Annotated in this window: 51 protein-coding genes, 3 tRNA genes and 3 pseudogenes (2 of these 57 only partly in view); 20 read left to right on the top strand and 37 right to left on the bottom strand. The window is 60.8% G+C overall.

Features of this window, described 5'->3' with window-relative positions:
* Window positions 1-223, bottom strand: partial view of a YfcL family protein gene (locus QLG02_RS19965; RefSeq protein ID WP_011705767.1) — the 5' portion only. The gene continues 56 nt to the left of window position 1, outside the view; only the first 223 of its 279 coding nucleotides appear in the window; it begins with the start codon at window positions 221-223; its stop codon lies beyond the left edge, outside the window.
* A gap of 110 nt (window positions 224-333) precedes the next feature.
* The gene (locus QLG02_RS19960) at window positions 334-1,449 is read right to left on the bottom strand and encodes an ATP-NAD kinase family protein (protein ID WP_041216318.1); all 1,116 of its coding nucleotides are present in this window, start codon (window positions 1,447-1,449) and stop codon (window positions 334-336) included.
* Window positions 1,450-1,567: 118 nt separating this feature from the next.
* On the opposite strand from QLG02_RS19960, the gene QLG02_RS19955 reads away from it, so the two are divergent.
* A complete protein-coding gene (locus QLG02_RS19955; protein WP_016350476.1) occupies window positions 1,568-2,302 on the top strand; it encodes a TerC family protein in 735 nt (244 codons plus the stop codon).
* A 57-nt stretch (window positions 2,303-2,359) separates the two neighbouring features.
* Here the strand turns inward: QLG02_RS19955 and QLG02_RS19950 are convergent, their stop codons facing one another.
* The 12 genes and pseudogenes from QLG02_RS19950 to pspA form a co-directional block, all read right to left on the bottom strand.
* Window positions 2,360-2,848 carry an OmpA family protein gene (locus QLG02_RS19950; RefSeq protein WP_029303240.1) on the bottom strand — a complete coding sequence of 163 codons (489 nt, stop codon included), beginning with the start codon at window positions 2,846-2,848 and terminating at the stop codon, window positions 2,360-2,362.
* Between the two features lie 2 nt (window positions 2,849-2,850).
* On the bottom strand, window positions 2,851-4,119 hold the full coding sequence (locus QLG02_RS19945; protein WP_039214590.1) for a diguanylate cyclase: 1,269 nt from the start codon (window positions 4,117-4,119) through the stop codon (window positions 2,851-2,853).
* Window positions 4,116-4,664, bottom strand: a complete 549-nt coding sequence (locus QLG02_RS19940) for a YfiR family protein (protein WP_282465969.1) — start codon at window positions 4,662-4,664, stop codon at window positions 4,116-4,118. The genes QLG02_RS19945 and QLG02_RS19940 overlap by 4 nt, the downstream gene beginning before the upstream one ends.
* A 198-nt stretch (window positions 4,665-4,862) precedes the next feature.
* Entirely contained in the window at window positions 4,863-6,410 is a 1,548-nt protein-coding gene (gene tyrR / locus QLG02_RS19935; protein WP_085735165.1) for a transcriptional regulator TyrR, read from the bottom strand.
* Between the two features lie 134 nt (window positions 6,411-6,544).
* Window positions 6,545-6,634: pseudogene (locus QLG02_RS19930) on the bottom strand (4a-hydroxytetrahydrobiopterin dehydratase); the annotation flags it as partial.
* 31 nt (window positions 6,635-6,665) lie between these two features.
* Window positions 6,666-7,004, bottom strand: a complete 339-nt coding sequence (locus tag QLG02_RS19925) for a 4a-hydroxytetrahydrobiopterin dehydratase (RefSeq protein WP_011705759.1) — start codon at window positions 7,002-7,004, stop codon at window positions 6,666-6,668.
* A 54-nt stretch (window positions 7,005-7,058) separates the two neighbouring features.
* Entirely contained in the window at window positions 7,059-7,853 is a 795-nt protein-coding gene (gene phhA, locus QLG02_RS19920) for a phenylalanine 4-monooxygenase (protein WP_282465968.1), read from the bottom strand.
* A gap of 171 nt (window positions 7,854-8,024) precedes the next feature.
* Complete coding sequence (locus QLG02_RS19915; RefSeq protein ID WP_219305661.1) at window positions 8,025-9,056, bottom strand: TIGR01620 family protein; 1,032 nt, start codon at window positions 9,054-9,056, stop codon at window positions 8,025-8,027.
* Between the two features lie 66 nt (window positions 9,057-9,122).
* Entirely contained in the window at window positions 9,123-10,529 is a 1,407-nt protein-coding gene (locus QLG02_RS19910; protein WP_282465967.1) for a YcjX family protein, read from the bottom strand.
* Between the two features lie 131 nt (window positions 10,530-10,660).
* Entirely contained in the window at window positions 10,661-11,065 is a 405-nt protein-coding gene (pspC, locus tag QLG02_RS19905) for an envelope stress response membrane protein PspC (protein WP_016350467.1), read from the bottom strand.
* Complete coding sequence (gene pspB / locus QLG02_RS19900; protein ID WP_005300084.1) at window positions 11,062-11,298, bottom strand: envelope stress response membrane protein PspB; 237 nt, start codon at window positions 11,296-11,298, stop codon at window positions 11,062-11,064. The genes pspC and pspB overlap by 4 nt, the downstream gene beginning before the upstream one ends.
* Window positions 11,299-11,301: 3 nt before the next feature.
* Window positions 11,302-11,982, bottom strand: a complete 681-nt coding sequence (pspA, locus tag QLG02_RS19895) for a phage shock protein PspA (protein ID WP_011705754.1) — start codon at window positions 11,980-11,982, stop codon at window positions 11,302-11,304.
* Between the two features lie 196 nt (window positions 11,983-12,178).
* On the opposite strand from pspA, the gene pspF reads away from it, so the two are divergent.
* The 7 genes from pspF to QLG02_RS19860 all read left to right on the top strand — a co-directional run bounded on the left by pspF (window position 12,179) and on the right by QLG02_RS19860 (window position 18,757).
* Window positions 12,179-13,213 carry a phage shock protein operon transcriptional activator gene (gene pspF, locus QLG02_RS19890; protein WP_273766894.1) on the top strand — a complete coding sequence of 345 codons (1,035 nt, stop codon included), beginning with the start codon at window positions 12,179-12,181 and terminating at the stop codon, window positions 13,211-13,213.
* A gap of 90 nt (window positions 13,214-13,303) precedes the next feature.
* On the top strand, window positions 13,304-14,899 hold the full coding sequence (gene sapA, locus QLG02_RS19885) for an ABC transporter substrate-binding protein SapA (protein WP_045524999.1): 1,596 nt from the start codon (window positions 13,304-13,306) through the stop codon (window positions 14,897-14,899).
* Window positions 14,900-14,901: 2 nt separating this feature from the next.
* Window positions 14,902-15,861 (top strand): ABC transporter permease subunit, encoded by a 960-nt coding sequence (locus QLG02_RS19880; RefSeq protein WP_011705751.1) that lies wholly within the window; start codon window positions 14,902-14,904, stop codon window positions 15,859-15,861.
* 35 nt (window positions 15,862-15,896) lie between these two features.
* Window positions 15,897-16,790 carry an ABC transporter permease subunit gene (locus QLG02_RS19875; RefSeq protein ID WP_016350464.1) on the top strand — a complete coding sequence of 298 codons (894 nt, stop codon included), beginning with the start codon at window positions 15,897-15,899 and terminating at the stop codon, window positions 16,788-16,790.
* The gene (locus QLG02_RS19870; RefSeq protein WP_282465966.1) at window positions 16,790-16,918 is read left to right on the top strand and encodes a hypothetical protein; all 129 of its coding nucleotides are present in this window, start codon (window positions 16,790-16,792) and stop codon (window positions 16,916-16,918) included. Before QLG02_RS19875 ends, QLG02_RS19870 begins: the two co-directional genes overlap by 1 nt.
* Window positions 16,918-17,916: an oligopeptide/dipeptide ABC transporter ATP-binding protein gene (locus QLG02_RS19865; RefSeq protein WP_005300065.1), complete on the top strand. Its 999-nt coding sequence runs from the start codon at window positions 16,918-16,920 to the stop codon at window positions 17,914-17,916. Before QLG02_RS19870 ends, QLG02_RS19865 begins: the two co-directional genes overlap by 1 nt.
* A gap of 55 nt (window positions 17,917-17,971) precedes the next feature.
* Entirely contained in the window at window positions 17,972-18,757 is a 786-nt protein-coding gene (locus QLG02_RS19860) for an ATP-binding cassette domain-containing protein (RefSeq protein WP_011705748.1), read from the top strand.
* 154 nt (window positions 18,758-18,911) lie between these two features.
* Here the strand turns inward: QLG02_RS19860 and miaE are convergent, their stop codons facing one another.
* The 8 genes from miaE to lrp all read right to left on the bottom strand — a co-directional run bounded on the left by miaE (window position 18,912) and on the right by lrp (window position 29,098).
* Window positions 18,912-19,670 (bottom strand): tRNA isopentenyl-2-thiomethyl-A-37 hydroxylase MiaE, encoded by a 759-nt coding sequence (gene miaE / locus QLG02_RS19855; RefSeq protein WP_011705747.1) that lies wholly within the window; start codon window positions 19,668-19,670, stop codon window positions 18,912-18,914.
* A gap of 184 nt (window positions 19,671-19,854) precedes the next feature.
* Window positions 19,855-21,375, bottom strand: a complete 1,521-nt coding sequence (gene purF, locus QLG02_RS19850; protein WP_011705746.1) for an amidophosphoribosyltransferase — start codon at window positions 21,373-21,375, stop codon at window positions 19,855-19,857.
* 21 nt (window positions 21,376-21,396) lie between these two features.
* Window positions 21,397-21,885 (bottom strand): CvpA family protein, encoded by a 489-nt coding sequence (locus tag QLG02_RS19845; RefSeq protein ID WP_011705745.1) that lies wholly within the window; start codon window positions 21,883-21,885, stop codon window positions 21,397-21,399.
* A 186-nt stretch (window positions 21,886-22,071) separates the two neighbouring features.
* Complete coding sequence (serS, locus tag QLG02_RS19840; RefSeq protein WP_011705744.1) at window positions 22,072-23,367, bottom strand: serine--tRNA ligase; 1,296 nt, start codon at window positions 23,365-23,367, stop codon at window positions 22,072-22,074.
* Window positions 23,368-23,706: 339 nt separating this feature from the next.
* Window positions 23,707-25,044 (bottom strand): replication-associated recombination protein A, encoded by a 1,338-nt coding sequence (locus QLG02_RS19835; protein WP_282465965.1) that lies wholly within the window; start codon window positions 25,042-25,044, stop codon window positions 23,707-23,709.
* A gap of 152 nt (window positions 25,045-25,196) precedes the next feature.
* A complete protein-coding gene (gene lolA, locus QLG02_RS19830) occupies window positions 25,197-25,805 on the bottom strand; it encodes an outer membrane lipoprotein chaperone LolA (protein ID WP_282465964.1) in 609 nt (202 codons plus the stop codon).
* 77 nt (window positions 25,806-25,882) lie between these two features.
* A complete protein-coding gene (locus QLG02_RS19825; RefSeq protein WP_043163187.1) occupies window positions 25,883-28,405 on the bottom strand; it encodes a DNA translocase FtsK in 2,523 nt (840 codons plus the stop codon).
* A gap of 201 nt (window positions 28,406-28,606) precedes the next feature.
* On the bottom strand, window positions 28,607-29,098 hold the full coding sequence (gene lrp / locus QLG02_RS19820; RefSeq protein ID WP_005300047.1) for a leucine-responsive transcriptional regulator Lrp: 492 nt from the start codon (window positions 29,096-29,098) through the stop codon (window positions 28,607-28,609).
* A gap of 149 nt (window positions 29,099-29,247) precedes the next feature.
* On the opposite strand from lrp, the gene QLG02_RS19815 reads away from it, so the two are divergent.
* The 3 genes from QLG02_RS19815 to QLG02_RS19805 all read left to right on the top strand — a co-directional run bounded on the left by QLG02_RS19815 (window position 29,248) and on the right by QLG02_RS19805 (window position 32,335).
* Window positions 29,248-29,478 (top strand): alanine dehydrogenase, encoded by a 231-nt coding sequence (locus tag QLG02_RS19815; RefSeq protein ID WP_103828270.1) that lies wholly within the window; start codon window positions 29,248-29,250, stop codon window positions 29,476-29,478.
* A 601-nt stretch (window positions 29,479-30,079) separates the two neighbouring features.
* Window positions 30,080-31,030 carry a thioredoxin-disulfide reductase gene (gene trxB, locus QLG02_RS19810; protein WP_017409663.1) on the top strand — a complete coding sequence of 317 codons (951 nt, stop codon included), beginning with the start codon at window positions 30,080-30,082 and terminating at the stop codon, window positions 31,028-31,030.
* Window positions 31,031-31,087: 57 nt separating this feature from the next.
* Window positions 31,088-32,335: a response regulator gene (locus tag QLG02_RS19805; RefSeq protein WP_011705738.1), complete on the top strand. Its 1,248-nt coding sequence runs from the start codon at window positions 31,088-31,090 to the stop codon at window positions 32,333-32,335.
* A gap of 110 nt (window positions 32,336-32,445) precedes the next feature.
* Here the strand turns inward: QLG02_RS19805 and QLG02_RS19800 are convergent, their stop codons facing one another.
* Window positions 32,446-32,916: a glycine zipper 2TM domain-containing protein gene (locus QLG02_RS19800; RefSeq protein ID WP_011705737.1), complete on the bottom strand. Its 471-nt coding sequence runs from the start codon at window positions 32,914-32,916 to the stop codon at window positions 32,446-32,448.
* A gap of 19 nt (window positions 32,917-32,935) precedes the next feature.
* Here QLG02_RS19800 and aat point away from each other — a divergent pair, with 19 nt between their 5' ends.
* The 3 genes from aat to infA all read left to right on the top strand — a co-directional run bounded on the left by aat (window position 32,936) and on the right by infA (window position 34,644).
* Complete coding sequence (aat, locus tag QLG02_RS19795) at window positions 32,936-33,643, top strand: leucyl/phenylalanyl-tRNA--protein transferase (protein WP_282465963.1); 708 nt, start codon at window positions 32,936-32,938, stop codon at window positions 33,641-33,643.
* Entirely contained in the window at window positions 33,640-34,356 is a 717-nt protein-coding gene (locus QLG02_RS19790) for an arginyltransferase (protein ID WP_011705735.1), read from the top strand. The genes aat and QLG02_RS19790 overlap by 4 nt, the downstream gene beginning before the upstream one ends.
* A gap of 69 nt (window positions 34,357-34,425) precedes the next feature.
* Window positions 34,426-34,644 carry a translation initiation factor IF-1 gene (infA, locus tag QLG02_RS19785; RefSeq protein WP_005300033.1) on the top strand — a complete coding sequence of 73 codons (219 nt, stop codon included), beginning with the start codon at window positions 34,426-34,428 and terminating at the stop codon, window positions 34,642-34,644.
* Window positions 34,645-34,713: 69 nt separating this feature from the next.
* Here the strand turns inward: infA and clpA are convergent, their stop codons facing one another.
* Window positions 34,714-36,966, bottom strand: a complete 2,253-nt coding sequence (gene clpA, locus QLG02_RS19780) for an ATP-dependent Clp protease ATP-binding subunit ClpA (protein ID WP_016350452.1) — start codon at window positions 36,964-36,966, stop codon at window positions 34,714-34,716.
* A gap of 59 nt (window positions 36,967-37,025) precedes the next feature.
* Window positions 37,026-37,343, bottom strand: coding sequence for an ATP-dependent Clp protease adapter ClpS (gene clpS / locus QLG02_RS19775; RefSeq protein WP_005300028.1), 318 nt, complete (start codon window positions 37,341-37,343; stop codon window positions 37,026-37,028).
* Between the two features lie 228 nt (window positions 37,344-37,571).
* Here clpS and cspD point away from each other — a divergent pair, with 228 nt between their 5' ends.
* On the top strand, window positions 37,572-37,790 hold the full coding sequence (gene cspD, locus QLG02_RS19770) for a cold shock-like protein CspD (protein ID WP_005300025.1): 219 nt from the start codon (window positions 37,572-37,574) through the stop codon (window positions 37,788-37,790).
* Window positions 37,791-37,897: 107 nt separating this feature from the next.
* Here the strand turns inward: cspD and folD are convergent, their stop codons facing one another.
* Window positions 37,898-38,761, bottom strand: a complete 864-nt coding sequence (gene folD, locus QLG02_RS19765; RefSeq protein ID WP_017411050.1) for a bifunctional methylenetetrahydrofolate dehydrogenase/methenyltetrahydrofolate cyclohydrolase FolD — start codon at window positions 38,759-38,761, stop codon at window positions 37,898-37,900.
* A gap of 203 nt (window positions 38,762-38,964) precedes the next feature.
* Here folD and QLG02_RS19760 point away from each other — a divergent pair.
* The 4 genes and pseudogenes from QLG02_RS19760 to QLG02_RS19745 form a co-directional block, all read left to right on the top strand.
* Window positions 38,965-39,041 (top strand) — tRNA-Pro (locus QLG02_RS19760).
* A 36-nt stretch (window positions 39,042-39,077) separates the two neighbouring features.
* A tRNA-Arg gene (locus QLG02_RS19755) sits at window positions 39,078-39,154 on the top strand.
* 49 nt (window positions 39,155-39,203) lie between these two features.
* Window positions 39,204-39,279 (top strand) — tRNA-His (locus QLG02_RS19750).
* A gap of 240 nt (window positions 39,280-39,519) precedes the next feature.
* Window positions 39,520-39,673: pseudogene (locus QLG02_RS19745) on the top strand (IS481 family transposase); the annotation flags it as partial.
* 174 nt (window positions 39,674-39,847) lie between these two features.
* Here the strand turns inward: QLG02_RS19745 and QLG02_RS19740 are convergent.
* Window positions 39,848-40,336: a hypothetical protein gene (locus tag QLG02_RS19740; protein WP_282465962.1), complete on the bottom strand. Its 489-nt coding sequence runs from the start codon at window positions 40,334-40,336 to the stop codon at window positions 39,848-39,850.
* A 48-nt stretch (window positions 40,337-40,384) separates the two neighbouring features.
* Between QLG02_RS19740 and QLG02_RS19735 the strand changes: the two are divergent.
* Window positions 40,385-40,522, top strand: a pseudogene (locus QLG02_RS19735) (IS5/IS1182 family transposase); the annotation flags it as partial.
* A 110-nt stretch (window positions 40,523-40,632) separates the two neighbouring features.
* Here the strand turns inward: QLG02_RS19735 and QLG02_RS19730 are convergent.
* The 10 genes from QLG02_RS19730 to tssH all read right to left on the bottom strand — a co-directional run.
* On the bottom strand, window positions 40,633-41,166 hold the full coding sequence (locus QLG02_RS19730; protein ID WP_282465961.1) for a hypothetical protein: 534 nt from the start codon (window positions 41,164-41,166) through the stop codon (window positions 40,633-40,635).
* A 1-nt stretch (window position 41,167) separates the two neighbouring features.
* Window positions 41,168-43,675 (bottom strand): pesticin C-terminus-like muramidase, encoded by a 2,508-nt coding sequence (locus tag QLG02_RS19725; protein WP_282465960.1) that lies wholly within the window; start codon window positions 43,673-43,675, stop codon window positions 41,168-41,170.
* A gap of 9 nt (window positions 43,676-43,684) precedes the next feature.
* Window positions 43,685-45,730: a type VI secretion system tip protein TssI/VgrG gene (gene tssI, locus QLG02_RS19720; RefSeq protein WP_282465959.1), complete on the bottom strand. Its 2,046-nt coding sequence runs from the start codon at window positions 45,728-45,730 to the stop codon at window positions 43,685-43,687.
* Window positions 45,731-45,740: 10 nt separating this feature from the next.
* Window positions 45,741-46,028 carry a type VI secretion system PAAR protein gene (locus tag QLG02_RS19715; RefSeq protein WP_017411057.1) on the bottom strand — a complete coding sequence of 96 codons (288 nt, stop codon included), beginning with the start codon at window positions 46,026-46,028 and terminating at the stop codon, window positions 45,741-45,743.
* Window positions 46,029-46,285: 257 nt separating this feature from the next.
* Window positions 46,286-47,716 carry a VasL domain-containing protein gene (locus tag QLG02_RS19710; RefSeq protein WP_282465958.1) on the bottom strand — a complete coding sequence of 477 codons (1,431 nt, stop codon included), beginning with the start codon at window positions 47,714-47,716 and terminating at the stop codon, window positions 46,286-46,288.
* A gap of 46 nt (window positions 47,717-47,762) precedes the next feature.
* A complete protein-coding gene (gene tssM / locus QLG02_RS19705) occupies window positions 47,763-51,248 on the bottom strand; it encodes a type VI secretion system membrane subunit TssM (protein WP_282465957.1) in 3,486 nt (1,161 codons plus the stop codon).
* A gap of 41 nt (window positions 51,249-51,289) precedes the next feature.
* A complete protein-coding gene (gene tssA / locus QLG02_RS19700; RefSeq protein WP_282465956.1) occupies window positions 51,290-52,735 on the bottom strand; it encodes a type VI secretion system protein TssA in 1,446 nt (481 codons plus the stop codon).
* An 8-nt stretch (window positions 52,736-52,743) separates the two neighbouring features.
* Window positions 52,744-53,349, bottom strand: a complete 606-nt coding sequence (gene vasI, locus QLG02_RS19695) for a type VI secretion system-associated protein VasI (protein WP_282465955.1) — start codon at window positions 53,347-53,349, stop codon at window positions 52,744-52,746.
* Window positions 53,349-54,887, bottom strand: a complete 1,539-nt coding sequence (gene vasH / locus QLG02_RS19690; protein ID WP_282465954.1) for a sigma-54-dependent transcriptional regulator VasH — start codon at window positions 54,885-54,887, stop codon at window positions 53,349-53,351. Before vasH ends, vasI begins: the two co-directional genes overlap by 1 nt.
* A 2-nt stretch (window positions 54,888-54,889) precedes the next feature.
* Window positions 54,890-56,976: the 3' portion of a type VI secretion system ATPase TssH gene (gene tssH / locus QLG02_RS19685; protein WP_139705828.1), read on the bottom strand. It continues 556 nt past the right edge of the window; 2,087 of the gene's 2,643 nt are visible here — the last part of the coding sequence; the start codon falls outside the window, past its right edge — the gene reads right to left on this strand; its stop codon occupies window positions 54,890-54,892.

The raw sequence follows: 56,976 nt of genomic DNA, 5'->3' as shown, positions 1-56,976 counted from the left end.
CCTGCTCGGAGAGCTCACCCTGCAGGATGGCCTCGTTCAGGCTGCGCAGCACATAACTCTTTACATCCCGCACCAGGGTCTTGCCTTCCAGCTCGGCCCGCGCCACCGCCAGCGAGATGTGGCCGCGCAGATAACCCCCGGCAAACAGCTCATCGTCGGTCGCCGTGGCCACCATGCCGTCTATCAGTCCCAACAACTTGTGCTCAAAATCATGAATCGTCATTTAACGCAGCCTCATTTTCCGGGGTTGCCGGCAAAATAATTCGGGGGAGTGGAACCGCGATCCGGTTGATCACGGCTCTCTGGCGCCAGGCCAGCCGCATCCTTGATGTCCTATTCCGGGTTGGCCACCGGGTAGATGACCTGATCCTTGTATCCCGTGGTGATCCGCAGATAACCACTTAACGACCGGTTCAGCGCCGGGTCATCGGTATCCACCAGCAAGGGCCTGCCCGCAAGGGCCGCCAGCTTGGCTTTGGTGGCCAGGACCTGGATCTGGTCCCGCCCGACGGCCCGCAACACCTCTGGACTCAGTTGCTGATTTCCGCGCCCGAACAGATGTCCCTGACCGCCGATCAGGGTAATGATCAGCCGGCAGCGACGGCCACGGATCCGGGTCAGGATCTCGGCGGCGGACAGATCCTGCCCGATAAGCCGGCCATTTTCCACCAGATCCACACCGAGCAGGGTATTTTCGAGGCCGAGCTCAGTCATGCAGGCCGCCACCGTGCTACCGGAGCCCATCAGATAGAGGGTATCGGGCTCCATCTGCTCGACCACGCCGGCGGCGATGTCTGCCAACACCAGCTCTTCAGACTCGCGCCCCCCCTGCTTGACCGCCTGCACATAGCGCAGATCGCCGGGCACCTGCAGCTGGCCGTAATGGCGGGCGCGCACCTTGCCGGCGCGAAACGCCTCCTCGTCGATATCCATCACCTCGGCATCCACCAGACTCAGCAGCTCGCCGGCGATCATCCGGGCCGCCACCCGGCCGCTGGCGGCGGGCGTTACCCCATAGACCCCGGAGTGGATCTTGCAGCCGGCCGGAATACCGAGCACGTGGCACGCCTCCCCCACCGCCGCACAGATGTCCCGCGCGGTGCCATCACCGCCGGCAAACAGCAGCAGATCGACGCCCGCCTCGCGCATCCGTTCGGCGGCGATACGGGTATCGGCCGCCGTGGTGGCTGCTGCCGCGGGCTGATAAACGATGCGGCAAGGCAGGCCGAGCTCGCCGGCAAGCTCGGCCCCCATCTCGCCCGCCACCGTCAGCAGCTCGAAGCGGTCCGCCAGTTCACACAGCGGCAGCAGCGCCTGACGGGTCCGCTCGCGGGCCTTGGGAACGGCGCCACGGGCCAGCGCCTCGGCCACCATGCCGTCACTGCCCTTGAGTCCGACCGCGCCGCCGATGCCGGCGACCGGATTGATGATGAGTCCTAAACGAAACATGTGTTCCTCCCGTTGGATGGCCGCCATTTTTATCTTTTCCTGCCACTGGGACAAGCCATAACCCCCTGTTAGAATGCGCGGCTTCAACCCTCAATCAAAGTTCAACCAAGGTTCAATCATGCTGGAATGGATTGCAGACCCCTCCGCCTGGGTCGCGCTCGCCACCCTGACCCTGCTCGAGATCGTACTGGGCATCGACAACATCATCTTTATCTCCATCCTGGTCGGCCGCCTGCCGGAGGCACAGCGCCAGAAGGCGCGGATCCTGGGGCTGGGTCTCGCCATGGGTACCCGCATCCTGCTGCTGCTCTCCCTGGCCTGGGTGATGCGTCTCACCGAGCCCCTGTTCACCGTGCTGGGCGAGGCCATCTCGGGCCGCGATCTCATCCTGTTGCTGGGGGGTCTGTTCCTCATCGGCAAGAGTGCCCACGAAATCCACGCCACCCTGGAGGGCGCCGCCGAGCCAGAGAGCGTGAGCGCCGCCGCGTCCGGCTTCATCAGCACCCTGATCCAGATCGCCATTCTCGACATCGTCTTCAGCCTGGATTCGGTCATCACCGCCGTGGGCATGGCGGATCACGTGCCGGTCATGGTGCTGGCCATCATGATCGCCGTCTTCATCATGATGTTCGCCGCCAAGGCCATCGGTGATTTCGTCGACAACCACCCCACCATCAAGATGCTGGCCCTCTCCTTCCTCACCCTGGTCGGTTTCGCACTGATGGCCGAGGGGATGGATCTGCACATTCCGAAGGGCTACATCTACTTCGCCATGGCCTTCTCGCTGACGGTGGAGATGATCAACATCCGCCTGCGCAGTCACCACGACCGCGAAAAGCTCAAGCAGGAATAACTGCGAGCCACAAAAAAGAGCGCCATCAGGCGCTCTTTTTTTATCTACACAACCATGTCATTCATTGCTGATGACAATCGCCACGCGGCGGTTCTCGGCCCGACCAGCCGCTGTCTTGTTGTCGGCGATCGGATCGCGTTCACCACGGCCCCGGATGTCCAGGTTGGCCTGCGGCATACCCACCGATACCAGCACGTCGGCCACCGACTGCGCCCGCTTGTACGAGAGCTGATCGTTATAGTCCGCCGCCCCGTTGGAGTCGGTATGACCATCGATCCGCGCCCGGTTCAAGCCTACCTCCTGCAGGGTCTTGCCCAGTTTTTCCACCACCACGCGGGTCTTGGGGGTCAGGGCGCCGGCGTTGTTGGCAAACAGCACACGGTTGGAGAAGTCCAGAGTCCAACCCTCGTCGGTCAGGCGAAAGCCTTGCTCCTTGAGTACGGCGATCTGCGCTGCGGTCAGGCCGTGGGGGGCGCTTTGGCACCCCGCCAGCACGCTCAACAGCAGGCCGATCAAGCCGGTTTTCATCAGGACATGGATCTTCATTGTTATTTTTCCTCAGCAGAGACATCAAATTCCAGCTGGTCATGGAGCGCACGCTCCCGACGCAGCCGTTTGGCTTGGTACATGGCATGGTCCGCCTGCTGCAGCAGATCGGCGGCGGTCAGCCCCTGATCCGGATACAGCGCAATCCCGATGCTGACGGCGGCCAGCAGCTGGCTACCATCCCCCAGTACCACGGGGTCTGCCATGGCCTGCTGGATGCGGGTTACCACATCTTCCGCCTCGCCCACCTGGGACAAGGGGGTCAGCAGGATGGCAAACTCGTCACCCCCCAGACGGCATACCAGATCCATCGGCCGCAGCTGATGTTGTACCCGTCTGGCCAGGGCGATCAGCACGTCATCCCCGGCGGCATGGCCCAGGGTGTCGTTAATCTGCTTGAAGCGATCACAATCGAGGTAGAGCAGTGCAAAGCGCTCATCATGCAGCCGGCCGGTGGTCACAGCCTGATCCAGACGAGCCTCAAACAGAGCACGATTGGGCAAGCCGGTCAAGGCGTCATGGGTGGCCTGGTGCAGCAGGCTGGCATTCTCCCGCCGCTGGTGGGCCTGCCAGGCTTCCAGTTCGTCGAGCAGGGAGTTGAAATCCTGACCGAGCGCATGCAGCTCGGCGATGTTGGCCTCGGGCACCCGCATGGCGAGGATCCGCTGGCGGCTGACGCTGTGGGCCACCTGGGCCAGATCCTTGAGCGGCGCCGTGAGGGAGTTTTGCATCCGGCGCGCCACGTAGAGCGCCCCCAGGGTGCTGAGCACCAGGCAGAGCAGCATGGCCAGCAGGGTCTGCAACAGGAATAGCAGCAGGTATTGGCCGTGCCCCACCAGATGAATGCGGGCGATCTCCACCCCGCCCCGCAGCATGGGCTGATCCACCGGCCCCGGCAGAATGAGCCGCGCCAGATACTGCTCAAGACCGGACCAGGGGGTGCTCATGGCCCGGCTCCAACTGGCCAGCAGCTGGCCGCTCGGCAGATAGATGCTGGCTCGCGCCACATCCTCGTGGGTGGTGATGGCCTGCAGCGCCTCGCGGGCCGCCTCTTCGTCGTGGAACACCACGGCCGCTTCGCTGGTGTAGCTGATGGCCCGCGCCACCAGTTCCAGGTTGTGATCCGCATAGAGCCGCAGCGCCAGCAGGGCGATGCCGGTCAGCAGCACACCGGCCATGCAGACCGCCGTCAGGGACGTCACCAGGTGGGTGCGTCCCAGACTCTGTCGCAAGGTGAGACGCTGGTTGGGGGGGCGGAACAAGCCGATCATGAGCTCCCCTCATCGGCCTTGGCCAGCTTGAGCACGGCGGGATGCACCCGCACCCCGCTCCTGGCCAGAGCATCCAGATTGACCCGAAAACGGATCCGCTCCTTGCCGATCTGCAGGCAGAAGACGGAGTCGGCCACGCACTCGGTGCTGTGTTCGCTGATGCTGAGAATGGGGTAGCCGCGCAGCCGCTCGAACAGCGGCAGCCGTCGCTCGGGGGACAACACCCCCAGATAGAGCACGTCACACTGGGGGCCGATCGCCTTGTCATCGACGTCGTAGCGATGGACGCTGACCGGCCGGCCGTTGGCCTGCTGCTTGATGGAGAAGAGCGCGGTGGCGTACTCCGTCGGCGCCGCCACGCACAGGCGCAGCTCGCTCGGTTCAGTCGGCCAGCGGGTGTAGCTGAGAATGTCGAGCACGGTCTGGCGCACCTGCTCGGCTCGCAGCTCGGCCGAGGTCAGGGGGGGCGGCTCGGTGGAGAGGGCCAGCGTGCAAACCAGCGGCGCCAACCACGCCAGGATCCGGATCAGTGAAAAAGAGTGCATCGTGCCTGCGCTTAAGCCCACATCAGCACCCAGAAAGGGCGGTTGCCCGCGAGGGGTGAGCCGGATGGAAATAGTATTGAACTTGTCAGCAGCATGACAAGGCGCAGCCGACAGAGCAAGGGGCTGACCGGGCCGGCATCACAATAATGACGAGGGCCCACCCGTGCGTGAGCCCTGCAATAAAGTGCATTCATGGGGTTACTTCTTGTTGATCCCGTATTCCCGCAACTTGTTGGCAATGGCGGTGTGCGACACGCCCAGCCGTTTGGCCAGCTGGCGGGTGGAGGGAAACGCCGGGTAGAGCCGCTCCAGCAGCCGGCTCTCGAAGCGCTTCACCGCCTCGTCCAGTCCCCCTTCGAACCACTCGTCGATGAGCGGCATGGCGTCGGCCGCCACCGGCAGATCCACGTGCTCAGGGCCGATCTCGTCCCCTTCCAGCAAGGTCATGGCGCGGTAGAGGCAGTTGCGCAGCTGGCGCACGTTGCCCGGCCAGCGGTAGGCGGTCAGGTATTCGGCCATGTTGCGGGTAAAGCGCGGGCGCGGACGCTGCAATTCGCTGGCAAAGCGGGAGACGAACTGCTGCGCCAGCGCCATGATGTCCGCCTTGCGCTCTCGCAGCGGCGGCAGCGCCAGGCTCAGCACGTTGAGGCGATAGTAGAGGTCTTCCCGGAACTTGCCCTCGTGCACCAGATCCAGCAGCTGCTTCTGGGTGGTGCAGATGAAGCGCACGTTGACCTTCACCTCCTGCTCGTCACCGACCCGGCGGAACACGCCATCTTGCAGCACCCGCAGGAACTTGGTCTGCAGATGGGGGGACATGTCGCCGATCTCGTCCAGCATCAGGGTGCCGCCGCTCGCCAGCTCCAGTACCCCGCGCTTGCCCTCGGTGTTGTTGCCAAAGGCGCCGGGGGCGTAACCGAACAGCTCGCTCTCGGCCACGTTGTCCGGCATAGCCGCACAGTTCAGCGCCATGAAGGGGTGGCTGGAGCGCAGGCTGGCGCCGTGACAGGCGCGGGCCAGCAGCTCCTTGCCGGTACCGGTCTCGCCGACGATGAGCAGCGGCGCATCCTGCATCGCCAGCTTGCTCGCCTGGGCCAGTACCTGTTTCATCTTCTGGCTCTCGGCCTGCAGGTGTTCAAAGCCCCCCACTTCCACCGCGTGCAGTGCGCTGAAGTGCATGCCGACCCGGCGGGCGGATTTGAGTACCACCACGGCGCCGGCCAGGGCCTGTCTGCCCTTCTCTTCGGCCACGAACAGCGGCATCAGATCCGCCAGATACTCTTCGCCATTGATGCTGAGCTTGCAGGTCTGCGGCCGGATCTCGCTCGCTTCCAGCCAGCGGCTGAAGGAGAAGCCCTTGACCAGGGTGCCGAGCGCCACGCCGCGTACCTCCTCCACCGGCAGAGCCAGGGTGGTGAGGGCGGACTGGTTGGCCTGGGTCACCTTGCCCTTGGCATCGAGGGAGAAGACCAGATCCGGCAGCGCCTTGAGCAGCGCCTCGATCTCGTGGTGTTCGCGCTCGGAGGGCATGTAGGGGATGGTCTTGACGTCATAGACCCCGGGAATGCGGCGGATCTCCGGCATCAGGTGCTGGAAATCACGAAACTCCAGCTCGGGAAAGTTGAGATAGATGATGCCTGAGGTATCGATTTCGATGCCGCGCAGATCGATGTTGTGCTCCACCAGACGGTCGAGCAGTTCCCGGGTCAGGCCCAGGCGGTCTTCACAGCTGACTTCAAGACGCATTCGGGACACACTTCCTAGCTAACTCTATGAATGACCGGATAATACAGACTCGATCCCGCCAGTGCGAGCGCCAGCCCATAAAAATGCGGGCCCGCCCCGTTTTCACCGGGCAGGCCCGCGCCATCTACAGACGTTTATTTGAGCAGCTGGTCGGTAGGCGCCGCCATGATGAAGTCGTTGTGGTGCAAGCCACCTATCTTGTGGGTCCACTAGCTGGCGGTCACCATATCACCCACTCGATGAGTGAGGACGTCTTCACTTCAGCAGCTCATCCGTACGCGCCGCCATGATGAAGTCGTTGCGATGCAAGCCGCCTATCTTGTGGGTCCACCAGCTGACGGTCACCTTCCCCCATTCGGTCAGGATTGCCGGATGATGAAACTCCGCCTCTGCCAGTTCACCCAGCCGGTTGGTGAAGGCGAGCGCCTCCTTGAAGTTGCGAAAGGTGAATTCGCGCCGCAGCTGCAGCTCACCTTTCACCACCAGCGGCTGCCAGTCTGGGATGAGGCGCATCAGTTCGTTCAGCTCCTGCTCGCTCACCTTGGGGGCATCGGCGCGGCACGCTTCACACTGCTGGCTGGCCAGTTCGGACATGGGACTCTCCTTGTGTATCGATGAAAAGGGGGTAATCAAACACCGGCGGGCGGCTCAGCTCGCCTGCTTGCCGCCGGCCGGTGCAAAACGGGGGGGACGCAGCCCCAGGCGGCGCGCCTCGGCCACCATGGCCATGATGTCCTGCTCCGCCAGACGATAGAGCTCGCCAAGCTCGGGCAGCACGAAATAGGTGGGCTGCATGATGTCGATGCGATACGGGGTGCGCAGCACCTCGATGGGATCAAAGGGTTGCAGCACGGGTTGGCCGCCGAGGGCATAGGCGGTCTCGCCGATGGAGGAGAGAATGCCGCCGCCATAGATGCGCAGCCCCTTTGCCGTGGCCAAGAGGCCAAACTCCACCGTGAACCAGTAGAGCCGCGCCAGAAAGACCCGCTCCTCCTTGCCGGCCCGCAGGCCAAGCTGGCCGTAGATATGGGTGAAGTGGGCAAAAGCGGGGTTGGTCAGCATGGCGCAGTGGCCGAAGATCTCGTGAAAGATGTCGGGCTCCTGCAGATAATCGAGCTCGTCCCGACGGCGAATGAAGGTGGCCACCGGAAACTGGCGGTTGGCCAGCAGGGCAAAGAAGCGGTCAAAGGAGATGAGCGCCGGCACCGCCGCCACCGACCAGCCGGTGGCCGGCTGCAGCACGGCGTTGATCTGGGCCAGCTGGGGGATCCGATCCCGGGGCAGGTCGAGCCGCGCCAGCCCGGCCTGGTACTCGTCACAGGCCTTGCCCTCAAGCGCCGCCAGCTGGCGCGCGATCAGGATCTGCCAGGTGCCGTGCTCCTCGTCCGAGTAGTGGATCGTGCCCGCTTCATCCGGCTGGTGGGCGGTGTAGAGACTTGCCATGGGTGACTCCATCCTCTGGGTTGCGACCCGCCATCCGGGCGGTCAGGCGCCATTGCGCGATGGGATCACTGTAACGGTTTGCCCCCCAAAAAAGCAGCCGACCCAAGGGTCGGCTGCCGCTGACAATTGTAAATAATTTGTGACAACCACAATCGAGCCCTGGCCGGCCGTTCACCCCTTGTTGAGGTAGCCCGCCAGCTGGCCGATCAGCCGCTTGCGCAGCTCGCCGAGCCTGGGTTTCTCGTCCGCGCACCAGGGCAGCGGGCGACACGCTTCTATGGTGCGCAGGCCGAGGCGAGCGGTGAGCAGGCCGGCCCCTACCCCTTGGGCGGCGCGGGCGGAGAGCTTGGCGGTAAGCTCAGCCCCCAGCAAGTCCATCCCCACCTCGGTCACCAGCTCGGTGGCGCCGGCGTAGAGCATGTTGCGAAACACCTGACGAATGAGGCGAATGCGGCTCCAGTAGCCGAGCTCGATGGCGTAGACGTCGGCGATATCCTCGATCATCCGCAGGTTGCGCCACAGCATCAGCATCATGTCGACGGTGGCGAGCGGGCTCAGCGCCACCAGTACGGCGGCCTCCCCCGACCATTTGGCCACCCGCGCCTGCGCCAGCTTGTCGCGCTCGCCGAGCACCAGCTGGCTGTAGAGGGTCAGCACTTCCCGATCGCTGTGGCTCTCGTCGAGCTGGGCCAGCCAGGTCTGATACCCTTCGCGCCCCTTGTCACCGCTACGTTCGGCCAGCCCTTCGCAAAAGGCCTGGCCCTGGCCGACCCCCTGATGGGCCAGCAGATCTTCGGCCCGCGAGCGCACATCCTGGCGCCGCTTGAGGGTGCGCAGCCGCAGCCACTCGCGCCCCACCACGCCGGCGGTGCCCGCCGCCACCAGCGCCGAGGCCGCCAGCCAGGCGCCACCCCAGAGCGGGGTGGTAAGAAACTGATCGTAAAGGAAGGCGCCATATTGGCCCAAGGAGAGCACACCAACCGCCCCCAGCCCCCAAGCCAGCAGCCGATGACGGCGACGCGGCTTGATGACGAGGGCGCTCTCCACCTCGGTGAGATCTTCCAGCTCATCGAGGCGCTCGAAGCTCGCCTCCTCCAGTCGCTGGGCCGGCGCCGGCGCTCGCTCCTTCTCGGCTGCCGTCAACGCGGGCTCCAGGATCACCTTGCCCTGCAGCGGTGGCCGCTCTTTTATCTGATCGTTCATCGCCTTGTTCTCCTGAAAACAGTCTCCCGGGTACGGCGCAGGCAACCAGCCCGTGCCGCACACCGGTTATTCGAGGTGATCCCCGAGCAGAAACTCCAGCGCCGCATCGAGCCGGATATGGGGCAGCGCCTGATGGGCGCTCATGGGCAGCGGGCGAAACGCCTGAAAATCAAAGCCCTGATTGTTCCACCACTGGGCGGGCGGAATATGGGACGGCACCTCGCCCGGAAACAGCAGCAGCGGCTCACCGCTCAGGCTGGTGCCACGGATGGCGGGGAACTCGCGGCCATCGGCCACCCCCTTGCCCACCTCGGTCGCCTTGATGGCGGCCAGTGCCAGACACTCGGTGGCAATCCCCTCAAAGCGGGCCTGGCCGCGGCCGCTGCGCACCAGATGCTGCAGCAGGGAGACCATGGGGCCGTGCTGCTCCGGGGTGACGTGATCGGCCTTGCTCGCCACGAACAGCAACTTGTCGATGCGCGGCGAGAAGAGCCGGCGCCACCAGTTGCTCTTGCCGTAGGCAAAGCTCTCCATGATGCGGGCAATGGCCTGCTGCATGTCGCCAAAGCTGGCCGCGCCAGCGTTGAGGGGCTGCAGGCAATCCACCAGCACGATCTGGCGATCGAAACCGGCAAAATGCTGCTCATAAAAACCCTGCACCAGATGCTGCTTGTACTGCTCGAAGCGCTGCTTGAGGGTGGCGTAGAGGGTGCCTTCGGCGGGCTCGCTAGCAGGCATCGCCCACACCCAGGGCACGAACTGCAGCAGGGGGGCGCCGGCATACTCCCCCGGCAGCACGAAACGACCAGGCTGGATCAGGTGCAATCCCAGCTCCTGTTTGCAGGCATGCAGGTAGTCGGTGTAGCGCTCGGCGAGCTGGGCCACCGGCCGCTCCTCGAAGCCCTGATCCGCCTGCCATTCGGGTGCCAGCCAGCCGGCGGCAAGGGCCTGCAGCTCGGGGCGGCGCAGCTGCTCGCGCACCTGCTCGCTCCACTGCTCGTAGCTCATCTCAAGGAGCGGCAGGTCAAGCAGCCACTCCCCGGGGTAGTCCACCAGATCCACGTAGAGGGTGGAGATCTCCCCCAGGTGTTTGCGCAGGGGATGGCGGGTGCGATAGCGAATTTCGAGGCGCACCTCGGCCACCCCGCGAGTGGGCTCGGGCCAGGCCGGCGGATCGCCAAACAGGGCGTCGAGGCCGCGTTCGTAGGCAAAGGTGGGAATGTGGGCATTTTGCTGGGGCACCCGGCGGGCACCGAGGATGCGCCCCTGGCGCAGGGCATCCCACAGGGGCAGGCGGCCGTCGATGGCCGCGTGTTCCAGCTGGTTGACCAGCGCCGTGATGAAGGCCGTTTTGCCGCTGCGAGAGAGGCCGGTGACTGCCAGCCGGATGTGGCGATCCCGTACCCGGTTGACCACATCGTTCGCCCTGTGCTGCAGGCGATTGAACTGCTGTTCCAGTTTATTGAGTATCAAGGCTTGTCCTGTTCTCCCGTCCATCCAGAGCGAAGGAGGATGGCCGCTGCCACCCCGCGCGATGGCCCCCTGGCGCGGTGCCCGCCCTCAAAGGCCAGGACGTGCCGGCGGGGCCATCGCGCCGCTCAGGGTTACAAGTTGCGAAACTCCCGCTGCAGGGTGAACTCCTTGGAGGTCACCAGCTTCTCGATGCGCTGCAATCTGGGCTCCAGCCCATCCAGCTCCTGGCCGATGCGGGCAAGGGCCTGATGAGGAGTGATGCCCGCCTGCCAGCTGCGCGCCTTCATCCGCACCTCGGCAAAGTCGGCATCCTCCTGGGCGTAGAGGGTGACTGGCTTCTTGTCGAGCAGAAACCAGGCGGCCACGTAGGCGGTGAAGGTGATGAAACCGGCGAAGATGAGGCCGCTGATGGCCAGCAGCCGCACGATCCAGGTTTCCACCCCGAAGTACTCTGCCAGACCGGCACAGACCCCGGCTATCTTGCCGCGCTGGGGGTCACGATAGAGGTTGCGCCCTTCACGACTGATGCTGCTCATACCTTGTTCCTCCAGCCCGGGACTTCCGCATCCAGAATCGACTCCAGGGCGCCTACCCGCTCCTGCATCTTCTCGGCACGTACCAGCAGCCCCTGCAGCTGTTCACGCTCACCATCGGCGAGACCGGCACCAATGCGCCCCTTGGCGCGGTAGTGCAGCACCAGCCAGATGGGGGCCACCACCACCATGAAGACCACCATGGGAACCATCAATACACCCAGCAGATCTTCCATCTGTTACTCCCCCTGTTTCGGCGTGGTATCGCCTTGACCCAGCTTCTGGCGCATGGCCTCGAGCTCTTTGCTTATCTGATCGTCGGCTTCCAGTTCGGCAAACTGCTGGGCCAGCGCCTTGTCGGATTGTCCCAGATCGGCGCGGGCCTCCATCTCGTCGATGCGGCGCTCCATGCGCTCGAACTTGCTCACTACCGCCTGGCTGTCGCCACGGGCAACCTGGCTCTGCACGTTGAGACGACTGCTGGCCGCTTCGCTGCGAATGGCCATCGCCTTCTGGCGGGCACGGGCATCTTCCAGCTTGGCTTCCAGCTGACGGATCTCCTCCCCCAGCTTGGCGATGCCGCTGTCCACCGCCTGCTGCTCGCGCTCGAGGCCGTCGGCCAGCTCGGCCTGCTTCTTCTTCTCGATGAGGGCCGCGCGGGCCAAGTCTTCCCGTCCCTTGCTCAGGGCCAGCTCGGCCTTGCCCTGCCACTCGGCGACCCGCTCCTGATGGCGGCTGACCTGACGGCCGATCTCTTTCTGGTTGGCGAGGAAGCGAGCCAGATTGGAGCGCTCCTTCACCAGCTCGTCTTCCATCTCCTGGATGATCAGGCGCACCATCTTCTGGGGATCTTCTGCCTTGTCGAGCAGGGCCGTCAGGTTGGAATTGATGATGTCGGCCAGGCGGGAAAAAATACTCATGATTGTACTCCTGTGGTTGGCATACGTTGTTTCTCCATTGACAATGGCAACTTGTGTGCCAATCTGGAACAGAATTTAACTTGTTGATTTATATGGGGCAGATAAGTCGAGTTTCAAGATGCGCCACACAAGTAATGATTAGAATCACCAACTTTTGGTAAGATTGACCAGCTTTCAACGATTCACGGGGATGACTATGACCACGGCCACGGAAAGCCTGTTGGGGGAATCCAACGCATTTCTCGAGATCATTGAGCAGGCCTCCCGCCTGGCGCCGCTGCGCAAGCCCGTGCTGATTATCGGCGAACGGGGGACCGGCAAGGAGCTCATCGCCCACCGCCTACATTATCTCTCGGCGCGCTGGGATCAAAGCTTTGTCACCGTCAACTGCGCCACCTTGAGCGAGAGTCTGCTGGAGACCGAGCTGTTCGGCCACGAGGCCGGCTCCTTCACCGGCGCCGCCAAGCGCCACCAGGGCCGCTTCGAACGGGCCGATGGCGGCACCCTCTTCCTTGACGAACTGGCCACCACCAGCGCGCGGGTGCAGGAAAAACTGCTGCGGGTCATCGAATACGGCGAGTTCGAGCGGGTGGGTGGCGCCAAGGCCCTCAAGGTGGATGTGCGACTGGTGTGTGCCACCAACGAGGATCTGCCGGCGCTGGCCGACAAGGGGCAGTTTCGCCACGACCTGCTGGACCGGCTCGCCTTCGACGTCATCACCCTGCCTCCGCTGCGGGAGCGGCGCGAAGATATTCTGATGCTGGCGGAACACTTCGCCCACGGCATGACCCGGGAGCTCGGCTATCCGCTGTTTGCCGGGTTCTCGCGCAAGGCGACCCAGTTGCTGCTGGATTACCCCTGGCCCGGCAACGTGCGGGAGCTGAAAAACGTGGTGGAACGCAGCATCTACCGCCAGGGCAACCCCCAGTTGCCGCTGGCCGAGCTGGTGCTCAACCCGTTCGATTCCCCCTGGCGCCCTCTGGTCCCGGCGACGGTCACGACCACTGTCCAGTTGGAGCAGGCGCCGACGGTGACACCGGACTCCCCCGCCCTGCCGCTGGATCTCAAACAGGCGGTGGCGGGCTACGAGATTAATTTACTCAAGCAAGCGCTGCAGCAATCCCAGTATAATCAGCGCAAAGCCGCCCAACTGCTGGCCCTGAGCTATCACCAGTTCCGCGGCATGCTGCGCAAATACCAGCTGCTGGACAGTGACAACGATGCGGATTAATCACCCGGGCAGCCTGCCCCAGAGCGGCACCCACCCCTTGCCGGCCCCGTCGCCGGCAACTTCGTATAAAAACATGGTTCGACAATGAGAATGCTCAAACCCTTGCTGCTTGGAATGCTGGTGCTGCTCACCGGTTGTCAGAAACAAGACGACGCGTCCAGGACGGGACTCATCTATTGTGCGGAAGGCTCGCCCCAGACCTTCAATCCCCAGGTCTCCAATTCCGGGGTGACCCTGGATGCCAGCTCGCGCCCGCTCTACGACCGCCTGCTGGAGGTGAATCCCAACACCCTGGCGCTGGAGGGAGGGCTCGCCACCCGCTGGAGCACCAGCGAAGACGGCCTCTTCTATACCCTGACCCTGCGCAAGGGCGTCACCTTTCACCACACGCCCTGGTTCAACCCCTCGCGTCCCCTCAACGCCGACGACGTGGTGTTCACCTGGCAGCGGCTGCTCGACAAGCAGCACCCCTATCACGACGTCTCCGGTGGCGAATACCCCTACTTCTACAGCCTGGGGCTGGATCAGCTGATCAAGCGGGTCTACAAGAAGGGCACGGATCAGGTGGTATTCGAGCTGAACCGGCCGGATGCCTCCTTCCTTGCCACCCTGGCCAGCGACTACGCCATCGTGCTCTCCGCCGAGTATGCCGGGCAGCTGCAAAAAGCCGGCACCCCGGGGCTCATCGACAGCCGTCCGGTGGGCACCGGGCCGTTCAGCTTCAAGGAGTATCGCCACAACGAATACGTGCGCTACCTGCGCCACCCCGGTTACTGGGGCGGCGAGGCCAAGATTGAGCAGCTCATCTATGACATCACCCCCAAATCGTCCAAGCGGCTGGCCAAGCTGCTGACCGGCGAGTGCGACGTGATGAGCACCCCCTCCGCCAGCCAGCTGTCGGTGATCGACCAGGATCCCGACCTCAGCCTGGCGGTGCAGTCCGGCATGAACGTCGCCTTCCTCGCCCTCAATACCCGCAAGGCGCCGTTCAACAAGGTGCAGGTACGCCAGGCCATCGCCAGCGCCATCAACATCGACAACCTGCTGCAGGCGGTCTATTTCGAGACGGGCCAGCCCGCCAACAGCCTGCTGCCGCCGCTCTCCTGGGGTTACAACCCCTCCCTGCCGATGCGCCAGCCGGATCTCAAGCGGGCGCGCCAGCTGCTCAAGGAGGCGGGACTGGAGCAAGGGTTCGAGATGCAGGTGCTGGTGCAGCCGGGCTCGCGCGCCTACAACCCGGATGCCCTCAAAACCGCCCAGCTGATGCGAAGCGATCTGGCCAAGGTCGGCATCAAGCTCAAAATCGTGCAGCAGGAGTGGCCGGTCATCGAGGCCCGCCTCGCCCAGGGCCAGTACGACAGCCTGCTCAGCGGCTGGATTGCCGACAACGCCGACCCGGACAACTTCTTTCGCCAGTTGCTGAGCTGCGCCGCCGTCGAGCGTGGCAACAACTACAGCCGCTGGTGCAGCCCGGCGTTTGATCAGCTGCTGGACGATGCGGTGACCACGCCCCAGCTGGCATTCAGGCTGCGCAACTACTACTACGCCCAGACCCTGCTCAATGAGCAGATGCCGCTCATTCCGCTGGCCCATGCCCTGCGCACCCAGGTCAGCCGCAGCGACATCGAGGGGCTCTCCCTGATGCCCTTTGGCGGCACCGTCTTCAACCAGGCCTATCGGGAGTAAGCATGTTTCTCTATATCCTGCGTCGCATCAATCTGCTGCTCATCACCCTGCTGGCGCTGACCTTCGTCGCCTACCTGCTGGACGTGCGCCTCATCGGCCAGCAGGCCAGCTTCTGGAGCGGCTACCCCGACTTCCTGCGCCGCATTCTGGACGGGGATCTGGGGCTCTCCAGCGTCTCCGGCCTGCCGGTGCTGGACGAGATCCGTCACTACTTCCCCGCCACCCTGATCCTCTGCGTGGCGGCTTTCGCCATCTCGCTGCTGGTGGGCATTCCGCTCGGCACCCTGGCGGCCCTCTCCCAGGGCAAGCCGCTCGATCTGACCATCATGACCGCCGGCCTCATCGGCTACGCGGTGCCGGTGTTCTGGCTGGCACTGCTGGTGGTGATGTTCTTCTCGCTGGATCTGGGCTGGCTGCCCGCCTCCGGCCAGATCAGCCTGCTCTATGACGTGCCCTCCATCACCGGCATCGCCCTCATCGACGTGCTGATGAGCCACGAGCCCTGGCGCCAGGCCGCCCTGCACGACGCCCTGCGCCACCTGATCCTGCCCTCGCTGGTGCTGGCGGTGGTACCCACCACCGAGGTGATCCGCCACGTGCGCAGCTCCCTCATCGACGTGATGAAGCAGAACTACATCAAGGCGGCGGCCAGCCGCGGCCTCTCCCGTCGCCAGATCGTCTGGCGTCACGGCCTCAAGAACGCCCTGCCACCGGTGCTGCCGCTGCTGGGCCTGCAACTGGGCAGCGTGCTCACCTCCGCCATGATCACCGAGGTGGTGTTCGAGTGGCACGGCATCGGCCGCTGGCTCATCAACAGCATCGCCCTGCAGGACTACGCCGCCATCCGCGGTGCCACCCTGGTGGTGGCCAGCTTCGTCATCTTCATCAGCGTCAGCACCGAGCTGCTCACCACCATCATCTACCCGGCGCGGCGCAAAGAACTCTATGCAAAACAAGACTGAACGTGCTCATGGCATGACCCGGAGCCAGGAATCCTATGCAAGACAAGACTAGCCTCTACCCCGAGCTCAAGATCCTCTCGCCGCTGGAGCAGACCTGGGCCTCCTATCGCCGCAATCCGCTGGCGATGGCAGGGCTCTGGTGCTTCGTGATCCTGCTGCTCATCACCCTGTTCGGCCCGCTGGTGGTGCCCTACGGCATCGACGAACAGCACAGTTCCCGCTTGCTGCTGGCCCCCTCCTGGGCCAACAGCGGCAACATCGATTATTTCCTCGGTACCGACGATCTGGGCCGCGACATCCTCTCCCGGCTGGTGGTGGGCGCCAGGTTCACCTTTGGCAACGCCCTGCTGGTGGTGGTGATCGCCATGGTGGCGGGTACCGCCATCGGCATCCTCGGCGGCATGAGCAAGGGGCTCAAGTCGAGCGTGCTGCACCACCTGCTCGATACCCTGCTCTCCATCCCCTCCCTGCTGCTGGCCATCATCATGGTGGCCATCCTGGGGCCGGGTCTGTTCAACACCCTGATCGCCATCACCCTGGCGCTGATCCCTCCCTTCATCCGGGCCACCTACAACGCGGTTCACACCGAGATGCAGAAGGAGTACATCATCGCCAGCCGGCTCGACGGCTCACCCCCCTTGCGCATCATGCGGCTGGCCATTTTGCCAAACATCGTCGAAACCCTGGTGGCCCAGACCACTCGCACCCTGTCGGCGGCCATCCTCGACATCTCGGCGGTGGGCTTTCTCGGCCTCGGCGCCCAGTCACCACAACCGGAATGGGGCGCCATGCTGGCCGATTCGAGCGATCTCATCTATCTCGCCCCCTGGACCGTCACCCTGCCGGGCATGGCCATCCTGTTCAGCGTGCTGGTCACCAACCTGGTTGGTGAAGGCATTCGCGAAGCGCTCAAAGAAGGGAATGACTGATGCAATGCTCTGTGCCCAAGATAGGCATGCTCACCCTTGTCCCCTGCCCATTCCTGTACGGCGTGCAGGTCAACCCATCGCTGGTTGGTGAAGGCATTCACGAAGCACTCAAAGAGGGGAACGACTGATGCCTCTGCTCGACATACGCAACCTCACCATCGAGATCGACACCCCGCAGGGCAAGGTCAAGGCGGTGGACAAGGTGAGCCTGACCCTGGCCGAGGGGGAGATCCGCGGCCTGGTGGGCGAGTCCGGCTCCGGCAAGAGTCTGGTGGCCAAGGTGATCGTCGGTATCCAGAAGGACAACTGGACGGTGCGCGCCGACCGGATGCGCTTCAACGACATGGACCTGCTGACCATGGCGCCCCGCGAGCGGCGCCGCATCATGGGCCGCGAGATCGCCATGATCTTCCAGGACCCCATCAGCTGTCTCGACCCCTCCGAGGAGATCGGCACCCAGCTGGAAGAGGCGATCCCGACCGACTCCTTCGAGGGGCAGTTCTGGCAGCGCTTCCAGTGGCGCAAGAAGAAGGCCATCGCCTTGCTGCACCGGGTCGGCGTCAAGGATCACCGCAAGGTGATGCGGGCCTACCCCCACGAGCTGTCGGACGGCATGTGCCAGAAGGTGATGATCGCCATGGCCATCGCTAATCAGCCGCGCCTGCTGGTGGCGGACGAACCCACCAGCGCCATGGAGTCCACCACCCATTCGCAGATCCTGCGGCTGCTGGACAAGATGAACAAGCTGGGCAACACCACCATCCTGATCATCAGCAACGACATCGCCGCCATCGCCAACCTGACCGACACCATCAACGTGATGTATTGCGGCCAGATGGTGGAGGTGGGCACCCGGGAGCAGATCCTGGAGACGCCGCACCACCCCTATACCGATGCGCTGCTCAAGTCGATCCCCGACTTTGACAAGCTGGTGCGCCACAAGTCGCGCCTGGAAACCCTGCCCGGCGTGATCCCGCCGCTGCAGCACCTGCCCATCGGTTGCCGGCTCGGCCCCCGCTGCCCCTACGCCCAGAAGCAGTGCGTGCAGACCCCGCTGATGAGCAAGATCAAGGGGCACCAGTTCAGCTGCCACTTCCCGTTGAACATGGAAGAGCCCAAAAAGTGAATTCAATCCCGTATCAGAGCGTGGCAGCATGCCCTCTCACCAAGGAGCCAGGACAGTGATCGAACCCTCCCTGTTGCAGGTCAGGGGCCTGTGCAAGACCTATCAGAACCGCACCGGCCTGTTTCGACGCCGGGCGGTGGAAGCCATCAAGCCGCTCTCCTTTGATCTCGAGGTGGGCCAGACCCTGGCCATCGTCGGCGAGGCCGGCTCCGGCAAGAGCACCCTGGCCCGCATTCTGGCGGGCATGATAGAGCCGAGCGGTGGCGAGATCGCCATCGAGGGGCAGCCGATGATCCACGGCGACTATCAGACCCGCTGCAAGCTGCTGCGGATGATCTTCCAGGACCCCAACTCCTCCCTCAATCGCAAGATCCGGGTCGGCCAGATCCTGGAGACGCCGCTGCGCCTCAACACCGAGATGACCGAGGAGGAGCGCCGCGACAAGGTGGTGCAGACCCTGCGCATGGTGGGCATGCTGGCGGACCACGCCCTCTTCTATCCGCAAATGCTCTCCGCCGGTCAGCAGCAGCGGGTGGCACTGGCACGGGCGCTGATCCTCAACCCCAAGATCGTGGTGGCCGACGAGGCGCTCTCTACCCTGGATATCTCGGTGCGCTCGCAGATCATCAACCTGCTGCTGGAGATGCAGGAGACCATGGGGCTGAGCTATGTGCTGGTGGCCAACGATCTGGGGGTGGTGAGCCACATCAGCGACGAGGTGCTGGTGATGCACGAAGGGCGGGTGGTGGAGCGCGGCAAGACCCTCAAGGTGTTCGCCGATCCCCAGCATGAGGTGACCCGGCGCCTCATCCAGAACTACAACAACGAATACCGCCGTTGATCCCCACCCGGCGGCTCGCCGCCGGCCCTTGCCCGCCGTTGTCGCGCATTAAAAAGAGACAAAAAAATCCCGGCTCAGGGGCCGGGAATTGCGCTCAAAAATGAATGCGTCGCTCGTAGTAGGAACGCTGCAATGGTAGGCAGCGCCCTGCCCGTCAACAACTGTCAGATCTGACAGGAAGACCGCTATGGAACCGGAACTGCGGATCCGGCGAGCGGATCAGCTCCGCCTCCACCTGGCCGAAGAAGGCCACCCGTTCACTGATGTCCTCCCCCGCATATTGCTCGGCCAGCGCCAGATAGTCCTGGTAGTGGCGCGCCTCGGAGCGCAGCAAGGAGACGTAGAAACGCCCCAGCTCCTCGTCCAGATGGGGCGCCAGCTTGGCAAACCGCTCGCAGGAGCGCGCTTCGATATAGGCGCCGATGATCAGCTTGTCGACGATGGTGGCGGGTTCGTGGGTGCGCACATGCTGCATCAGGTTGCGGGCATAGCGGGAGGCGGTCACCGGGCCATAGGGAATGTCGCGGGCCTGCATGATCTCCAGCACCTGCTCGAAGTGATGCAGCTCCTCCTGAATGAGCCGCACCATGGGAAACAGCAGCGGATTGCGCTCCAGCTCGGCAAAGACCGAGCGTTCAGACTCCCCCATGCTGCGCTTGCCGAGGATCTCGGCCTTCTCCGGAATCGCGTCCAGCTCCCGATAGAACTCCAGCTTGGGCAGCAGATGGCGCTTGCCCTTGGGCAAGCAGTAGCGGCGCACCAGGCTGTGGGCGGTGAGCGCGGCCTTGTTCTCGCAGTTGGCGTGATCGATGAGCAGGGTCGGCAACCAGGCAGGATCCCGCGCCATCTCGATCCACGCATCCGGGGTCTCGCAGTGCAAAAACTGGCGCACGGGGGCTAGCAGGTCATCCATCTGAATTCTCGTCTGTTCGGGTTGATACGGCGGCGGCCCATGCTAGCGGATCCCGCCGTCACTGCCCATAGCTGCGGGTACAAACGCTGTTTTTTCAAGCAGATGCGGGCCCTTTTCAGCGAGCGGAAACAACAATGGGGGCCAGGGCCCCCATCTCGTTGCAACACGTCAGCGTGGAAAACGTTTAACTGCCTTCGTTAAAAATTTCCAGGTTGCTGGTGCCTTCCTGCCACTCGCGCACCGCCTTGTTGTCATCGCTGCGCATGGCGTTAAGGTGGTCGAGGTAGGATTGATCCACGTCGGAGGTGACGTAATGGCCGTTGAACACCGAGGTCTCGAAGTGGCGCAGCTCGGGGTTGATCTCCCGCACCGCCGCTTCCAGATCTTCCAGATCCTGGAAGATGAGGCCGTCGGCGCCAATCAGCTTGCACACCTCTTCCACTTCCCGGCCGTGGGCGATCAGCTCGTTGGCGGTGGGCATGTCAATGCCGTAGACGTTGGGGAAGCGAATTTCCGGCGCCGCCGAGGCGAAGTAGACCTTGGCTGCCCCCGCTTCACGGGCCATCTGGATGATCTGCTCGGAAGTGGTACCACGCACTATGCTGTCGTCCACCAGCAACACCTTCTTGCCCTTGAACTCGGAGCTGATGGCATTGAGCTTGCGGCGCACCGACTTCTTGCGCTGGGTCTGGCCCGGCATGATAAAGGTACGGCCGATGTAGCGGTTCTTCACGAAGCCCTGACGGTACGGCAAGTCCAGGGTGTGGGCGATCTCCAGCGCCACGTCGCAGGAGGTCTCCGGGATGGGGATGACCACGTCCACGTCGAGATCTTCCCACTCGCGGGCAATCTTCTGGCCCAGCTTGCGGCCCATGTTGAGGCGGGCGGCATAGACCGACACCTTGTCGATGCACGAATCAGGGCGAGCGAAGTAGACGTATTCGAAGATGCAGGAGCTCATCTGCGGGTTCTCCGCACACTGCTCGGAGAAGAGCTGGCCCTGCTCGGTGATGTAGATGGCCTCCCCCGGCGCGACGTCGCGCACCGTCTCGAAACCGATGGCGTCAAGCGCCACGCTCTCGGAGGCGAGCATGTACTCCACCTGCCCCTGCTCGTCGACCCGGCGGCCCAGGATCAGCGGGCGAATGCCGTTAGGGTCGCGAAAACCGATGAGGCCGTGGCCGATCACCAGGGAGACCACGGCATAGGCGCCGCGGATCTGCTGGTGCACCTTGCGCACCGCCGAGAAGATGTCTTCCGGGCGCAGCGCCATCTTGTCGCAGAGATCCAGCTCGTGCGCCAGCACGTTCAGCAGCACCTCGGAGTCCGAGGTGGTGTTGATGTGGCGACGGGCCACCTTGAACTGCTGCTCCTTGAGCTCTTTGGCGTTGGTGAGGTTGCCGTTGTGGGCCAGCACCATGCCGTAGGGGGAGTTCACGTAAAAAGGTTGGGCTTCAGCGGCACTGGAGCTGCCTGCGGTGGGATATCTGACATGTCCTATGCCGATATGCCCTTTCAAGCGCTGCATGTGACGCACTTCAAACACGTCCTTCACCAGGCCGTTGGCCTTGCGTTGCCGGAAGTTTCCACTGTCAATGGTCACGATCCCGGCGGCATCCTGTCCCCTGTGCTGCAACACCGTCAAGGCGTCGTAGAGGGCCTGATTGACGGGGGTGGTGCCAACTATACCGACAATACCACACATGTCTTTGCTACCTCGAAGTCACTATACCTGTTTAAGAAAACTCGATGAGTTCAGCATGAACCCAAAAAACCACTGGATGACCGGCTTGAACTCGGGCACCAGCTTGGACGCCGTCCACCAGTCGCTCTGGGAGAGATTGGTGAAGGTATCCATGAAAAAAAGCAGGGCACTGACGATCAGTACCCCGCGGATAGCGCCAAAACAGATGCCGAGCACCCGATCGGTCCCGGACAGCCCCGTCTTGTCCACCAGCAGACCCACCACGTAGTTCACCACGCTGCCAAGGATCAGGGTCGCCACGAACAGGGCGGCGATGGCCAGGCCGTTGCGCACCAGCGGGTCGCTGAAGGAGGTGAAGTAGATGGCGAGATCCGAATAGAAATGGCTGGCGATGAAGAAGGCGACGAACCAGGTGACAAGGGACATGGCCTCCTTGACGAAGCCGCGCACCAGGCTGATGAGAGCAGAGAAACCGACGATGCCGATGATGGCGTAATCAATCCAGACCATAGAAAAAGATGTCCTGCGAAATTGCGGCGCAGTCTAACAAAAACGATTGCGCAATGCTTGATAAAAATGTGTTAACGGTTCAAACAGGCGGCGAACCAGCGCATTCACTGCCCATTGAAACGGTTGACCGACGCCATAATGCACAACGCCATGGCATGCCATGGCGTTGTCGTCTGCAATGAGCGCTTACCCTATGTGGGTCAGGCCGCCCATGTAGGATTGCAGCGCCGCCGGGATGGCGATGCGGCCGTCTTCCTGCTGGTAGTTCTCGATCACCGCCACCAGGGTGCGACCCACCGCCAGGCCGGAGCCATTCAGGGTGTGCAGCAGCTGCGGCTTGCCATCGATGCGCACGCGAGCCTGCATGCGGCGCGCTTGGAAGTCGGTGCAGTTGGAGACGGAGGAGATCTCACGGTAGGTGTTCTGGGCCGGCAGCCACACTTCCAAATCGTAGGTCTTGGCGGCGCAGAAGCCCATGTCACCAGTGGAGAGCGCCATCACGCGATACGGCAGCTCCAGCAGCTGCAGCACCTTCTCGGCGTGACCCGCCATCTCTTCCAGCGCTTCCCAGGATTTCTCCGGGTGCACCAACTGTACCATCTCGACCTTGTCGAACTGGTGCATGCGGATGAGGCCACGGGTATCACGACCGTAGGAGCCGGCTTCGGAACGGAAGCAGGGGCTGTGGGCGGTCATCTTGATGGGCAGTTCCTGCTCGTCAAAGATCTCGTCGCGGGCCATGTTGGTGAGCGGCACTTCGGAGGTCGGGATCAGGGAGAACTTACGTACCTTGCCCTCTTCTTCCCCTTCGCCGTCGATGCCGGTATTGAACAGGTCCTGGGAGAACTTGGGCAGCTGGCCGGTGCCGTACAGGCTGTCCGGGTTGACCAGATAGGGCACGTAGCACTCGGTGTAACCGTGCTGTAGGGTGTGCAGGTCCAGCATGAACTGGGCCAGGGCACGGTGCAGACGGGCAATCTGGCCCTTCATCACCACGAAACGGGAGCCGGAGAGCTTGACGCCGTTCTTGAAGTCAACGCCCTTGGCCGCTTCACCCAGATCGATGTGATCGCGTACCGGGAAGCTGAACTCGCGCGGGGTGCCCCAGCGGCGCACTTCCACGTTGTCGTTCTCGTCACGGCCAACCGGGGTGGTGTCGCTCGGCAGGTTGGGGATGGCGTCTGCGATGACCTTCAGCTCGGCCAGCAGGGCATCCAGCTCGACCTTGCTGGTCTCGAGCTCTTCGTTGATCTTGGTGACCTCGGCCTTGAGCGGGGCAACATCTTCGCCGCGACGGGCAGCCTCACCGATGGATTTGGAGCGGGCGTTGCGCTCGGCCTGCAGCTCCTGGGTACGGGACTGCAGATCCTTGCGTTTCTCTTCCAGAGCATTGACAGCCGCTACGTCCAGAACGTAGCCACGTGTCGCCAGACGAGCGGCAGCTTCGGCGATATCGCTGCGCAGATATTTGGGATCCAGCATGGTTTACCTACTTTTTTAAAATGGGATCTGGGCCTGAGTCATCATGACGGGCTGGAAAACAGATCCGGAAGTTAACATCGGTTGGCGCACCCCTGTCGTCTTTCAGAATCGGGCCTATGGTGAGCAGGCCTTCGAAATCAAGAAGATGGCACCAGGCCAAGACAAGCGGGGTCAGAGGGCCAGTGTATCAGACCGCCCCCCCGCCCGAACAGGGACTATTGCGCCCGTTTTGCCCTGTTTTCCGGGGGATGACGACCTGGATCAAATCGGCTGACCAATTAACGCGCAACCAGGCAAGACAGACCCGGGAGAGCCTCGCTACCAGCCGCCATCGCACCACTATTTGTCCCGTTGCCGCGGGCTCTGCCGATCCAGCTCATGCAGATAGTCGAGCTTCTGGGCTATCTGCTTTTCAAGACCGCGCTCGGTGGGCTGATAGTACTGCTTGCCGGCCAGCTCGGGCGGGAAGTACTGCTCACCGGCGGCATAGGCACCGGGCTCGTCGTGGGCGTAACGGTACTCGGCGCCATAGCCCAGCTCGCTCATCAGCTTGGTCGGTGCGTTGCGCAGGTGCGGCGGCACCTCGAAGTCCGGCAGATTCTTGGCGTCGTGAAGCGCCGCCTTCCAGGCGGTGTAGACCGCATTGCTCTTGGGCGCGCAGGCGAGATAGACGATCGCCTGGGCGATGGCCCGCTCCCCTTCCGCCGGCCCGATGCGGTGGAAGCAGTCCCAGGCCGAGAGCGCCACCTGCATGGCACGGGGATCGGCGTTGCCCACGTCCTCGGAGGCAATCGCCAGCAGCCGGCGCGCAATATAGAGCGGATCGCAACCGGCGCTCACCATGCGGGCATACCAGTAGAGCGCCGCATCCGGCGCCGAGCCGCGAATAGACTTGTGCACCGCCGAGATGAGGTCGTAGAAGTGATCGCCCCCCTTGTCGAAGCGCGCTACGTGCTCCCCCACCACGGCGGCCAGCAGGGTGCTGTCGATAAGCCTGTGGCCGCTGCCGTCGGGCTCGGCCATGTCGGCCAGCAGCTCCAGGTAGTTGAGGGACTTGCGCCCGTCCCCATCCACTGCCTTGGCCAGCGCCTCCTTCACCCCGGGGGCGAAGGTCAGCGCCGGATCATTGAGCCCGCGAGCATCCTGCATCGCCTGATCGATGAGGGTGAGGATATCCTCCTCCTCCAGTCGTTTGAGCAGATAGACCCGGGCCCGGGAGAGCAGCGCGTTGTTGAGTTCAAACGAGGGGTTTTCGGTGGTGGCGCCGATAAAGGTGATGGTGCCGTCTTCGATGTGAGGCAGGAACACATCCTGCTGGCTCTTGTTGAAACGGTGTACCTCGTCCACGAACAGGATGGTGCGCACCCCACGCCAGCTGTTCTCCTTGGCCTTGTCGATGGCGGCGCGGATCTCCTTGATACCGGAGGTGACCGCCGAGAGCCGCTCGACCTCGGCCTGGCAGTAGTGCGCCATCAGTTCGGCCAGCGTGGTCTTGCCGGTGCCGGGAGGCCCCCACAGGATCATGGAGTGACAGTGGCCGGCCAGGATCGCTTTGCGCAGGGGCTTGTCAGGCCCCAAGATATGTTGCTGACCGATATACTGCTCGAGGGTTTGCGGCCGCATCCGGGCCGCCAGCGGACGAAAGTCCGACGAAAAATCCAGCGACAAGTTGCTCATCTGTTTTGACCGTTCAGTATCACGCATACCGCCATGGAAAAACGGCCCGACGAGACATCCAACAAGAGGTTACTCATCGGTATTGACCCCCAGCGTCATGTCCGTCGACATTGACCGACGGACCGACCAGAAATCCAGCGACCGTCTGCTCATCAGCGCTGATCGTCCAGCGCGACCCCCTTCGGGATTTTGAAGACAAATTCGTTGCCCTTGAGCACCGGCTTGCGATTGAAGTTGCTCAGGGTGAACTCGCTCCACTGGCCCTGGGCCTCTTTCACGTCGAAGCGGCTGATGTTGTTCTGCCTGTCGAAGGTGATGCGGAATGAGGCGATCAGTTCGTCCTGATTGCGACTGTTGACGGTATAGACATCCCCTTCCTGGGTCACGTCATAGTTCTTCCAGAGGCTGTTGTCGTTGCCAGCGATCAGCACGAAGGGGGTGTTGAGCACGGCATCCTTCATCTTGAGAGCGGTCACCTGCTCGACGAAGGGATCATAGACCCAGACATTCTTGCCATCGGCTACGATCAGGCTTTCGTCCGGCGAGGTGGTGTGCCAGTTGAAGCGATTGGGGCGCTGCACCAGCAGATCGCCACCGGCGCGCTGCAGCTCCTTGCCCTTGCTGTCATAGACGGTCTGGGCAAACTTGGCGGAGAAGAGGCTCACCCCCGCCAGCTTCTGCTTGAGATCGCTGGCCGCGTCGGCCCACACCTGGCTGCTGGCAACCAGCAGCACAGTGCCCATCAACAGTTGTTTTTTCATCATGCTTTTCATAACGGCTATCTCGATAAAAGGCCACGCCCGCAGGGGGCATGGCCAGGATGATAGAGGGGTGAGGCTTAGTCACGTACCGGTGGTGGGGCCAGCACATCGCGCTGACCATTGCCGCCCGGGGCGCTGACGATGCCCTGGTTTTCCATCTGCTCGATGAGACGGGCCGCCCGGTTGTAACCAATCTTGAACTTGCGTTGCACGCTGGAGGTCGAGCCGCGGCGCGATTCCACCACGAAGGCCACCGCCTCGTCGAACAGGGGGTCGAGCTCTTCGTCGTCACCACCGCCATATTCGCCGCTGCCGCCCTCGCCGCCGGATTCACCGGAGAGGATCTCCTCGATGTAGTTCGGCTCGCCGCGCAGTTTCCAGTCCGCCACCACCTTGTGTACCTCGTGGTCGTCGACAAAGGCACCGTGCACCCGGGTCGGGTTGGAGGTACCGGCCGGCATGTAGAGCATGTCGCCCATGCCGAGCAGGGATTCGGCACCGCCCTGATCGATGATGGTACGGGAGTCGATCTTGCTCGACACCTGGAACGAGATACGGGTCGGGATGTTGGCCTTGATGAGACCGGTAATGACATCCACCGACGGACGCTGGGTCGCCAGGATCAGGTGAATACCTGCCGCCCGCGCCTTCTGGGCGATACGGGCGATCAGCTCCTCCACCTTCTTGCCGACGATCATCATCATGTCGGCAAACTCGTCCACCACCACCACGATGTGGGGCAGTTTTTCCAGCTCAGGCGGCATCTGATCCATGGAGTCGCCCGGACGCCACAGCGGATCCAGCAGGGGTTCCCCCTCCTCGATGGCCGCCAGCACCTTGTCGTTGTAGCCCTTGAGGTTGCGCACCCCGACCGCCGACATCAGTTTGTAGCGACGCTCCATCTCGCCCACGCACCAGCGCAGGGCGTTGGCTGCGTCCTTCATGTCGGTCACCACCTCGGTCAGCAGATGGGGGATCCCCTCGTAGACCGACAGCTCCAGCATCTTGGGGTCGATCATGATGAAGCGCAGATCGTCCGGCGTCGACTTGTAGAGCATGGAGATGATCATGGTGTTCACCCCCACCGATTTACCGGAGCCGGTGGTACCGGCCACCAGCAGGTGGGGCATCTTGGCGAGGTTCACCACCACGGGTTCGCCGGCGATGTCCTGACCCAGCCCCATGGTGAGCGGGTTGCGGCTGCCCGAGAACGCCTCGCAGTCGAGGGTCTCGCGCAGGTAGACGGTCTGACGCACCCGGTTGGGCAGCTCGATCCCGACGAAAGTCTTGCCCGGGATCACTTCCACCACCCGCACGCTGCTGGCCGACAGAGAGCGGGCCAGATCGCGGGAGAGGTTGGTGATCTTGCTCGCCTTCATGCCAGGCGCCAGATCCAGCTCGAAACGGGTGATGACGGGGCCTGGATAGACACCCACCACCTTGGCCTGCACGTTGTAGTCGGCCAGTTTCGCCTCCACCAGTCGGCCCATGCGCTCCAGCTCGTCCTTGCTCATCATCTGGGTCTTGGCGGGCGGACGGTCCAGCAGCTCGATGCTGGGCAAGGGTGGCAGCCCAGGTTGCAGGCGGCGCTTGGGCTTGCCGGGCGTGGGAGCCGCCGGTGCTGGCGCCTCCTCATCTCCTTCCGCCCAGGGCAGATCCAGATCATCGTCCTCGTCATCGGCCGTGACCAGGGCTGGCTGACGACGAGCGCCGTTGGTGGCTGCTCGCTTGGCCTTGGCCACGGGGGCCGGCTCGTCATCTTCATCGTCAAACTGCGGATCGAACTGGAAGGTATCCTCATCAAGCTCGGGCAGCCACTCATCGGACTTGGCCTTCTGGCTCTTGGTTGCGGCTTTTTCCTTGGGACGACGGGTCCAGCTGGAGTGCGGTTCATCTTCCTCGTCATCGAGTTCGATGGCCCCCACGCCCCCTTCCAGCAAGGGATCCGGCCCCTCAACGCGCGGCTGGCGCCAGCCACCGGTCAGCCAGCGGCCAAGGGTGGTGGGAAAATGGTAAACGGCGCTGACCGAACCGGTGCAGGCGGCCCCGATCCGCTCGACGATGGTCAGCCAGGACCAGCCGGTGAACAGGGTGATGCCGGTGGCCACGAAGCAGAGCAGCATCAGGTTGGCACCGACCCCGCCAAACAGCGGCACCACGGCGGAGGAGATCACGTCCCCCACCAGGCCGCCGGCGGAAAAATTCTGCAGATCATTGAAGTTCATGCTGGCAATGGCGGACATGCCGAGCACGGTCAGCACGAAGCCGACGATGCGCACCGACAGGGTGAGGTAATCCACATCAAGCAGCCGGCTTGGACGCCAGAACAGGCTCCAGCCCAGCAGGACGACCAGGGGGGGAACCAGATAGGAAAACGCCCCGAAGGTAAACATGGTGATGTCGGCGAGCCAGGCCCCCGCGCTGCCGGCGAGGTTTTTCACCTCCCCTTGCCAGGAGGTCTGGGACCAACCGGGATCGGCGGGGTGGTAGGACAACAGGGCAAGCAAGAGATAGGCAGCCATCAGGGTGATGGCGATCAAGACGGCTTCGAAGATCCGTTGTGTACCTGATAAAGGAGTAAACAGCTTTTTATCGGCCAAACTCCGGCTCCTTTCTGAAAACATGTAATGCAGGGGGATAAGGGGGCCTAGTATCCCTGAAAAGCCCACCGGTTGTCAGCCCGTGCCTGGCGTGGCGGCCATATTCACAACCGACTCGATAAGAAGAAACGAGCGGACCGGCCGCTCGTTTCTGAATGTCGTGACTTGTCGCAAGGCTGGCAAGCCACAGCATAACCCGACTCAACGGGTGCTGATCACCAGACGACTGCTCTGTTTGACCTCTTCCATCACCACATAGGTGCGAGTGTCGTTGACACCGGGCAGACGCAGCAGGGTTTCCCCCAGCAGACGGCGATAGGCCGACATGTCGCTGACTCGGGTCTTGAGCAGATAGTCGAAATCGCCGGAGACCAGATGGCACTCCTGGATCTCCTCGAGCACCTGAACAGCCTTGTTGAACTGTTCAAACACATCGGGGGCACCGCGATTGAGGGTAATTTCCACGAATACCAGCAGAGACGCGTCCAGATAATGAGGGTTCAGAATGGCGGCATACCCTTCGATATACCCTTGTCGCTCGAGGCGACGAACCCGTTCCAGACACGGTGTAGGACTCAGGCCAACTCGTTTGGACAACTCAACGTTCGAAATTCTGCCATCCTTTTGCAGCTCATTCAGAATGTTGCGGTCAATCCTGTCCAAATCCTTTAGCCGACTCTTAGCTTCCATCATTTATTCCATCCTTTGGCTATTTTTTGGTAAGAATCACCAGTCATTTTATAATTATGGTCACAAATCCTGTCAATACCTGAATATGCAAGGCGCAAATGTTGCCAAACTAGCTTGCAACATAAACCACCAATCGATAGTCGAGGGATAGCATGATTATCGGTGTACCTAAAGAAATAAAAAACCATGAATACCGCGTAGGCATGGCTGTGGCCAGTGTACGTGAACTGACAGCACGAAACCATACTGTTTTCGCCCAAAGCGGCGCAGGAAGCGGCATTGATTCAGGTGGTGCAGATTATCGCGCTGCCACTGCCGCTATTTTGTCCTGCATTGCAGCAATTTTCACCGCGGCCAGCGTATCCATCAGACTCAAAACATAACGCCTCCCCTTCCCTGCGTCTTCGTCGCAACTGCCCGGCAATGATTTGGCATTCGCCCTGCAGGATAACGGGGGGTTAGCCATCATAAATGTGCCTATCGGGGGAGCAGCCAACACGCGCTTCCACCTCGTGTCAGTGCGCAGCCGTATTAGGTGACCCCGTACTCATGAGGCAGCCATGGCCTGAGGCGCTGTGCGACAAAGCACCGGCAGCGAGGGCCACTGCGCCAAAACTTGTCAATCGCGTCTAGATCGCCGCCACACCAGCGGACAGGATCAGCCTGGCGGGCAACGCCCGCTGGCAAACGCGGCTGCAAGCTCCCTTCCCCACCTTTTCAATAGGAATGCGTGCCACGTTCGGGAAGCGCCAGCGGATACCAGCTGCGACCTCTCACATCACCATGGCGAGAGAGCCATTATGCTCCTTATCAAGGCGCGCCAAACCCGGTTGTGGAGCCTTCCGCGACAGGACAGGTTTTCAGCCCTTTCTTACTCCCCTCCCACCCCACCAGCCGATTGATGCAATCGACTCACTGGCCTTTGACCCCTTATCACGAATTACCTACAATCGCGCAAACTCATCACGTCTCGGAAATCACATCATGAGCCAAGTCACTCATAGCAAACTGCTGATCTTAGGGTCAGGCCCGGCGGGTTACACTGCCGCCGTCTATGCCGCCCGTGCCAACCTCAATCCGCTGCTCATCACTGGCATGCAGCAAGGCGGTCAGCTGACTACCACCACCGAAGTGGAGAACTGGCCCGGTGACCCCGAGGGTCTGACCGGTCCGGCCCTGATGGAGCGCATGAAAGAGCATGCGGAGAAGTTCGACACCCGCATTCTGTTTGATCACATCAATGAAGTGCAGCTGACCCAGCGTCCGTTCCGTCTCAAGGGCGACAACGGCGAATACACCTGTGATGCGCTGATCATCGCCACCGGTGCCTCCGCCAAGTATCTGGGCCTGCCTTCCGAAGAGGCCTTCAAGGGCCGCGGCGTCTCCGCCTGCGCCACCTGTGACGGCTTCTTCTATCGCAATCAGGAAGTGGCCGTGGTCGGCGGCGGCAACACCGCCGTGGAAGAGGCGCTCTATCTGGCCAACATCGCCAAGAAGGTGCACCTCATTCACCGTCGCGACGAGTTCCGTGCCGAGAAGATCCTGATCAAGCGCCTGCACGACAAGGTGGCCAGCGGCAATATCGTGCTGCACACCCACCAGACTCTGGACGAAGTGCTGGGCGACGACATGGGGGTGACCGGCGTGCGCCTGCGCAACACCCAGAACGACACCACCACCGACCTGCCACTGATGGGCGTCTTCATCGCCATCGGTCACCAGCCCAATACCCAGATCTTCGCCGACCAGCTGGATATGCAAAACGGCTATTTGAAGGTGCGTGGCGGCCTCGACGGCTTCGCCACCCAGACCAGTATCGAAGGGGTATTTGCCGCCGGTGACGTGGCCGACCACACCTACCGCCAGGCCATCACCTCGGCCGGTACCGGCTGTATGGCCGCCCTCGATGCCGAGCGCTATCTGGACGCGCAATAAGCACAAGGGATATAAAAGGCATGCCGCGAGGCATGCCTTTTTACTTTAAGGAGCCGGATGAAACAGAAAATATTGATAGTCGAGGACAGTCTGACCATTCGACGGATGCTGATCCAGGCCATTGCCCAGCAAACCGGGCTGGAGATCGATGCATTCGATACCCTGGAGGGTGCCCGCCACTGTCGGGGAGAAGAGTACGTGGTTGCCCTGGTGGATCTGACCCTGCCGGATGCCCCCAGCGGGGAAGCGGTCAAGGTATTGCTGGAGCGGGGCTTGCCGGTGGTGATCCTCACTGCCGATATCAGCGAGGAGAAGCGCGCAGCCTGGCTGGAGGCTGGGGTGCTGGACTATGTGATGAAGGATTCACGCCACTCCCTGCAATACGCCGTCAGCCTGGTTCATCGCCTCTACCTCAACCAGCGCATCGAAGTCCTGGTGGTCGATGATTCACGCACCTCCCGCCACCGCACCATGGCCCAGTTGCGCAAACAACTGCTGCAGGTGCATGAGGCGAGCCACGCCCGCGAGGCCCTGGCCCAGCTCGAACAGAACCCGGCCATTCGGCTGGTGCTGGTCGACTACTACATGCCAGAAATTGACGGGATCAGCCTGGTACGCATGCTGCGCGAGCGTTACAGCAAGCAGCAGCTCGCCATCATCGGCATCTCGGTGTCGGACAAGCGCGGCCTCTCCGCCCGCTATCTCAAGCAGGGCGCCAACGACTTCCTCAACCAGCCGTTCGAACCGGAAGAGCTGCAATGCCGGGTCAGCCACAACCTGGAAGCGCTGGAGCAGTTCAACAGCATTCAGGAGTCGGCCAATCGCGACTACCTGACCGGGCTCTACAACCGGCGCTACTGGTTCAATGAAGGACAGAAATGGTTCGAGGAGCACCAGCGTCAGGAGACGCCGCTTGCGCTGTGCGTGCTCGATGTGGATCACTTCAAGCAGGTCAACGATCACTGGGGTCATGCCATCGGCGATCAGCTGCTCTGCCACCTCACCCGGCTGCTCACCCAGTTCTTCCCAGATGCCATGATCGCCCGTTTTGGTGGCGAGGAGTTTGCCCTGATGGTGCCCCACTGCACCGTGCCGGTGCTGCTCAAACGGCTGGAGGGGCTGCGCCAGCAGATGCGCCAGCAACCGCTGTCCAGGGAGACGCCGCTGTTTGTACGCGCCAGTTTCGGCGTGATCAAGGTCGGGCGCGGTTCCATGGACGAGGCACTGAGCGAGGCGGATCGCCTGCTCTATCAGGCAAAGAACACCGGCCGTGACAAGATAGTGTCGCAGGACTCATCGGCCTGACGTTACCTCGCCAGATGTTCTCCGTGTAGTACCCGCCCGACAGCTTGCCCAGCCGGCAGCGTGTCGGGTCACTTCTCCCCCCTTGATGACCGCCTGAGCCAGCGCCTGCTTCAATAGGTCTTGTCGACCCGCACACCATCGTCGAAATAGAGGATGCGCACCTTGTCGCCGTTCATGAACACCATGGCCGGATCGTAATCCTGAATGACGTTCACCAGCCCGTTTTGCTCGTTGCGAATAAGCAGCTCCACCAGCTTGTTCTCCACCACGGTGCCGCCCGATTGATACTGCTGCGCCGCGGCCGCCCCCGCCAATGCGCCGACAGCAGTAGCGATTTCACGGCCATGACCGCCACCAAACTGGTTGCCAAGCAGACCGCCCAGGACGGCGCCACCCAGGGTTTTCCAGCCGGAGTGTTCTGACTCCAGAATTTGGCGCTGGGTGATGTTGCGCACCGTTTCGACCTGGCCAAACACCACCTGATTCACGGGTCTTGCCGTATTGCGCTCGTAGACCTGCGCCCAGGCGGGCGCAGTGACAAAGCAAAACAAGCTGGATACTATCAGGATAATGGCCTTCATCTATGAACCTCGTTATCTTATGTCTCGCTATCTTACCCAATTGGATGATGAGCTGTGCTGGTTTCCCGACCCCGAGCATGCCCTGGAGGAACCCAACGGCCTGCTGGCGATCGGCGGGGATCTCTCCCCTGCCCGCTTGCTGGCAGCTTACCACAAGGGGATCTTCCCGTGGAATGAACCCCACCAGCCGCTGCTATGGTGGTCACCGGATCCCAGAGGCGTCATCCGGCCGGAACAGCTGCATATCGGTCGCACCCTGCGCAAATTTATCCGTGGTACCTCATTCGATATTTCCATCGATCGCGCCTTTAATGAGGTTATAACGGCCTGCGCCGCGCCCCGTCGCAGTGCCAGTGGAACCTGGATCAGCACACCCATGATCGACGCCTATCGACAATTGCACCGCCTTGGCCATGCGCACTCCATCGAGATCTGGCAGGAGGGTCAGTTGCAAGCCGGCCTCTATGGCCTCTCCCTCGGCCGGGTGTTCTGCGGCGAGTCCATGTTCAGTCGTATCGACAACGGTGCCAAACTGGCCATGGTGGCGCTCTGTCGACACTTCGCCCGCCATGATGGTGCCTTGATCGATTGCCAGATGCAGAACGATTTTTTGGCCACCCTGGGAATAGAAGAGTGGCCGAGACGCCAATTTTTGACGACGCTGGCACAACTGAGCCGACAATCGCTGGCGGCCAATTGCTGGCAAACGGGGAACATTTTGTTATGACCGAAGAAGTGATCCTCAAGGTAGGACTGACCCCGAAGCATCAATGCAGCTATCTGGGTCATGAGCAGGAGCAACTGCTGGTGTTGATGGATCATAGCCTGCTCAATGCCAGCGGCTACGAACGGCTGCTGACGGCCGGCTTTCGGCGCAGCGGCAACGACATCTATCGTCCCCACTGCCCTGCCTGCAATGCCTGCCAGTCCCTGCGCATCCACAGCGAGCGCTTCGTGCCGAGCCGCAGCCAGAAGCGGATCCGCCAGCTCAATCAGGATATCGAGCTGGTACTCAGCTACGACGACAAGCCCGAGTACTATCAGCTCTATGAGCGCTACATTCGCGAACGCCATCATGACGGCAGCATGTATCCCCCCAGCCGCACCCAGTACAAGGGCTTCCTGCACTGTGACTGGATGCCGCCCCTCTATCTGGAAATGCGCAAGGATAACCGGCTGATCGGAGTCGCAACCACGGATCTGCTGCCCCACTCCCTCAGCGCCATGTACACCTTTTTCGACCCCGCCCATGCCGATCGCTCTCTCGGTACCTTCGCCATTCTGAGTCAGTTGGAACTGGCCAGAAGAACCGGCCGCAGCTGGCTATATCTGGGCTATCTGGTGGAGGAGTGCCGCAAGATGAATTACAAGCGCCAGTATCTGCCCCATGAACGATTGATACAGGGGGAATGGAAAAATATCGACAGCAAGCCCGAGTAAACTTTACACATAGCCTTAAATCCGGCATGATCCAGCGGATTTTTTGTTGTGGCTTATCAAGAGGATTCAATGGCTAAAGAAGACAGTATTGAGATGCAGGGCACTATTCTCGAAACCCTGCCCAATACCATGTTCCGTGTGGAACTGGAGAATGGTCACGTGGTTATCGCTCATATTTCCGGCAAGATGCGCAAAAACTACATCCGTATCCTGACTGGGGACAAAGTAACGGTAGCTCTGACTCCGTACGATCTCTCCAAGGGACGTATTGTTTTCCGCTCTCGCTAAGCCAGGAATTCAGCAAAAAACCCCAACCTTCCGGTTGGGGTTTTTTGTGGTTTTCCAACAGCGTTAAGCTTAGTGGGAAACAGCTTCAACATTGACTTGATAGTCAAAGCTGAGGCTGTCATTTATCAACTCAACCTTCACTACCCCCCCATCGACCAAGGATCCGAACAGGATCTCATTGGCAAGGGGTTTCTTGAGGTGTTCCTGGATGACCCGCCCCATGGGTCTCGCTCCCATGGCCCTGTCATATCCCTTCTCGGCCAACCAGTGGCGGACCCCCTCGGACACTTCAAGAGACACGCCCTTGGCATCCAGTTGTACCTGCAACTCGACGATGAACTTGTCGACCACCTGATGTATCACCTGCATATCCAGATGGTTGAACCAGATGGTGTGATCGAGCCGGTTGCGAAACTCCGGGCTGAACGTCTTGTTGATCACCGCCATGGCATCGTGGCTCATATCCTGTTGCTGGAAGCCGATGGATTTGCGCTGGGTCTCCTGCACGCCGGCGTTGGTGGTCATCACCAGGATCACGTTGCGAAAATCCGCCTTGCGCCCGTTGTTGTCGGTCAGGGTGCCGTTGTCCATCACCTGCAGCAGCAAGTTGAACACATCCGGGTGCGCTTTTTCGATCTCGTCCAGCAGCACCACTGAATGCGGGTGCTTGAGTACAGAATCGGTCAGGAGTCCACCCTGCTCAAAGCCGACATAACCGGGAGGCGCCCCGATCAGGCGGGAGACGGTGTGGCGTTCCATGTACTCCGACATGTCAAAGCGCAGCACCTCGACGCCGAGCGCCTTGCCCAACTGCTGAGTGACCTCGGTCTTGCCGACCCCGGTCGGGCCGGCAAACAGGAAACAACCCACAGGGCGACGCTCATTACCCAAGCCCGAACGTGACAAACGAATGGAATCGGTCAGCACCTCAATGGCTTTGTCCTGACCAAATACCACCATCTTGAGATTACGCTCCAGATTCTTCAGCACTTCCTTATCAGAAGAGGAGACTGATTTCTCCGGGATGCGGGCAATCTTGGCCACGATGGCTTCGATCTCCTGCACATTGATCACTTTCTTGCGCTTGCTCGCCGGCAGCAGCCGTTGCCCGGCACCGGCTTCGTCGATCACGTCGATCGCTTTGTCAGGCAAATGGCGATCATTGATGTACTTGGCAGAGAGCTCCACCGCGGCGCGGATGGCCTTGACGGTGTAGCGCACCCCGTGGTGAGCTTCATAGCGACTCTTGAGACCCATCAGGATGCGGGTGGTGTCATCCACACTGGGCTCGACGATATCGATCTTCTGGAAGCGACGCGCCAGAGCACGGTCCTTCTCAAAGATCTGGGAGTATTCCTGATAAGTGGTGGAGCCGACACAACGCAGCAAGCCATTGGAGAGCAGCGGCTTGATGAGGTTGGCCGCATCCAGCTGACCACCAGAGGCAGCACCAGCCCCTATGATGGTGTGGATCTCGTCGATGAACAGGATCGCCCCTTCCTGGCGCTCGATCTGCTTGAGCAGCACCTTGAGGCGCTTCTCGAAATCGCCGCGATACTTGGTCCCCGCCAGCAGCGAGCCCATGTCCAGGGAATAAATGGTGCTGCCCGCAATCACCTCGGGCACATCGCCCTTGACGATACGATAGGCCAGCCCTTCGGCGATGGCCGTCTTGCCGACCCCGGCTTCACCGACCAGCAAGGGGTTGTTCTTGCGACGGCGGCAGAGCACCTGGATGGTACGATTGAGCTCCTGATCCCGTCCAATGAGCGGATCGATACGCCCTTCCAGCACCAACTGATTGAGGTTGGTGGCAAAGCTTTCTATCTGAGCGGCAGACACATCGTCGTCGGACTCGGCATTGTTGTTGCTGTTGTCCGGCTTGCTGTCTTTGCGCACGCCATGGGAGAGGAAATTGACCACATCCAGTCGGCTGATCTCGGCCTTTTTCAGGAAGTAAGCGGCCTGGGACTCCTGCTCGCTGAAAATGGCAACCAGCACGTTGGCACCACTGACTTCCGTGTTGCCCGATGATTGAACATGGAACACGGCGCGTTGCAGCACCCGCTGGAAGCCCAGTGTGGGCTGGGTTTCACGATCTTCATCGTCACGGGGAATAAGCGGGGTTGTTTGACTGATGAATGCGCTGATCTCTTTGCGCATCAGCTCCACGTCAGCACCACAAGAACTCAGCGCCTCATGAGCTGAGCTGTTATCCAGCAGGGCTAACAACAGGTGCTCGACAGTCATGAATTCGTGGCGCTCGTCACGGGCCAGTTTGAAAGCCTCGTTCAGCGTCTTTTCTAGATCTTTATTCAACATAGGCACCTCCCCTAGTACAGCAACAATGTGGTGTCGTCATCGCCATCAAGTCATCAGATTCAAGCCTTTTCCATGGTACACAGCAGTGGATGTTCGTTGTTACGTGCATAGGTGTTGACCTGGACCACTTTGGTTTCGGCAATCTCAGCGGTGAACGTGCCACAGACTCCCTTACCACTATAATGCACGCTCAGCATCACCTGAGTGGCCTTGTCCAAATCCATACCAAAGAACTTTTGCAGCACCTCCACCACGAACTCCATCGGTGTGTAGTCGTCGTTGTTCAGGACGACCTTGTACATGGGTGGCGGTTGCAGCTTGGTTTTCTCTGCTTCTGCAATCTCTTCATTAGCAAAGAGTTCTTTCTGCTTGCTCATAATCGCGCTTTGGTACCTCTAGATTACTACCGCCTAACACAAGATTGTCAATAGACTTGTTAACCAGATCACATCAGTTGTTAACAACTCCTTGACTCGCTCAAAAGTTAGACTAGATTGGTTACTTGCTAATCGGCGCCCGTCTGCTATGGGCTATACTACTAGTTATAAAGGGCTGGCGCAGGTTACTCAACGACTTCAAGGTAATCAATAAAAGGATGTAGATGTATGGCAACCGGAACAGTCAAGTGGTTTAACAACGCAAAAGGATTTGGGTTTATCTGTCCGGAAGGAGGTGGTGAAGATATCTTCGCCCACTACTCCACGATACAAATGGAAGGCTACAAGACGTTGAAAGCAGGTCAAGCAGTCAACTTTGAACTGCAGCAGGGGCCGAAAGGCAATCACGCCTCTGTCATTGTGCCAAACGAAGCACAGAACATGTAAGAGTCGAACTGGATAAATAAAAAAACCGGCAAGCCGCAAGGTTGCCGGTTTTTTTATTGCTGCGATTAACAGGAGAAGCTCGCTCCCCCAAGCAGACTAGAAGGAGATCATTGCGCGTTGTCGTGATAGTCCTGACAGGCGCTCAGGGTATTTTCCATCAGGCTGGCAACCGTCATGGGGCCAACCCCACCCGGTACAGGCGTGATGAAGGAGGCATGATTACGCGCGGTCTCAAACTCAACGTCACCAACCAGTGAGCCGTCCGCCAGCCGATTGATGCCCACGTCGATCACCAGTGCCCCCGGTTTGACCCACTCACCTGGAATGAAGTTGGGTTTGCCAACCGCCACCACCAGCAGGTCGGCACGGCGAACCTGATCTTCCAGATCCTGGGTGAAACGGTGACAGGTGGTGGTAGTACAACCTGCCAGCAGCAGCTCCAGCGTCATCGGCCGACCAACGATGTTGGATGCCCCGACTACCACTGCATGCAGACCGTGCGTTTTTACACCGGTCGCTTCAATCAAGGTCATGATGCCTTTGGGCGTACAGGGGCGCAGTGCCGGAATACGCTGTGCCAGCCGACCCACGTTGTAAGGATGGAAACCATCCACGTCCTTGTCGGGGCGAATACGCTCCAATACCTGAGTCGTATCGCAGTGAGCCGGCAAGGGGAGCTGTACCAGAATACCGTCAACGTCTGCGTCTTCATTCAGCTTATCGATCAGTGCCAGCAACTCTTCCTGGCTCGCCGTCGCATCCAGATCATAAGAGCGGGAGATAAAACCCACCTCTTCACAGGCGCGCCGCTTGCTGCCGACATAGACCTGCGAGGCAGGATCCACCCCGACCAGGATGACCGCCAAGCCCGGCGCCCGTTTTCCTTGTGCCAACCGCTGTTGGACTTGCGCTGCGACCTGATTGCGAATCGTTTGCGCAACCTGTTTTCCATCAATGATTTTGGCAGACATCGTTCTTCACTCACCATGTGTTCAACTGCCGCGCATTGTCGCATTTTTTTGCCACGGGTGTTAGCGGCTCTCGCATGGAGGGCAATAAGTAGGCATTTGAATTCATTGGTGGAAAAATTCGTTGACGCTGGCTTTCCCGCTTGGGTATGATGCCGGCCCGTTGCCCAGTACAGCCGCTGTCGCTATGCTGGAGACGAGATTTTCGGTGATTAGCGCAGCCCGGTAGCGCATCTGGTTTGGGACCAGAGGGTCAAAGGTTCGAATCCTTTATCACCGACCAGGTTTTTCGACATGCCGCCAGGCTTGTCGAGGCAATGCGCCCTTAGCTCAGTCGGATAGAGCAACGGCCTTCTAAGCCGTGGGTCGCAGGTTCGAATCCTGCAGGGCGCGCCATTGATGACATGCATCTCCCCGATGCAAGCATTGATGGGTATCTTCAGTGGTGGCTGTAGCTCAGTTGGTAGAGTCCCGGATTGTGATTCCGGTTGTCGTGGGTTCGAGCCCCATCAGCCACCCCATTATCCCTTTCAGAAAACATCCAATCTTATCTATTTAAATCCGGTAGAAATAACCCTATCTTATTGCGTCCTGACGGTTGCCTGTACAGTGTCGGTACGGGTGGTGTGTGTGGCGTAATGGCAACGTCACGACCTGCACTCCAGATACGACCGTTTGTTGCGCCTCGAGAAAAACCACCAAGAACAAACGATTGTGCTCAATGACGAGCAAATCGCCTGCTCGATCAGCATTACCCGGACGAACCGGTGGAGCAGATGCAAACAGGTCTGGACAGCTACCTAGAACACTACAACAAACAGTGGTCTTGTCAGGGCCTAATGATGGAGGGACAGGCCCCCTTATTGCATGCTCAAGAAGGCTCTGAAATTGGTACCGAAGAAGGTGCGCTCTTAGAGTGGTGTAAGCAAGACACCGGTTTGAGACCGGTGTCAGGTGGTAACTATATTTGTGCATGCTACAACCAGCTTACCAACTGCCAGCAATACTCTTTAACATGCAGCTAAACAGCTATGAAAAAGGTGTGCACCCCATATTCTCACTGGATGTCTATCGCACCTTGCTAAACTCTTAACCATATCTTTCTTTCATATACTTCTTTACCGATATTGCATTGTTAAACTTATATGTTCCATCGCCGACCCCATCCTCTGTGCCACTTAAAACTGGATCCAAAGTTTTTGCCTTATCAACAGAGTATTCTCCTCCAGCGTTCTTTTTATAAATTTTAACTTCAAAATTTGTCTCATCAATCCCTTCTGCCTGATGCTTGTTATGCCATGAAACTATAGTTCCTATATGATTAACACCTTTCAGAGTAAAGAAAAAAACGCTCCTGAGATTCGGGCAATCGCCGTTCTCACATATTTTATCTAACTCATAACGTGATGATTTATCATATATAACCATAGATAATGGGCAGTTTATATCATCATTTTTCTCAATTTTAACGCTCGCTGTATCATTACTTATCCTATAGGGCCCTTGAATAAGATCAGCTGCATTCACAAACAAAGCGGGAAAAATTAAATTTAAAATGAAAAAACCATACTTCCTCATTATGACCTCACAAATTTTCACTCACTATTATCAATGCCTACTAGGTAATATCGGTTCAAGCAGTTGCTGACGGGGAAAATTAGTCTGCGTAACTACAACGGCCAAGTGGAGGAAGTCATAGCGTATGTAAGCGCCATAAACAAACTGAATACCCTGGGCCTGCCAGTCAGAAAGCCCCGAGTGTAGCGGTCACCCGGGGCTGGGGAAGTGATGACTTGATGGTTGATTTGGGCAACAACGCCGTCAGGTGATAACTAGATCTGTACAGCCTACGGGCTCTATAAACCTTGCCTTATTTATGCACCATAGTTATCCATAAGATAATTTTTAATTTTTTGGGCATTATCTAATGAATAATTTTGCTTTTTACCATTTTTTATAATCTGGTAGCCAGAAAGAGCATCATCAGTTTCTGAGCTTAAATTTAGTTCATATTTTCCCTCTTTACTTTTCCGATATATTTTAATCTCATAAAAATAAGGATATTCTATACCATCACTTTCATAATTTACATTCCAGCGAAGAAGTATAACAACATTCCTCTCTTTATTTACAGGAGCAAAAAAAACAGACATTAATTCCACTGGTGCATCTGAATGATAAAAAGTATCAATCAAAACATTTTGTGTTCCCTTAGGTGACTCATACTCAAGATAAAACTCTATATCGTTTTTATCTGAAGTACTTTGAAAGCAGATATATCCTTCATTGAAGGATATATCTCTAAAAGGGCCCTGAACAATTGCGTTGTTGTTATTACCACATGCATGTGCATATGTTGAAAATAAAAACATTAAGATAATAAATAACCTACTGGAAATACTAGTCATATCACTCTCCCCTAGCCAACTCTTCTTCAATAAATTTAGCTTCACCTTCACGGCGGTCTCTTAGTCCCCGTTGGTTCGCCCATAATCTTCTCATACTCCTCAGCCTGGAAGGTATATTTTTAATATTCCCTTTAGAAAAATCATCACCTATTTCTCTCATTTCACGACGGCTATCTATTGAGTCCCCGATTTTCGGTTTTTTTAATGATGGACCTCTGTTATAAACCAATGACAATATAGCACCAGCACTATCTGGAGGTAGGTTAATAGCTTGTGGGTAAGTGTTGACAACAACTTGGCAGTATCGTTCCTTTAAACGCATTGCCATATCTAGAGCTCGGTCTTTATCAATTGAAATATCAGATAATTCATGAACAATAGCCCGAGCATTATCCCCTTTTTTACCAATTGCAGTTAACAAACGTTCCACCTGTGCTGCAGTATAATAGTCACTCAACATAGTCCGTGCTGATGAGCTTTCCTGTTGCCCTAAATCGTACCCATAACCAATAGTAACGCCACTTGACTGGTCTCCTTTGGGAACATATGGTTTGGGCATGTATGCCTCCCAAGACAATATAAACTCCGCAGATTTTTTAGAGATTTTATAAATCCCAAGAGTGGTATTAAAATCGATTGTATCTCCGCTTGGGCGTCGCTCTGTTATTAATGCCATTATTCCTATTGGTGAAAAATGCCAAACCTCCTTTTCAAGATTCAACTTGGCAGCACTCTGCATCCACTCCAGCTTATCGATACGCTGTTTTTCATGATCAACCAATAAATCAAAATCTGGCAGGCCAATCTTGGTCATAAGTTTATCTAGCCATAGATAACTACTGGCTGATGATTTTTCATACCATTCACTGGGATGCTTGACGATTAGCTTCTGAAGTTTTTCTGCATTGCTGCTGTTTTGCAGGGCAGCCTGTATCTCTTCGCTGCTAAGTTCACCATTGCCATCGGAATCGAAGCTCTTGACCAGATCGGCGAAAAAGGTCGGAGGGGCATCGGGATCCAGATAACCGTCGGAACCTGAACCATCAACCTTTTTAAAACCAATCTTCAGCCAGTCGTGCTGGCTCAAAAGAGCCACTTGCTCTTTCTTGACATATTTTCCTGACGAGACACAGAGCCACTCCTGCTTGGCAGCGTCTTTTTCAAGCTCGGGTGATTCAATCAGAGCCTCCAAGCTTTTGTCAGCAGTAGCTACCCAGAGATCTTTACCATCCTGCTTTTTCTTTTCGTATAAGACGAGTTCCGCCGGGACCTTGGCATAGGTAGCACCGCCTTTTGTTCCAGCCTTGTTGGCCAGCACATCGTCAAGACGAGGATCCTGGGTGAAGACTTCAAGATGGACTTGATACTTGCTCTTTTTGCCTCCAATCAGAGAGCCTGGCGTTTCCACCAAGCCGAGATAGCCTATGGTCTCACCTGCGGCAATGGCCACGGGAGATGGCAACACATAGAGTTCGCCAAGATGGGAGGGAGGAAGCGTATTTGCCTTGATATATTTGTCTTCGACGCATACCCAGGCGACACCACAACTACTTGGCACACCGTCCACACTCGGCGTCACATATTTGCATCTGGCCATCTTGCGCGCCTTGTCACCATCCCAATGGAATTCGAGTTGGTGTGCATCATACTGCAACTTGGTACCGGCAGGCAGAGAAACACTTTTCTTTCCCACCACCGGACGACCTGTAGGTCCATCAACTCCAGGATCCGCACGGCCAACCATATTAGTCAGCAGTTCCGCCTCTATCTGATCGAATAGCCAGGTAGGCAGGTTGGGTTTAATCACCTCAACAGCGGCCGGACTATTGGCGATCCAGACCGAACTCCCTTGACTGACCACAACACCGGCCTTCTCAGCCTCTTTCATCTGGGTATTGGACAGCTGACTCTTGATCGTCACCTTGATGAAATCATACTCCTTGCCCCCAACGCTCCCCTTTTGAGGAGGCGTGTTACTGTCCATTTCCAGTTCGGTATCTTTAGGTAGCGTGAAGCGCGGCAAGGTAGCATCAACACGCTGCTGCTCGGCATCGGGATTGGCATGGGGAACGGAATTGCGCGCATTCCACCCCTTCTTCAGTACCAGCTTCTCGGTACTTTGGTACTGATCCCAAGGCAGCAGATGCATATAGAGCGAGTAGAAGGTGAACTCATTTTTCGCCTTGGTCTCTGTATTCACTTCACAATATTCATGCTGTACCAGGCAGAAGCAGTTGGAATAACGCAAGGACTCCCCCTGAAATTCAGAGGTCAAGTAATCCTTCATCATCCGGAATGCCACCACCTTGCCATCGGCCATGGCTCTGACAGGGTACTTATCCTTGCACCAAGGGGCACTCTTGTCGCTGATATGAATGCCACCGTGCCATTTGTTATGGTTGCCAAGAAGATAGTGACCCAATTGCTCGCTATTGATCAGCGCCGTCAGCGCCTTGGCATCTTTGAACTCTTCCCCTGTGGCAGTGAGGATGGGAAATGCAAACTTCATGCTGTTTCCTTATTCAGAAAAGAGGTAGAACGCACCGGGCTTCTCTTCTTTCAAGAGCGCCTCCATCGCCTTCTCGGTGGGGATGGCCTTGATGAGTTCGACCAGTTCGGGAGCCTTGACCACTTCTACCCCCTTGGGCACTACGGGGGCCTTGCCAGCCCAGCCAGAGCCTGAGCCTGCGCTACCGCCGGCATTGAGCTTGATGGCAGGCCCCACCAGCTTGATGCCGCTCGGGTCAACTTTCACAAAGCTGCCGCCTCCCTTGAGGGTGATCTCGGAACCCGCCTCCAGCACCAGCTTGTCACCCACCTTGATATGCACTTCCTGACCGGCCTCCACCAGTAGCGACTGCCCCAGCTTCTGGTGCAGGCTGGCATCCACCGTCAGCGAGTAGTCGGCTTTTATCTGGTCGCGCTTCTCACCCTCCACCGTCAGGTGGTCGTTGGCCTTGATACGGGTCACCCGCTCGTTGTCGATATCGGTGTGCTGGTCGTACTTGATGTGCCAGGCGGCGTCGTTCTCTATCAACACGTTCAAGTCTTTCTGACCGTGGATGTAAATCTCTTCCTGCCCCGCCTGGTCTTCAAAGCGCAGCTCGTTGAAGCCCTCACCCTGGTGGGTTTCCGTGCGCAGCACGGTGCGGGTCTTGTTGGCTGGCAGCTCATACGGTGGCCGGTTGGTGGCGTGGTAGGTGCGACCAGTCACGATGGGCTGGTCGGGGTCCCCTTCCAGAAAGCTCACTATGACCTCGTGCCCGATGCGCGGGATGGCCATCATGCCGTACTGACCGCCGGCCCAGCCCTGGGAGACTCGCACCCAGCAGGAGCTCTGGTCGTTGGAGCTGCCGTAGCGGTCCCACGGGAACTGCAGCTTCACCCGGCCGTGCTCGTCGCAGTAAATCTCCTCCCCGTCGGGGCCCACCACCATGGCGATTTGCGGGCCATCCACCATCGGCTTGTGAGGGGCTTCCGGGCTGCCGATGCGTGCCCGCCAGGTGGTGCTCGCTTTTACTACCCCGAATTCGTTGTGGTAGACGGTGGGGCCGCTGCCCCCCTCCTCTTCCAGTGCCTGCGGCTGCAAGCCGGTGTGCTGGATGCGCACGATTTGCCAGTCGGTGTTGAGGCTGCCGTTGGGGTGTTCGGTGAGCGAGAAGCTCTGCCCCGGCTGCAAGGCCGCGCAGTTGGACTTAGCCTGGCCCGCCACCGCATCGTTGCGCAGGGCATCCAGCCGATGTTGGGCAAAGGCCTTGCCGCTGCCATCCTGCTTGTAGCGACCCGGATAGTCGAAGTGCTGGTAGGTATCGCGTTGATGCTCGAGCTCCGCGCCTTGCTTCTTGTGGGAGAGACCGTATGCCGGCGTCTTGAAGCTGTAGTCTTTGAGCTCCACATCGCTTGGGCGCACTGCCTCGCGGTAGTGGAACTGGCGCACATAGAGGCCTTGCTCGAGGGAACGGTTACCGAGGTTGAAGAAGAGCTCGGGGCCAGCAGTCAAGGCGGCTGCGTCATCGGCAAACACGATGCGGTGCTTGCCCGCTTCAAACTCGTGGAAGTAGAACATCCCCTCTTCGGCGGCGAGCCGGTTGAGGAACTCGAGGTCGGTTTCCCGGTACTGAACGCAGTATTCCCGCTTGGCGTGCTCGTTTTTCAGGGCAAAGGCGTAGTCGGTGATGCCGTGCTCTTGCAGCAGGATGGAGAGGATTTCATCGGGCTTCTGCGCCTGGAAGATGCGGGAGTTCTGGCGCAAAGAGAGACGCCACAGCGCCGGCAGCACCATGAGCTGATAGCGGGTGCGGCGAAAGCCACTGTCACCCTGCGCGAAGTCACTGACCACCCCGCACACCCGACGTTGCAGCTCGCCGTTGTACCACACCAGCAGCTCGCACGGCTGGTCCAGCACGGCGCCAAAGTCGATGTCGGGCTGGGCGCTTGCCAGCTCCAGGCGCAGGTTGAACGGGCGGTTGAGCGCTTCATCCAGCGCAAACTCGGCCACCACAAAGGTGCTCTCGGGCAGGGCCCCCACCTTGACGGTAAATTGTAATCCTGTGCTGTCTGCCATGAAGCGCTCCTTAACCTGCCTGTCCGCTACCTGAACCAATCACCACGCCGCCGCAGCCGACGGCGGTACCGGTCACGGCGATGGGCTTGCCATTGACCAGCACAGAGCCGACGCCGCCCGAGATGCTGCGCGGATGCGGTGGATTGTTGGGTTTGTCGTGGGGGGCCAGCGGATCACCCTGGCGAGCCACCGGCTTGCCATCGAGGAACACATCCGGGCTGGCGGCAATCACGGGTGATGGGTGGAAACCATCGTGGTCGGTACCGATGTCACCGAGCAATGCAATAGAAGGACACATCTGGATTCTCCGTGGGGCAACCATGGTGCAAGCGCAGCCTGGTGCAGAGACAGTTGGAACGGCGACCCAGCAGCCTCCATGCCATGGCAAAGTCGCCCACAATCACATTAAAAATCAGGCAATTACGATTCAATCTCGTTGAGCCTGACAAATCTGCTGCAATCCATTGCGCAAGACAGGGCAAGTTTCCCGGCAAACCTTGCCTTGCCAGTCAAACTCACCACATCTTGCGCAATTTCTTGCTCAAGGCAGCACTTTCAGCTACCAGAAGCGCCCTGTTGCAGCTGATAGAGGCGGATATTGAGCGCTTTCAGATCATTTTCCAGGCTTTTTAGCTCGGCAGCCGTGATGGGCTCCTGGGAGGCTTTTCTCGCCTCCAGTTCACCGAGACGCAGACTGAACGGGATGTTCTGCATCAGGTTCTTCTGCACTTCATAGAGCTGGGATTTGAGGTAGGAGATGGTCACCGTCTTGCGCTGGCGCTCCAGCTCCAGCAGCTGATCAAGCAGGGCATCCACCCCGGCGCGGGCATCCAGGTAGGTGGGTACGCTGATGACATCCCCCTGCTGGCCGCCAAGCTGCGTCCGCCACTGCTTGTCCAGCGCCTTGACCGCCAGCGAGTCGGGATAGAGCATCAAGAGCGAGTTGCGCAGCCCCTCGCCGTAGCGATACCAGTAGAGCGGCGACGTCTGCTCGAGCCGGGTCAACTGGTTCTGGTAGCGGGCCACCAGATCGCTCTCCATGTTCTGCAGGGTCTGCTCCCCCAGCACGATGCGCGCCTGACGAATGTCGTCATAACTGAGGGCTCGGGGCAGCTCGGCGGCCGGCTGCACCAGACGCTGGGCCGCCACGGTTTTCTCCTGCTGATGCTGCTGCCAGCCGAGCCAGCCCATCACCGGCAGGGCGCAGCTGAGCAGGCCGCAGCCAAACCAGAACCAGGCCGGACGCTGCCGACGGTGCTGCTCTATCTTGAGCACGGTGGGCTTGACCTGCCCCTTCTCGCGCCCCACCAAAATGCTGCCCTGGGGCAGGTGCGGGGTCGATGCCGAGACCGTGCCGCCGTGATCACTCTCCATGTCTGACTTGAAGAACACCATGGGCGGGATCTGCAGCTCCTCCTTGAGGCCCGGCTCGTCAGAGACGATGACGATCTCGGTCTCGTCAAAGAGGTGGGTATACCCCTCGATGAAGTGCACCAGATTCTCGACCCGGGGAATGCGGCTCAGATCCGCGTTGTGCAGCTTCTCACTGATGAGCTGCAGCGCCCGCTCGCAGCGATAGATCAGCCGCTTGTCCTCGTGGCTGATCTGGTACTGGCGAATGACGTCGCTGATGCGGGCGATGAACCAGTCGAGCATCTCGATGCGGGCCCGCTCCTGATGGACCGGCGGCCAGAAGCTCTCCCACTGGGTGACGATGAGATTGGCGAGAAACTCGCACCCTTCGGTAAAACCGCTGAGCCCCTGCAGGCGCGAGCGCGCCAGGGTGAAGTAGATGGCGGTCTGCAGATCTACCCCGTGTTTTTCGAAGATAAGGCTGGCGAGCTGATGGATCCGCTGCCAGTCCACCTCGGGGCGCGAAGCGTGGCTGAGTTTGTTGATCTCGGCCCGCAGCGCCTCGTACTCCGGCAGCATCCTGGGGTCGCGCCCCACTTTCAGGGCCTGCTGACCTTGTTGATTCTGTGACATATGGACTTCCAACGCAGGAAGGGGGCACAACGTGCCCCCGACGCGATCAATAGAGGGATTCGGGCAGTCTGAACTGGCTGAACAGGCCGCCGGTGAAGGGGTTTTGCGCGCTGTCGGTGTAGACGCGATAGGTCATGGCACCCTGATCCACCGGGAAGCGCACATCGAAGGTGGCGTCATTGACCTGGGTCAGCTCCCCCTTGTCCATCAGGCGGAACATGGCCCAGGGGCCGACGAAGCCTTCGCTGCGTGGTGAGCGCTCGCGGGCGGCCGGCACCAGGGTGATCTTGCTCTCGGCCCCGTCGCGCATGGTGTTGGGCCACACCAACGGGATCTTGGTACGACGGCCATGGGCATATTCCAGCAGCTGGCCGTCCAGGTTCAGCACGCTGCGCCGCTTGTTGGCGGTGAGCTCGATGGGCTCGAGGGCGAACTGCACCTCCAGGTTGCCCTGCAGGCTGAAGAAGATCTGACGGATGCGGGCCGCACGGTCCAGCTGCTTGACCAGCTCGGCTTGGATGGGCGAGCTGAACTCCCCTTCCATCAGGCCGCTCTCCACCATGGGCTTGAGGTTGACCTGATAGAAGCTGTCCAGCGTCCCGTTAGGTGCGAAGAAGCGCTCCATCTCCGAGAGGGGCACATCCTTGTTCGAGCTCGGATCAAACGGATAACGACCGGCCAGCTGGCTGTTGAAGGGGGCCAGCACCTTGTCCTGCCACTCCTGGTTGAGGGAGGACATGGCCAGGTCGATCACCAGTCGCGAGCTCTGCTCGGAGAGCTGACCCACCCAGCGATCGAGCGGGGCCGGCAGACTGCGGGCATATTGCTGCAGGGCGAACACCGGATCGGCGTACTTGTTGGTCATGCGCAGTTGCACCGCTTTCAAGGCGGACTGGCCCGGCTCGGTGGCGTTGACGATGAGCTCCAGGTAGTGCTGCAGCTCCACCAGCTTCTGGTTGACCTCGGAGATGAGCGGCCCCTGCTCGCCGCGACCGCTGAGCGCCGCATTGGTGGCCATGAAGGGTCGACCGATGCGGGCGCTGATGGCCTGGGCCGGGTCCCCTTCCACGTCGGAGATCTTGCGAATGCGGGTGTTGTCATCCAGCGAGGCCAGTACCCGCTGGAACGGCTGATCGTTGCCGGTGATAGCGGCGAGCACGTCCAGCGCCTGCTCCGGGCTCTCCAGGGTCTGCACGTCCAGATTGGTCAGCAGTTTTTGCCACTGGTTGACGTAATCGGTGACGTAACGGTCGTTGACCTGACGGGTGATCTCCTTGCGATCCGCCTCGCTCAGCTGGCTCAGCTTGCGCTGGCCCAGCACCCAGGCATCCATCGCGGTGAGATCGATGAGCGCCTTGTCCTGCTTGAGGAAGAAGTCGTTGAAACCGGGCCAGGTGAGCAGCCGCGGCACTTGGCCGGCGTTGTCGCTGCGCAGGGCAAACACGGTGTCGAAGGTGGGGCCCACCTCGTCACGCACGTTGAGATCCGGCGGCAATACATCGCCCGCCTTCACCACCAGATTCTGGTAGACCCGCTGATACATGGGCAGCTTGCCGAGCTCGCGCTGGGCACCGTAGACCGGTTCCTTGAAGGGCACGAAGGCGGTGATGGCGGCCTGATCCCGCTCGGCCCTGGCGCCATACCAGTTGGTGTGGTCGAGGGCATAGTCCAGGTGCCCCATCAGCTGCTCCTGCACCGCGCCCTGCCCCGGGAAGGCCTTCTGCCAGCGGCTCGCCATGTACTGCGCCACCAGATCCTTGTTGCGACCGGACGCATCGTCCAGCATCCGCATCACCCGCAGGATGGCGAGCTTCTCTTCGCTGCCGGCAGGCGCCTGGTTGAGATCGGCAAGCAATCCCTGCATCTGGGCCGGCAGGAAGCGCAGGCTCAACAGTTGCAGGTAGGAGCCTTCCACATAAGGACCAATCTCGTCCCCCTGGTAGAGGCCGAGGTCGGCCACCAGCGGCATCCGCTCGCGGTAGTTGCCAAAGGAGAGGGTCGCCTCGCGAATGAGGTTGAGGCGCGGCAGCTGGCTCACGCCGAAGGCGTGGGCGTCGGCCACCTCGTTGGTCTCCATGAAGGCCTGGGCCTTGGTCAATACGTTGCGACCCGCCTCCTCGTTGACCCGGTAGAAGTAGTGCCAGCCACCGATGAGGGCGGCCGAGAAGAGCGACAGACAGCTCAGACCGATGGCCATGCGGCGCCGGCGATAGAGGGTGTGCAGCCGGTTCTCGCCGGCCAGATGGGCCTCCGGGAAGATGATGGAGGAGAACAGCTGGCGCACGAAATAGGTGTTGGACTCCCCGCGCAGGGCCGAGTGGATGGGCTCTGGCAGGTTGTAGCGGCGGGAGGCCGCCTGGGCAAACGCATCGAACGGCACCCCTTGCTGATAGACAGAGCTGACATAGACCCCGCGCACCAGCAGTGGCTTGCTCTCCTCAATGGCCAGGGTCTCGGCCAGCAGGCTGGTCACGTAATCCTTGAGGCCCGCCAGCTGGCGCACGAACGAGAACAGCGCGTTGCGCTGGGCGGCATCGAGCCGGCTCAGCATCAGTTCGGGCAGATTCTGGTTGAGGTTGTCCACCCACTGATCCCAGAACTGGGCCAGATCCTGTTGCCAGTCGGCACCCGGCTTGAAGGTCACCCCCAGCACGGCCTCGCGGGCCTCCTTGTCGAGCTGCTGGTAGATCACCTCAAAGCCGCGCAGCAGATCGAGCTTGGTGAAGGTGACATAGAGCGGCAACCGGGTATTCATGGTGGCCGACACCTCCTGCAGGCGCGAGCGCATCAACTGGGCATAGGCCTTGCGTTCGGCCACGCTGGCGTGGGAGAGCCAGGCCAGATCCACGGTCAGCACCAGGCCGTTGAGGGGCTGGCGACGACGGTGTTCATTGAGCCAGCCGAGCAGGTGCAGCCAGAGCCGCTCATGCTTGCGGGCCTGTGGATCCAGTTCGGCTTCGCTCTGGGAGAGCAGCACCCCGGCGGGATCCAGCATCACCGCCTGTTCCCCCAGCCAGCAATCCACCAGCTGATCCTGCGCCACGTCGCGCAGCTCGGTATCGAGTCTCGGGTTGAGCTTGTTGGCCGGGTTGGCGCGGTGAATGAGGCTGCTCTTGCCGCTGCCGGGCAGACCCAGCACCAGATACCAGGGCATGGCGTAGAGCGCCCCCTTGCCCAGATGGGTATTCAACGCCTGCAGCCAGCGATCGAGGAACAGCGCCTGCCTGTCGATGAGCCCCTTCACCGGGTCCTGCTCCAGCACCACCTCGTGCTGACGCTCGGCCTTGAGCTGCTGCATCTTGCGCCACACCCGCCAGGAGACCACTCCCAGCAGCAACCAGAGCCAGAGCAGGGTGAACACCACCCGCCCCCACAGCGGCTCGAACGGCTTGGCGCCGCGCACCTCGAGACGAGGGCCCAGCCACCACACCAGGATGAGAGCCAGCCCCCAGAGCACAGCACCGAGCAGGGGCCAGGAGGGTTTCAATTTCGGCAGCTGTTGCCGCAGAAAAGTAAAAATGGTTTTGAACATAAAATGTGATCCAACTCCGACTCAATGACTCATTTCGGCATTCATTTCGACAACGGCGCCGCCAGGCTCTCCAGGCGGTTGACCAGCCCGGGCTCCCAGTGCGACAACCCAAGGCGACTGGCCTCTTGCCACAAGTGTTGATAGTGCTGGCGCGCAAGCGCCTCCATGCCTTCCTGCGCCAACAGCTCCGCCTGCACCAGCAAGGCGTGGAAGCGATCTCTTGGCTCTTTCAACTGCGCAATCCGCTCATCGAGCAGGGCGAGCGCCGCCGCGACCCCCTGCTCGCCGTGGCGCTGGGCCACCTCCTCGGCCAGCCCCGCTTCGCCACTGCCCGCACTGCCCCCCTTGGCCGGTTGCAACCAGCGGCCGCACTCGGGGGAGAGAAACGGCGAGCCGTCGCTGAAGGCAAGCTCCCGCAGGGCCGGCAGGCGCTGCAGAAAAGTCCCGAGCTCCTCGGCGATCGCCTGGGCCACCGCCCCAAAGCCGAGCTTCTGGGCCACCTCGGCCGAGAGCCTGTGCCCCTCGAACCAGTAGGGCGCCAGGGTCAGACTCTGCTCGATGCGCTGCCAGAGCCCCTGATCAGGGGCGTTCATGGCGGCGCGGTACTCGTCCACCATGTCCGCCGACATGGGCGCCAACGGGGTTTTATTGCCCGCCCCGCTCATGGGGACCGCCGTGATCCCGGCCCAGACGGCGTGACGGCGCAGTCGATAGCCCACTGCCGCCTCGGGCTGACGCTCGATGAGGAGCTCAGCCACCTTGAGCTGGGTCTGGCGCCAGGCGCGATCGTTGGAACTGTCGACGTCGACGCCGGCACTGCCGCCACCGCCGCTGAGCACCATGGCGCCGGCACCGCTGGCGGCCGATGCCACCGAGGCCGGGGTGCCCGCTGCCGCCGCGCCGCTGCTCTGGGGCTGCCCGGCGGCATTGGCCTCGGCCTGTGCCACCTGCTGGCGCTGAGCCCGCTTCAGCCCCATCACCAGCGGGTCGAGCAGCTCTCCCTTGTCGGGACACTGCGCCAGCCAGACCCGCTCCAGCTGCTCGGCCTGGGCCAGCAACTGGGCCAGCTCGGCCGCCGAAGCGCTCTCGCAAATGCGCGGCAGGGCCCCTTCGAAGCGCTTGACGATCTGCACCATCAGCCGCTGCTTCTGGCTGGCATTGCCGGGCCAGGCCAGCAGCCAGTAAGCCTGGATCCAGGCCTCCAGCAGGCTGATCGCCGCCCCCAACGGGGTCACCTTGGCCGGATGCTGCAGGCAGCGCAGCAACTGGGCCAGCACCCGCATGTCCTTGGTGCGGCTCTCCAGCAGGCCGAGGCAGGCCTCGGCCACCGCATTGAGATCGACCTGGCTGTGAGCGAGGGATCCCAACTTGACCAGCTCGGTCTCCACGTAGTCCCAGCGCGGCTCGTCGGCCAGCACGGCGCCTCTTATCTGATCATCCGGCAGGCTGGTGAGCAGGCGCGCACACCAGGGGTGTTGATAGCTCATTGCCCCTCCTACCAGCGGCACTGCTGACGCAGCGGTGCCAGCGCCTCTTTCAGGCCGCTCAGGTCGACCCGCAAGAGGGCGCCGTTGTCGGCCCGCACCTGCAGCTCGCGATGGCCCTGCCAGCGCTTGAGCTCCTCGATGGCGGGCAGACCGCGGCCATATTCCAGCAACAGCCCCTGATCCCGGATAAACCAGCTCTGGGAGCCGGCACTCGGCTGACCATCCAGCTCGACCTGCACTTTCTCGCCGCTCCAGGGGCTGTCCAGCCGCAGCCGGATATGGGTGATGCTGTCGACGCAGCCGATGGCCAGGGTCGCCCCGCGCAGTGCCGGGCGAGTGAGGGTTTCACTGCCACGGCCGGCGTCGCTCTGCAACAGAAAGGGCGCGCTCGCTGGCGTGCGGGCCTGCTCCTGGGCCCAGATGGCCTGCCAGGCAGCCGACTTGGGGGCAGTCCCTTCGGCGGCACTGGTCACGCCATTGCCGATGGAGTCGTAGCAGGCGAGCCGTACCAGCGGCGAGGGCTCCTGCCGGCAGGCCTGCCAGCGCGCCATGTCCAGCGGGACCTCGGCCGCACTGGTGGCCAGCAGCAGCGGTAACAAGCCGAGGATACTCATCAGTTCACCTCCAGTTTCTGGCACTTGTGATCCAGGGTGCGCTTGGGAATGTTGAGGCTCTCGGCCACCAGCATCCGATTGCCCTGGAAGTGGCGCAGCCGCGCCTCGATGACGGAAGCCTCGTACTGCTGCATGGCCCGGCGCAGATCGCGGATGTGGTTGTAGTCGTCCATGGTGCCGGGCAACTCGACGCAGACCCGCTCGCGCAGCTCCGGCGGCAGCGCCTCCAGCCCCACCTCCTCCCCGTGACGGGTATGGGCACAGGCCACCTCCAGCAGGTTGCGCAGCTCGCGCACATTGCCGGGGAAGTCATAGGTCTGCAGCTGTTTCAAGAACTTGCGCTGCAGCCCCACCAGGGTCTTGCCATCCTGGGCGGCAAACTGGGCCATGAAGTGCTGGCACAGCAGCGGCACATCATCCATGTGCTCGCGCAAGGGGGCGATCAGCAGCAGGCACTGACAGAGACGGTGGTAGAGGTCGGCCCGAAACTGCCCCTCCTCCACATGGCGGGTGAGCGGCTGATGGGTAGCGGCGATGAGGCGAAAATCGGAGTGATACTCCTGCTCAGCCCCGAGTGGCCGGTAACTGCGGGTTTCCAGCACCCGCAGCAGCTTGGCCTGCATGGCGGCGGGCATGTCCCCCACCTCGTCCAGAAACAGGGTGCCACCGTTGGCCTGAGCCACCAGCCCGGTCTTGTTGGCAAGGGCGCCGGAGAAGGCCCCCTTCTGATAACCAAACAGCTCGCTCTCGATGAGGTTTTCCGGGATGGCGGCGCAGTTGATGGCGACAAAGGGCTTGTTGGCGCGATCGGAGCACTGGTGCACCAACCTTGCCACCACTTCCTTGCCACTGCCGGTCTCCCCCTGGATCAGTACGGTCAGCTTGTGCTGGCCGGCCTGGTTGATCTGCTCGCGCAGCCCGCGGATCACCGCAGACTGACCGACCAGCTGATCGCCGAGCAGCTTCTCGTGCTGACGCAGCCGCTCCCCCTCCCCCTTCATCTGGCGCAGGGAGTCGCGCAGTACCCCCTGATCCCGCCGACTGCGACCGAGATCGCGAATGAGGGTGAGCTGGTTGCAAAAGACCTGGGAGAGCTGGGCCAGCTCGGGGCCGTCGGCCCAGGCCCGCAGCACCTCCCCTTCATCCATCAGGGCCAGCACGGCAAACGGCTTGCCGTTGCCGTCCAGCAGCGGATACGCATGCAGCCCGCACTGCTGACCAAGGTTGGCCAACAGTGCGCGAAAACCGGCGTGCTCGATGCGGGCACCGCCGTAGAGGGAGTCCCAGGTACGGGACTGGGCCTTGTGCAGCACATAGGCAAGCGGGTGGGAAAAATCGTCCACCGCCAGCCCCAGCGCCACTTCCTTCCCCCTGACCCAGCCTTTGCATTCCAGCTGGCGGCCGCTCACATCCAGCATGCCGAGCAGCAGCCCCTTGGGCTGGAAGCTGGCATGGACGGTCGAGCTCCACCAGTGGCACAGGTGCGGCTCATCGCGCTGGGCGGTGAGGGCCAGGGCAAATGCGAGGGCTTGCTCCATACTCAAGCCCCCACCTCGGCCACAAACTGGTGATCGGCCACGGAAAAGTGGACGCGCTTGATAGGCTCACCGGCCGAGAGGCGCTGCAACAGTTGCAGGGAGACCGGCGGCAACAGGGCACCGTCGATGACGGATTCGAGCATGCGGGCACCGTTCTCGCTGCGATTGGCCCGCAGCAGGATCTCCTCGGCCACCTCGTCGTCCAGCACCACCTCGGCGCCGAAGCGCTCCTTGAGCAGCTTGACCAGCCGGTTGAGCTTGCCGCCCACGATCTGCACTAGCGTGTCGTGACCGAGCGGCAGATAGGGGATCACCTCCATGCGCGCCAGCAGCGCCGGTTTGAAGAAGGCGGCTAGCTCCGGATAGAGGGCATCCAGCAGCACGTCGGGCTGCTCGGCATGATCGACGATGGTCTGGAAACCGAGGTTGGAGGTGAGGAAGAAGACCACGTTCTTGCAGTCGATGATGCGCCCTTCCCCGTCCGCCAGCTCGCCCTTGTCGAACGCCTGATAGAAGAGGTTGAGCACATCCGGGTGCGCTTTTTCCACTTCATCCAGCAGCACCACCGAGTAGGGTTTCTGCCGAATAGCCTCGGTCAGCACGCCCCCCTCGCCGAAACCGACGTAGCCGGGCGGCGAGCCGATGAGACGGGAGACGGTGTGCTTCTCCTGATACTCGGACATGTTGATGGTGGTCAGGTACTGGCGGCCACCGAACATCAGCTCGGCAATCTGCAGCACGGTTTCGGTCTTGCCGACCCCGCTCGGCCCCACCAGCAGGAAAGCGCCGAGCGGGCGGCCGGGACGACGCAGGTCGGCGCGGGCGGTGAGAAGGTGCTTGTGCAGGTGGGCCACTGCCACATCCTGCCCCTTGATGAGCTCGCCGAGGTACTCCGGCAGGCGGGTTACCACGTCCAGCTCCCCCTGGGAGATGCGATTTAGGGGCACCCCGGTCCACTCGGCGATGACGGCGGCAATCTGGGTCTTGTCGACGTGGGCGGAGACCAGCACTTCTCCTTGCTGCAACTCGGCCAGCTCGCGCTCGAAGGTGGCCAGCTGCTCGGCAGCGGCCTGCGGATCGAGCGGCGCATCGGCGAGATCCAGTGCCTCTCTGGTCAGCATCTCATCCTGCTGATCGGCCAGCAGGGCTGCGCGCAGCTCGACAATCTGGTGCACCAGCCCCTGCTGCTGCTGCCACCGGGCCTCCTGCTCGGCCAGTTCTTCACGGCAAGCCTGCTGGGCCGCCTGCAACTCGGCCAGGCGCTCTGCGTTGTCACCAAGACCGATCAGGCTCTGGCGCTCCAGCTGACGGATCTCCAGCTCGCGCTGGCGCAGCGCATTTTGCAGGTGGCTGACCGCGCGCGGCGGGGTGGTGAGGTTGATGGCCACCCGGGCACAGGCGGTATCGAGCACGTCAATGGCCTTGTCCGGCAGCTGACGGCCGGAGATGTAACGGGCGGAGAGCTGGGCGGCGGCCTGCAGCGCCTCCTCGTCGATCAGCACCCCGTGGGCCTTCTCGTAGATGCTGCGCAGGCCGCGCAGGATCACAGTGGCCTCGTCGGCATCGGGTTCACCGACCTTCACCAGCTGGAAGCGGCGCGACAGGGCCGCATCTTTCTCCACGTATTTCTTGTACTCGCCCCAGGTGGTGGCGGCGATGGTGCGCAGCTCGCCCCGGGCCAGCGCCGGCTTGATGAGGTTGGAGACATCCAACCCGCCGGCCTGGTTGCCGGCCCCAATCAGGGTGTGCGCCTCGTCGATGAACAGGATGACAGGTTGCACGGCGTCCTTGACCTCCTGCATCACCCCCTTGAAGCGCTTCTCGAACTCCCCCTTGACCGAGGCGCCGGCCTGCATGGCACCGAGATCCAGGGTCATCAGCTCGACCCCGCGCAGCTTCTCAGGCACCTGGCCCGCCACCATGCGCAGGGCCAACCCCTCGATGAGGGCGCTCTTGCCGACCCCGGCCTCCCCCACCACGATGGGGTTGTTCTTGCGACGACGGGAGAGGATGTCGATCATCAGATCGATCTCGTGATCCCGGCAGAGCACGGGATCCAGGCTGCCCTGGCGGGCCTGTTCGGTCACGT

It is taken from the genome of Aeromonas sp. V90_14 (genome assembly GCF_029967615.1).
GTDB lineage: Bacteria > Pseudomonadota > Gammaproteobacteria > Enterobacterales > Aeromonadaceae > Aeromonas > Aeromonas hydrophila.
Note: the sequence above shows the minus strand (reverse complement) of the source record. Positions and strands in the feature narration are given on the sequence as shown.

Bases quoted from the DNA above. Each gene is read 5' to 3' on its own strand.
- pspF (WP_273766894.1), top strand. From the start codon at position 12,179: ATGACCACGGCCACGGAAAGCCTGTTGGGGGAATCCAACGCATTTCTC.
- lrp (WP_005300047.1), bottom strand. From the start codon at position 29,098: ATGATGGAAGCTAAGAGTCGGCTAAAGGATTTGGACAGGATTGACCGC.
- miaE (WP_011705747.1), bottom strand. From the start codon at position 19,670: ATGGATGACCTGCTAGCCCCCGTGCGCCAGTTTTTGCACTGCGAGACC.
- QLG02_RS19950 (WP_029303240.1), bottom strand. From the start codon at position 2,848: ATGAAGATCCATGTCCTGATGAAAACCGGCTTGATCGGCCTGCTGTTG.
- QLG02_RS19805 (WP_011705738.1), top strand. From the start codon at position 31,088: ATGAAACAGAAAATATTGATAGTCGAGGACAGTCTGACCATTCGACGG.
- cspD (WP_005300025.1), top strand. From the start codon at position 37,572: ATGGCAACCGGAACAGTCAAGTGGTTTAACAACGCAAAAGGATTTGGG.
- infA (WP_005300033.1), top strand. From the start codon at position 34,426: ATGGCTAAAGAAGACAGTATTGAGATGCAGGGCACTATTCTCGAAACC.
- QLG02_RS19740 (WP_282465962.1), bottom strand. From the start codon at position 40,336: ATGAGGAAGTATGGTTTTTTCATTTTAAATTTAATTTTTCCCGCTTTG.
- tssI (WP_282465959.1), bottom strand. From the start codon at position 45,730: ATGGCAGACAGCACAGGATTACAATTTACCGTCAAGGTGGGGGCCCTG.
- QLG02_RS19835 (WP_282465965.1), bottom strand. From the start codon at position 25,044: ATGAGCAACTTGTCGCTGGATTTTTCGTCGGACTTTCGTCCGCTGGCG.
- pspC (WP_016350467.1), bottom strand. From the start codon at position 11,065: ATGAGCAGCATCAGTCGTGAAGGGCGCAACCTCTATCGTGACCCCCAG.
- QLG02_RS19865 (WP_005300065.1), top strand. From the start codon at position 16,918: ATGCCTCTGCTCGACATACGCAACCTCACCATCGAGATCGACACCCCG.
- tyrR (WP_085735165.1), bottom strand. From the start codon at position 6,410: ATGCGTCTTGAAGTCAGCTGTGAAGACCGCCTGGGCCTGACCCGGGAA.
- QLG02_RS19725 (WP_282465960.1), bottom strand. From the start codon at position 43,675: ATGAAGTTTGCATTTCCCATCCTCACTGCCACAGGGGAAGAGTTCAAA.
- QLG02_RS19915 (WP_219305661.1), bottom strand. From the start codon at position 9,056: ATGAACGATCAGATAAAAGAGCGGCCACCGCTGCAGGGCAAGGTGATC.
- clpA (WP_016350452.1), bottom strand. From the start codon at position 36,966: ATGTTGAATAAAGATCTAGAAAAGACGCTGAACGAGGCTTTCAAACTG.
- aat (WP_282465963.1), top strand. From the start codon at position 32,936: ATGTCTCGCTATCTTACCCAATTGGATGATGAGCTGTGCTGGTTTCCC.
- QLG02_RS19815 (WP_103828270.1), top strand. From the start codon at position 29,248: ATGATTATCGGTGTACCTAAAGAAATAAAAAACCATGAATACCGCGTA.
- QLG02_RS19925 (WP_011705759.1), bottom strand. From the start codon at position 7,004: ATGTCCGAACTGGCCAGCCAGCAGTGTGAAGCGTGCCGCGCCGATGCC.
- folD (WP_017411050.1), bottom strand. From the start codon at position 38,761: ATGTCTGCCAAAATCATTGATGGAAAACAGGTTGCGCAAACGATTCGC.
- clpS (WP_005300028.1), bottom strand. From the start codon at position 37,343: ATGAGCAAGCAGAAAGAACTCTTTGCTAATGAAGAGATTGCAGAAGCA.
- pspA (WP_011705754.1), bottom strand. From the start codon at position 11,982: ATGAGTATTTTTTCCCGCCTGGCCGACATCATCAATTCCAACCTGACG.
- tssM (WP_282465957.1), bottom strand. From the start codon at position 51,248: ATGTTCAAAACCATTTTTACTTTTCTGCGGCAACAGCTGCCGAAATTG.
- trxB (WP_017409663.1), top strand. From the start codon at position 30,080: ATGAGCCAAGTCACTCATAGCAAACTGCTGATCTTAGGGTCAGGCCCG.
- vasI (WP_282465955.1), bottom strand. From the start codon at position 53,349: ATGAGTATCCTCGGCTTGTTACCGCTGCTGCTGGCCACCAGTGCGGCC.
- QLG02_RS19960 (WP_041216318.1), bottom strand. From the start codon at position 1,449: ATGTTTCGTTTAGGACTCATCATCAATCCGGTCGCCGGCATCGGCGGC.
- QLG02_RS19790 (WP_011705735.1), top strand. From the start codon at position 33,640: ATGACCGAAGAAGTGATCCTCAAGGTAGGACTGACCCCGAAGCATCAA.
- vasH (WP_282465954.1), bottom strand. From the start codon at position 54,887: ATGGAGCAAGCCCTCGCATTTGCCCTGGCCCTCACCGCCCAGCGCGAT.
- pspB (WP_005300084.1), bottom strand. From the start codon at position 11,298: ATGGAAGATCTGCTGGGTGTATTGATGGTTCCCATGGTGGTCTTCATG.
- QLG02_RS19710 (WP_282465958.1), bottom strand. From the start codon at position 47,716: ATGTCACAGAATCAACAAGGTCAGCAGGCCCTGAAAGTGGGGCGCGAC.
- purF (WP_011705746.1), bottom strand. From the start codon at position 21,375: ATGTGTGGTATTGTCGGTATAGTTGGCACCACCCCCGTCAATCAGGCC.
- serS (WP_011705744.1), bottom strand. From the start codon at position 23,367: ATGCTGGATCCCAAATATCTGCGCAGCGATATCGCCGAAGCTGCCGCT.
- QLG02_RS19940 (WP_282465969.1), bottom strand. From the start codon at position 4,664: ATGCACTCTTTTTCACTGATCCGGATCCTGGCGTGGTTGGCGCCGCTG.
- QLG02_RS19730 (WP_282465961.1), bottom strand. From the start codon at position 41,166: ATGACTAGTATTTCCAGTAGGTTATTTATTATCTTAATGTTTTTATTT.
- sapA (WP_045524999.1), top strand. From the start codon at position 13,304: ATGCTCAAACCCTTGCTGCTTGGAATGCTGGTGCTGCTCACCGGTTGT.
- tssA (WP_282465956.1), bottom strand. From the start codon at position 52,735: ATGAGCTATCAACACCCCTGGTGTGCGCGCCTGCTCACCAGCCTGCCG.
- QLG02_RS19715 (WP_017411057.1), bottom strand. From the start codon at position 46,028: ATGTGTCCTTCTATTGCATTGCTCGGTGACATCGGTACCGACCACGAT.
- QLG02_RS19955 (WP_016350476.1), top strand. From the start codon at position 1,568: ATGCTGGAATGGATTGCAGACCCCTCCGCCTGGGTCGCGCTCGCCACC.
- QLG02_RS19875 (WP_016350464.1), top strand. From the start codon at position 15,897: ATGCAAGACAAGACTAGCCTCTACCCCGAGCTCAAGATCCTCTCGCCG.
- QLG02_RS19800 (WP_011705737.1), bottom strand. From the start codon at position 32,916: ATGAAGGCCATTATCCTGATAGTATCCAGCTTGTTTTGCTTTGTCACT.
- QLG02_RS19845 (WP_011705745.1), bottom strand. From the start codon at position 21,885: ATGGTCTGGATTGATTACGCCATCATCGGCATCGTCGGTTTCTCTGCT.
- QLG02_RS19870 (WP_282465966.1), top strand. From the start codon at position 16,790: ATGCAATGCTCTGTGCCCAAGATAGGCATGCTCACCCTTGTCCCCTGC.
- QLG02_RS19945 (WP_039214590.1), bottom strand. From the start codon at position 4,119: ATGATCGGCTTGTTCCGCCCCCCCAACCAGCGTCTCACCTTGCGACAG.
- lolA (WP_282465964.1), bottom strand. From the start codon at position 25,805: ATGAAAAAACAACTGTTGATGGGCACTGTGCTGCTGGTTGCCAGCAGC.
- phhA (WP_282465968.1), bottom strand. From the start codon at position 7,853: ATGGCAAGTCTCTACACCGCCCACCAGCCGGATGAAGCGGGCACGATC.
- QLG02_RS19880 (WP_011705751.1), top strand. From the start codon at position 14,902: ATGTTTCTCTATATCCTGCGTCGCATCAATCTGCTGCTCATCACCCTG.